This is a genomic window from Alphaproteobacteria bacterium, assembly GCA_026400645.1.
GTDB lineage: Bacteria > Pseudomonadota > Alphaproteobacteria > Paracaedibacterales > CAIULA01 > JAPLOP01.
Genome location: JAPLOP010000009.1, coordinates 1 through 57,671, shown reverse-complemented (window position 1 = coordinate 57,671; position 57,671 = coordinate 1). Strand labels below are relative to the sequence as shown.

58 protein-coding genes and 1 tRNA gene (1 of these 59 running past the window's edge) are annotated in these 57,671 nt (G+C 44.9%); 22 read left to right on the top strand and 37 right to left on the bottom strand.

Translation table 11 applies throughout. The annotated features are described in order from the left end of the window. The 7 genes from NTX76_01270 to NTX76_01240 form a co-directional block, all read right to left on the bottom strand. Positions 1–1,100: the 5' portion of an AMP nucleosidase gene (locus tag NTX76_01270; GenBank protein MCX7337899.1), read on the bottom strand. Its footprint begins 364 nt before the window's first position; only the first 1,100 of its 1,464 coding nucleotides appear in the window; the start codon lies at positions 1,098–1,100; its stop codon lies off the left edge, out of view. Positions 1,101–1,136: 36 nt separating this feature from the next. Beyond that, the gene (locus NTX76_01265) at positions 1,137–1,718 is read right to left on the bottom strand and encodes a hypothetical protein (GenBank protein MCX7337898.1); all 582 of its coding nucleotides are present in this window, start codon (positions 1,716–1,718) and stop codon (positions 1,137–1,139) included. 15 nt (positions 1,719–1,733) lie between these two features. Further along, positions 1,734–3,494 carry an ABC transporter ATP-binding protein gene (locus tag NTX76_01260; GenBank protein MCX7337897.1) on the bottom strand — a complete coding sequence of 587 codons (1,761 nt, stop codon included), beginning with the start codon at positions 3,492–3,494 and terminating at the stop codon, positions 1,734–1,736. Between the two features lie 90 nt (positions 3,495–3,584). After that, the gene (locus NTX76_01255; protein MCX7337896.1) at positions 3,585–4,880 is read right to left on the bottom strand and encodes a polysaccharide deacetylase family protein; all 1,296 of its coding nucleotides are present in this window, start codon (positions 4,878–4,880) and stop codon (positions 3,585–3,587) included. Positions 4,881–4,908: 28 nt separating this feature from the next. After that, positions 4,909–6,075, bottom strand: coding sequence for a glycosyltransferase (locus NTX76_01250; GenBank protein MCX7337895.1), 1,167 nt, complete (start codon positions 6,073–6,075; stop codon positions 4,909–4,911). A gap of 80 nt (positions 6,076–6,155) precedes the next feature. Then, a complete protein-coding gene (gene fabI / locus NTX76_01245; GenBank protein ID MCX7337894.1) occupies positions 6,156–6,917 on the bottom strand; it encodes an enoyl-ACP reductase FabI in 762 nt (253 codons plus the stop codon). Between the two features lie 22 nt (positions 6,918–6,939). Further along, positions 6,940–9,129 carry a cache domain-containing protein gene (locus NTX76_01240; protein MCX7337893.1) on the bottom strand — a complete coding sequence of 730 codons (2,190 nt, stop codon included), beginning with the start codon at positions 9,127–9,129 and terminating at the stop codon, positions 6,940–6,942. A 199-nt stretch (positions 9,130–9,328) separates the two neighbouring features. Here NTX76_01240 and fliF point away from each other — a divergent pair, with 199 nt between their 5' ends. From fliF to flhA, 8 genes are read left to right on the top strand one after another with little or no spacing between them, the layout of a single operon-like run. Next, entirely contained in the window at positions 9,329–10,951 is a 1,623-nt protein-coding gene (fliF, locus tag NTX76_01235) for a flagellar basal-body MS-ring/collar protein FliF (protein MCX7337892.1), read from the top strand. A gap of 28 nt (positions 10,952–10,979) precedes the next feature. Then, complete coding sequence (fliG, locus tag NTX76_01230; protein MCX7337891.1) at positions 10,980–12,020, top strand: flagellar motor switch protein FliG; 1,041 nt, start codon at positions 10,980–10,982, stop codon at positions 12,018–12,020. 6 nt (positions 12,021–12,026) lie between these two features. Beyond that, a complete protein-coding gene (locus NTX76_01225) occupies positions 12,027–12,686 on the top strand; it encodes a FliH/SctL family protein (protein MCX7337890.1) in 660 nt (219 codons plus the stop codon). Between the two features lie 42 nt (positions 12,687–12,728). Further along, on the top strand, positions 12,729–13,094 hold the full coding sequence (fliN, locus tag NTX76_01220) for a flagellar motor switch protein FliN (GenBank protein MCX7337889.1): 366 nt from the start codon (positions 12,729–12,731) through the stop codon (positions 13,092–13,094). A 27-nt stretch (positions 13,095–13,121) separates the two neighbouring features. Then, a complete protein-coding gene (locus NTX76_01215; protein ID MCX7337888.1) occupies positions 13,122–14,429 on the top strand; it encodes a sigma-54 dependent transcriptional regulator in 1,308 nt (435 codons plus the stop codon). Positions 14,430–14,489: 60 nt separating this feature from the next. Continuing rightward, positions 14,490–14,765: a type II toxin-antitoxin system RelE/ParE family toxin gene (locus NTX76_01210; GenBank protein ID MCX7337887.1), complete on the top strand. Its 276-nt coding sequence runs from the start codon at positions 14,490–14,492 to the stop codon at positions 14,763–14,765. A gap of 11 nt (positions 14,766–14,776) precedes the next feature. Continuing rightward, entirely contained in the window at positions 14,777–15,106 is a 330-nt protein-coding gene (locus NTX76_01205; GenBank protein MCX7337886.1) for a HigA family addiction module antitoxin, read from the top strand. A gap of 59 nt (positions 15,107–15,165) precedes the next feature. Next, positions 15,166–17,202 carry a flagellar biosynthesis protein FlhA gene (flhA, locus tag NTX76_01200; protein ID MCX7337885.1) on the top strand — a complete coding sequence of 679 codons (2,037 nt, stop codon included), beginning with the start codon at positions 15,166–15,168 and terminating at the stop codon, positions 17,200–17,202. 157 nt (positions 17,203–17,359) lie between these two features. On the opposite strand, the gene NTX76_01195 is transcribed toward flhA, so the two are convergent. After that, positions 17,360–17,452, bottom strand: a tRNA-Ser gene (locus tag NTX76_01195). Between the two features lie 205 nt (positions 17,453–17,657). On the opposite strand from NTX76_01195, the gene NTX76_01190 reads away from it, so the two are divergent. Beyond that, on the top strand, positions 17,658–18,551 hold the full coding sequence (locus NTX76_01190; protein ID MCX7337884.1) for a hypothetical protein: 894 nt from the start codon (positions 17,658–17,660) through the stop codon (positions 18,549–18,551). 293 nt (positions 18,552–18,844) lie between these two features. After that, the gene (locus NTX76_01185; GenBank protein ID MCX7337883.1) at positions 18,845–19,558 is read left to right on the top strand and encodes a DUF2914 domain-containing protein; all 714 of its coding nucleotides are present in this window, start codon (positions 18,845–18,847) and stop codon (positions 19,556–19,558) included. A 166-nt stretch (positions 19,559–19,724) separates the two neighbouring features. Here NTX76_01185 and NTX76_01180 read toward each other — a convergent pair whose 3' ends face one another. The 3 genes from NTX76_01180 to NTX76_01170 form a co-directional block, all read right to left on the bottom strand. Further along, a complete protein-coding gene (locus NTX76_01180; protein MCX7337882.1) occupies positions 19,725–20,303 on the bottom strand; it encodes an SIS domain-containing protein in 579 nt (192 codons plus the stop codon). A 13-nt stretch (positions 20,304–20,316) separates the two neighbouring features. Next, positions 20,317–20,928, bottom strand: a complete 612-nt coding sequence (locus tag NTX76_01175; protein ID MCX7337881.1) for a histidine phosphotransferase family protein — start codon at positions 20,926–20,928, stop codon at positions 20,317–20,319. Positions 20,929–21,211: 283 nt separating this feature from the next. After that, positions 21,212–21,691, bottom strand: a complete 480-nt coding sequence (locus NTX76_01170) for an RNA-binding protein (protein ID MCX7337880.1) — start codon at positions 21,689–21,691, stop codon at positions 21,212–21,214. A 144-nt stretch (positions 21,692–21,835) separates the two neighbouring features. Here NTX76_01170 and NTX76_01165 point away from each other — a divergent pair, with 144 nt between their 5' ends. Both NTX76_01165 and metG read left to right on the top strand, forming a co-directional pair. Continuing rightward, complete coding sequence (locus tag NTX76_01165) at positions 21,836–22,819, top strand: AAA family ATPase (protein MCX7337879.1); 984 nt, start codon at positions 21,836–21,838, stop codon at positions 22,817–22,819. A 3-nt stretch (positions 22,820–22,822) separates the two neighbouring features. Continuing rightward, positions 22,823–24,343, top strand: a complete 1,521-nt coding sequence (gene metG / locus NTX76_01160) for a methionine--tRNA ligase (protein ID MCX7337878.1) — start codon at positions 22,823–22,825, stop codon at positions 24,341–24,343. Between the two features lie 55 nt (positions 24,344–24,398). On the opposite strand, the gene trpS is transcribed toward metG, so the two are convergent. Further along, positions 24,399–25,424: a tryptophan--tRNA ligase gene (gene trpS, locus NTX76_01155; GenBank protein ID MCX7337877.1), complete on the bottom strand. Its 1,026-nt coding sequence runs from the start codon at positions 25,422–25,424 to the stop codon at positions 24,399–24,401. Between the two features lie 106 nt (positions 25,425–25,530). Here trpS and NTX76_01150 point away from each other — a divergent pair, with 106 nt between their 5' ends. Beyond that, complete coding sequence (locus NTX76_01150; protein MCX7337876.1) at positions 25,531–26,142, top strand: DUF3501 family protein; 612 nt, start codon at positions 25,531–25,533, stop codon at positions 26,140–26,142. Here NTX76_01150 and uvrB read toward each other — a convergent pair. Both uvrB and ssb read right to left on the bottom strand, forming a co-directional pair. Further along, a complete protein-coding gene (gene uvrB, locus NTX76_01145) occupies positions 26,128–28,143 on the bottom strand; it encodes an excinuclease ABC subunit UvrB (protein MCX7337875.1) in 2,016 nt (671 codons plus the stop codon). The two genes, NTX76_01150 and uvrB, sit on opposite strands and share 15 nt — an antisense overlap. Continuing rightward, positions 28,143–28,628 carry a single-stranded DNA-binding protein gene (gene ssb, locus NTX76_01140; protein MCX7337874.1) on the bottom strand — a complete coding sequence of 162 codons (486 nt, stop codon included), beginning with the start codon at positions 28,626–28,628 and terminating at the stop codon, positions 28,143–28,145. Before ssb ends, uvrB begins: the two co-directional genes overlap by 1 nt. Before the next feature lie 93 nt (positions 28,629–28,721). Here ssb and erpA point away from each other — a divergent pair, with 93 nt between their 5' ends. The 4 genes from erpA to NTX76_01120 all read left to right on the top strand — a co-directional run bounded on the left by erpA (position 28,722) and on the right by NTX76_01120 (position 31,093). Then, positions 28,722–29,051: an iron-sulfur cluster insertion protein ErpA gene (gene erpA / locus NTX76_01135; GenBank protein MCX7337873.1), complete on the top strand. Its 330-nt coding sequence runs from the start codon at positions 28,722–28,724 to the stop codon at positions 29,049–29,051. A gap of 16 nt (positions 29,052–29,067) precedes the next feature. Then, positions 29,068–29,871, top strand: a complete 804-nt coding sequence (gene xth / locus NTX76_01130) for an exodeoxyribonuclease III (GenBank protein MCX7337872.1) — start codon at positions 29,068–29,070, stop codon at positions 29,869–29,871. A gap of 7 nt (positions 29,872–29,878) precedes the next feature. Next, positions 29,879–30,166 (top strand): Asp-tRNA(Asn)/Glu-tRNA(Gln) amidotransferase subunit GatC, encoded by a 288-nt coding sequence (gatC, locus tag NTX76_01125; protein MCX7337871.1) that lies wholly within the window; start codon positions 29,879–29,881, stop codon positions 30,164–30,166. Positions 30,167–30,730: 564 nt separating this feature from the next. Continuing rightward, a complete protein-coding gene (locus NTX76_01120; protein ID MCX7337870.1) occupies positions 30,731–31,093 on the top strand; it encodes a glucose starvation-inducible protein B in 363 nt (120 codons plus the stop codon). A gap of 231 nt (positions 31,094–31,324) precedes the next feature. Here NTX76_01120 and iscX read toward each other — a convergent pair whose 3' ends face one another. From iscX to NTX76_01045, 15 genes are all read right to left on the bottom strand, one after another. Next, on the bottom strand, positions 31,325–31,519 hold the full coding sequence (iscX, locus tag NTX76_01115; GenBank protein ID MCX7337869.1) for a Fe-S cluster assembly protein IscX: 195 nt from the start codon (positions 31,517–31,519) through the stop codon (positions 31,325–31,327). A 17-nt stretch (positions 31,520–31,536) separates the two neighbouring features. Continuing rightward, a complete protein-coding gene (locus NTX76_01110) occupies positions 31,537–31,866 on the bottom strand; it encodes a ferredoxin family 2Fe-2S iron-sulfur cluster binding protein (protein ID MCX7337868.1) in 330 nt (109 codons plus the stop codon). Between the two features lie 35 nt (positions 31,867–31,901). Then, positions 31,902–33,347, bottom strand: a complete 1,446-nt coding sequence (locus NTX76_01105) for an Hsp70 family protein (protein ID MCX7337867.1) — start codon at positions 33,345–33,347, stop codon at positions 31,902–31,904. Then, the gene (gene hscB, locus NTX76_01100; GenBank protein MCX7337866.1) at positions 33,331–33,798 is read right to left on the bottom strand and encodes a Fe-S protein assembly co-chaperone HscB; all 468 of its coding nucleotides are present in this window, start codon (positions 33,796–33,798) and stop codon (positions 33,331–33,333) included. Before hscB ends, NTX76_01105 begins: the two co-directional genes overlap by 17 nt. 33 nt (positions 33,799–33,831) lie before the next feature. Beyond that, positions 33,832–34,164, bottom strand: a complete 333-nt coding sequence (locus NTX76_01095) for an iron-sulfur cluster assembly accessory protein (GenBank protein ID MCX7337865.1) — start codon at positions 34,162–34,164, stop codon at positions 33,832–33,834. A gap of 2 nt (positions 34,165–34,166) precedes the next feature. Next, on the bottom strand, positions 34,167–34,553 hold the full coding sequence (gene iscU / locus NTX76_01090) for a Fe-S cluster assembly scaffold IscU (GenBank protein ID MCX7337864.1): 387 nt from the start codon (positions 34,551–34,553) through the stop codon (positions 34,167–34,169). A gap of 11 nt (positions 34,554–34,564) precedes the next feature. After that, on the bottom strand, positions 34,565–35,785 hold the full coding sequence (locus NTX76_01085) for an IscS subfamily cysteine desulfurase (protein MCX7337863.1): 1,221 nt from the start codon (positions 35,783–35,785) through the stop codon (positions 34,565–34,567). A gap of 91 nt (positions 35,786–35,876) precedes the next feature. Beyond that, positions 35,877–37,100 carry a cysteine desulfurase family protein gene (locus tag NTX76_01080; protein ID MCX7337862.1) on the bottom strand — a complete coding sequence of 408 codons (1,224 nt, stop codon included), beginning with the start codon at positions 37,098–37,100 and terminating at the stop codon, positions 35,877–35,879. Further along, on the bottom strand, positions 37,097–37,585 hold the full coding sequence (locus NTX76_01075; GenBank protein ID MCX7337861.1) for an Rrf2 family transcriptional regulator: 489 nt from the start codon (positions 37,583–37,585) through the stop codon (positions 37,097–37,099). The genes NTX76_01080 and NTX76_01075 overlap by 4 nt, the downstream gene beginning before the upstream one ends. 134 nt (positions 37,586–37,719) lie before the next feature. Further along, positions 37,720–39,021, bottom strand: coding sequence for a TRAM domain-containing protein (locus NTX76_01070; GenBank protein MCX7337860.1), 1,302 nt, complete (start codon positions 39,019–39,021; stop codon positions 37,720–37,722). Then, positions 39,006–39,821, bottom strand: coding sequence for a tetratricopeptide repeat protein (locus NTX76_01065; protein MCX7337859.1), 816 nt, complete (start codon positions 39,819–39,821; stop codon positions 39,006–39,008). Before NTX76_01065 ends, NTX76_01070 begins: the two co-directional genes overlap by 16 nt. 16 nt (positions 39,822–39,837) lie before the next feature. Then, complete coding sequence (locus tag NTX76_01060; protein ID MCX7337858.1) at positions 39,838–40,548, bottom strand: ATP-binding cassette domain-containing protein; 711 nt, start codon at positions 40,546–40,548, stop codon at positions 39,838–39,840. Continuing rightward, positions 40,541–41,194 carry an amino acid ABC transporter permease gene (locus NTX76_01055; GenBank protein ID MCX7337857.1) on the bottom strand — a complete coding sequence of 218 codons (654 nt, stop codon included), beginning with the start codon at positions 41,192–41,194 and terminating at the stop codon, positions 40,541–40,543. The genes NTX76_01060 and NTX76_01055 overlap by 8 nt, the downstream gene beginning before the upstream one ends. A 122-nt stretch (positions 41,195–41,316) precedes the next feature. Further along, a complete protein-coding gene (locus tag NTX76_01050) occupies positions 41,317–42,075 on the bottom strand; it encodes an ABC transporter substrate-binding protein (GenBank protein ID MCX7337856.1) in 759 nt (252 codons plus the stop codon). Between the two features lie 72 nt (positions 42,076–42,147). Further along, the gene (locus NTX76_01045) at positions 42,148–42,492 is read right to left on the bottom strand and encodes a DUF167 domain-containing protein (protein MCX7337855.1); all 345 of its coding nucleotides are present in this window, start codon (positions 42,490–42,492) and stop codon (positions 42,148–42,150) included. 106 nt (positions 42,493–42,598) lie between these two features. On the opposite strand from NTX76_01045, the gene NTX76_01040 reads away from it, so the two are divergent. After that, positions 42,599–43,282 carry a carbonic anhydrase gene (locus NTX76_01040; GenBank protein MCX7337854.1) on the top strand — a complete coding sequence of 228 codons (684 nt, stop codon included), beginning with the start codon at positions 42,599–42,601 and terminating at the stop codon, positions 43,280–43,282. A 329-nt stretch (positions 43,283–43,611) separates the two neighbouring features. Here NTX76_01040 and NTX76_01035 read toward each other — a convergent pair whose 3' ends face one another. Beyond that, on the bottom strand, positions 43,612–45,651 hold the full coding sequence (locus NTX76_01035; GenBank protein MCX7337853.1) for a VacB/RNase II family 3'-5' exoribonuclease: 2,040 nt from the start codon (positions 45,649–45,651) through the stop codon (positions 43,612–43,614). A 752-nt stretch (positions 45,652–46,403) separates the two neighbouring features. Between NTX76_01035 and NTX76_01030 the strand changes: the two genes are divergently transcribed. The 4 genes from NTX76_01030 (at position 46,404) to NTX76_01015 (ending at position 52,334) form a co-directional block, all read left to right on the top strand. Beyond that, positions 46,404–48,170: a hypothetical protein gene (locus NTX76_01030; GenBank protein MCX7337852.1), complete on the top strand. Its 1,767-nt coding sequence runs from the start codon at positions 46,404–46,406 to the stop codon at positions 48,168–48,170. 750 nt (positions 48,171–48,920) lie between these two features. Beyond that, entirely contained in the window at positions 48,921–51,650 is a 2,730-nt protein-coding gene (gene polA / locus NTX76_01025; GenBank protein MCX7337851.1) for a DNA polymerase I, read from the top strand. Between the two features lie 100 nt (positions 51,651–51,750). Further along, positions 51,751–52,002, top strand: coding sequence for an AbrB/MazE/SpoVT family DNA-binding domain-containing protein (locus NTX76_01020; GenBank protein MCX7337850.1), 252 nt, complete (start codon positions 51,751–51,753; stop codon positions 52,000–52,002). Then, positions 51,996–52,334, top strand: a complete 339-nt coding sequence (locus tag NTX76_01015) for a type II toxin-antitoxin system PemK/MazF family toxin (GenBank protein MCX7337849.1) — start codon at positions 51,996–51,998, stop codon at positions 52,332–52,334. Before NTX76_01020 ends, NTX76_01015 begins: the two co-directional genes overlap by 7 nt. 180 nt (positions 52,335–52,514) lie before the next feature. On the opposite strand, the gene NTX76_01010 is transcribed toward NTX76_01015, so the two are convergent. The 7 genes from NTX76_01010 to NTX76_00980 form a co-directional block, all read right to left on the bottom strand. Continuing rightward, positions 52,515–52,976: a 23S rRNA (pseudouridine(1915)-N(3))-methyltransferase RlmH gene (locus NTX76_01010; GenBank protein MCX7337848.1), complete on the bottom strand. Its 462-nt coding sequence runs from the start codon at positions 52,974–52,976 to the stop codon at positions 52,515–52,517. A 15-nt stretch (positions 52,977–52,991) separates the two neighbouring features. Continuing rightward, positions 52,992–53,381 carry a ribosome silencing factor gene (gene rsfS, locus NTX76_01005; GenBank protein MCX7337847.1) on the bottom strand — a complete coding sequence of 130 codons (390 nt, stop codon included), beginning with the start codon at positions 53,379–53,381 and terminating at the stop codon, positions 52,992–52,994. Positions 53,382–53,384: 3 nt separating this feature from the next. After that, positions 53,385–53,861 (bottom strand): outer membrane lipid asymmetry maintenance protein MlaD, encoded by a 477-nt coding sequence (gene mlaD / locus NTX76_01000; GenBank protein ID MCX7337846.1) that lies wholly within the window; start codon positions 53,859–53,861, stop codon positions 53,385–53,387. Between the two features lie 83 nt (positions 53,862–53,944). Continuing rightward, the gene (locus NTX76_00995; GenBank protein ID MCX7337845.1) at positions 53,945–54,412 is read right to left on the bottom strand and encodes a ferritin-like domain-containing protein; all 468 of its coding nucleotides are present in this window, start codon (positions 54,410–54,412) and stop codon (positions 53,945–53,947) included. A 74-nt stretch (positions 54,413–54,486) separates the two neighbouring features. Beyond that, entirely contained in the window at positions 54,487–55,284 is a 798-nt protein-coding gene (gene ubiE / locus NTX76_00990) for a bifunctional demethylmenaquinone methyltransferase/2-methoxy-6-polyprenyl-1,4-benzoquinol methylase UbiE (GenBank protein ID MCX7337844.1), read from the bottom strand. Next, positions 55,259–56,263, bottom strand: coding sequence for an ABC transporter substrate-binding protein (locus NTX76_00985; GenBank protein MCX7337843.1), 1,005 nt, complete (start codon positions 56,261–56,263; stop codon positions 55,259–55,261). The genes ubiE and NTX76_00985 overlap by 26 nt, the downstream gene beginning before the upstream one ends. Positions 56,264–56,287: 24 nt before the next feature. After that, positions 56,288–57,328, bottom strand: a complete 1,041-nt coding sequence (locus NTX76_00980) for an ABC transporter substrate-binding protein (protein MCX7337842.1) — start codon at positions 57,326–57,328, stop codon at positions 56,288–56,290. Positions 57,329–57,671: the final 343 nt, after the last annotated feature.

The following is a 57,671-nucleotide window of genomic DNA, read 5'->3' as shown; positions in this document are numbered from 1 at the left end:
CCCTTGATTTCCTCGCCACTGATGTTAATGACGGCCTTTTGTAGGGCAACCTGAACCTCTGCAATGGGGGGGAGTGGAATCCACGGTGGCAGATCCTGATCCAGCACATGATCCTCGCGGACATAAGCATGGGCCAACACATAATCCCCCAGAACCTGCGTCCCACGAAGGCCCGCACAATGCCCCAGCATCAACCAACAATGCGGACGCAAAACCGCCAAATGATCGGTGATTGTTTTGGCATTGCTGGGTCCAACACCGATATTGATAAACGTGATCCCCTGCCCGTCTGCACGTTTCAAATGGTACGCTGGCATTTGGGGCAGGTATTTTGGCGTCTTGATTTTTGCCTCATGTCGGTCTTCGTTTGATGCCAGAACACTATTCCCGGGGCCAATGAGTTCTGTATATCCAGAATTGGCCTTGATTTGCTTTTTGCCATAGACGATGAATTCATCGATGTATCGCTGATAGTTCGTCAGCAAAACAAAGCTTTGAAAGTGATTAATTTGGGTCGCCGTGTAATGCTGCAGACGATGCAGGGAAAAATCAACCCGCTCTGCTGCAAAAAGGGCCAAAGGTTTAATGCCGTTCGGGTTGGGTTTTGCCGTTCCATTGGGAATATTATCATCAATGCGACTAAGGTTGGGCAGCACAAACCCCTGCAGTGCATTCCACAATTGTTCCTCGTCCAGTTGTGTTGGCGTATGATCAACGACAAAAGGCAACGGAATCGAACATTGGCTTGCCCCAATTACAATGGGGGATTTGTGACGTTCCAACAACAACGACAATTGTTCGTGATAGTAACTGCCAAAAATATCCGGCTGCGTTAACGTTGATCCATATAATCCTGGTTCAAAAACAACACCAAAACTAAGGCGGGGATCTTTGCAAAGATTTTTTTGCTCAACCTTTATACCGGCAAATGGATACGTTGCCTCGATCGGAACAGACTGGTCGACGCTGCCGTCCATGATTCCTTGAAACGCTTTTTTAATACGATCGCTGCTTTGATGATAAAGCTCACCAATATAAGACACCGCCGCCGCTGCGTCGGTAAATTCTTTAGCTTTTGTGATGGGGAAATCTATAGTCATGTCACCTTTTGTTGTTATTTTAATTTGGGATAAGCGTCAAATACCGCGGCGCCTAACAAGCTCCAGTATACTCGGATCATCCTCATTAGATACACTACTATCATCTAATGAAAGATTTGCCCAGTCCCAAACATAATTTCCTGCATCAATACTAACACTATCGCCGGGATTATCTGAAAATTCTAATTCTGTCGCAAGGAATCCAGCGGATAATGCCAAATTAGGGGACCTGGCCTTTATAACGTTTGAAAATCCACCCATTAAATAGGTGATCGCAAATTCCCGTTTTGCACCAGAAACATCATTGCGATACACATACTGTACTTTTTGAATGGACACATCGGAAATATCTAATTCCTTGTCACAGGGCATTCTGTATTGCAGCCCTTCATAATTCAAAATAACGCTTTCGCTATCAGTATCCACCGCGTTTTCATAGGCTTCCCTAAACACCTCTGGCGGCGGGATAAGGCTTAGCAACCCAGACCGGTCCAATATTCTTCGAAAATTATTGCCATAATGGTCTGGGATCATTTCCCCCATCGTTCTGTCGTAACTGGATGCATGTGAATCCGTCGCCGCTAAGGCTGCCATACCTATTAAGAGATATTTTTTCATAGTAAACTCACTATTTTAAGGTTTAAAATTTTGTTCGCCCGAACATAGTTTGCGGTAATAGGTATTCTTGTGGGATAAAAGCTCGGCATGCGTCCCTTGTTCCACCAGGGATCCTTTATCAAAAACGTAAACACAATCCAGGTGATCGTTGGAATTCAAGTGATGCGTCACCATGATGCATGTGTATCCGACCGAAAGACGTTTGATGGTGTCGTTAATGGCTTCCTCTGTGATGGGATCTAGCGCCGATGTGATTTCATCGAGCAATAAAATCGCAGGCCGACGAATAATCGCCCGTGCAATGGAAATCCGCTGTTTTTGCCCTTCGGACAAACCATCCCCACCCTCTCCCAGGGCCGTATCGTAACGATCGGGCAGACCCATGATGAAATCGTGAATTTCGGCTTTCTTGGCTGCTGATTCGATTTCGTGTTGAGTTGCATCAAGCTTGCCCAATTGAATATTTTCCCCAATAGTGGCACGGAACAATATGTGTTCTTGGGGGACAAATCCAATCAGGTTGTGCAACGATTCTTTTGAAAGGGTGGTAATATCCTGCCCATCGATTAAAATTTTTCCCGTCATTGGTTCATAAAAATGCATCAACAAATTAATGATTGTGCTTTTTCCGGAACCACTTGGCCCCACAAGGGCGACTGAGCTGCCCTTTGGTATTGTGAAACTGATGGCATCAAGATTCTTTTCCTTGCCTGTATAGCTGAAACAAACACGATCAAACGTTATGCCTTGGGAAAATGTAGTGATGGCCTTTTTTTCATTCTGCTTTGTATTGTTTTTTGCCGGATCATGACTGGTTAAAAAATTTTGAAGGCGTCTGATTCCAGCAACCCCCTGGGCAAAGGCTGGGAAAAATGCAGACACCCTGTTAAAGTTCCCGATCACATCCCCCAATAACAGGTGAAAAGAAATCAAGGTGCCAACGGTGATAATTTTCTTGTAAACCATAAAGGCCCCCAAAGACAGAACCGACATTCTGATAAGGGACGCACCTATGTTTGTTGAATTTTCAATCAGACCACTTAAAAAACCGCTTTGAATCGTTGCATCGGCCACGCGCTGTGTGCAATTTTGGAATCGTTGACCAGCGTAATTTTTTAACCCAAAGGCATCGATACATTTGTGCATCACGATATTTTCATGCACCTCGGACAGAAAATTAGATTCTGTGAGTTTGACTTTATAGCTTGCCCTTAAAGCATAGGGGGCTATCTTTTTTGGGATAATGAAGACCAATGGACATAAAGCCAGGGAAAATAAAGCCAGCTTCCAATTTAAATAGTTGAGCAAAATAATATAGAACAAAAGATTCATAACGGGGTATATAATACTACTCAAAAAACTTCTATAGGCCGTTATGATTTGTTCTAAATCGGTTGAGAAATGGGCGATTAGATTTCCGGTTTTCTCGTGCTGATAGTCACTAAGGGATAGAGCTTGCAACCGCTTAAATATTTGACAGCGCAGGTCACGCAGAACATTTGCTATTAAACGAGAAAACAAATACCAGGACCCAATTCCAAGGCTGAAAACCAGAACCTCCCCACCCACCAAAAGACCGATGATTAGGGCCAGGAAGCTCCAATCATTTTTTCCGAACCCTTCGTCGATGATTAGCTTGAAACTAAGCGGGACAAATGAATAAAAAATAACATCCAAAAGAACATAGACCAATATAATTGAAACTATTTTATAGTATGGTTTCAGGTAATTTAAAAAGAATTTAATATAGGGTCTGTTTTCATTGTGCGTATTCATGGTTTTCCTTTTTATATTATCGACATCAGTCTTTGATAATTCCTGAACTTGTCATCCTCGGGTCAAGCCCGAGGATGACAATAGGGGTCTTTATGGAGAAATCACTTTTGCAACCAATTCGGGATGCAACGTAGCAAACATTGCCGATATATCGCCACCGTCCGGGTTTCCAACTAGCGTTATTTTTTCCATATCCAAATTGGGTTCCATCCGTTTCAGTTCAGTCAATGCAAATAGGATATTTTCAACACCACGTTCACATATTGGCTTATATGTTTTGTAAGCCTCGCGGTCTTTATCGCCTGGCATGGCATGTTGGATGGTGGCAACGAAATATCCCTGCTCTGCCAAAGTATGGGCGATCGACGCGTAGTCTGCGTTTGGTACTATCATTTCACGCTCAATTACAGCTACCGGAAGCGTGATAATTCCTGCCTTGGCTTTATTTTTTAGTGTCCAATCAACACAAAATTCGATTGGAACAATGCGATTGCGTTCATTATCAAAAAATATCAAGTTTTTTGCATTTATATCGGACATGTCGTCAACAGTCACAATGGGATCCTCTGTCCAATCTACAGCCTTGCCCCTTGTGAAATCCCACCGGTAAAGCCATGATGCCCCGTATGATGAACAATAATTGTCCAGGCCTAAATAGACTGGATCCTCCATGGCCCTGTCGAGGGTGACAACCGTGTAATCAAGTTCGTGAATTATTTTAAGTATATCCTCCATCACGCAGGCGTTAATTAAATTAACATGCAAAAGAAAAGTGTGTTTAATGTTGCGCCCAAAGATTTTTATTGATGCTGCTTTATAAAAAGCAAATTTTGCCCTTGTATGCTCCAAGTATAGGGCGATAATTTTTTCTTTATCCTGTGGGTCACGAAGGAGCTGCGCATTAAACATCCAATCATCTGTGTTGATGGTAATTGGTGCAATGATGTATCCGTTGTCCGTTAAAAAAGTTTCGATAGCAGAACGCATCACTTTATTGCGCCCCGTATCAAGAAAGGGATGTCTAAAGTACCGATATTTCATACCCGCATCAGTCATCAGTTTTTTGGAAACGTCCCCGCCCCTAATAATATCTTCTTTAAATTCATCAACAGACGTGCCGCTCAATCCCGGATGGGAATACGTATGGTTGCCAAGATGTTGCCCATGATCAACCCACGATTTTAAAATGGCAAGATTATCCTTTGCCTCACCCTCGGTATGGATCCATCCTTCATTAACAAATCCAATGGCAGGAGCCTGAAATTTTTTTAGGGCTTGCAGGATTTGCCCATTAATAACACGTTGGGTTTCGGCAAATTCAAATTTCTCCCCCGGAAGGTCATCAAAAGTAATGGCGATTTCGTTGGTATTGGTGGTATTTTTCATAGCTGTTATGTCCTTGTCTTTATTATTATCAATTTGTTATTCCCTTCCAAACATCCGCATAAATTCTCGCCCGATCGCAATCACCCCAGGTTTTGGCACCAAATCTCCCTTTTTGACTCCATGACCGACAAGAAAGGTGTCTGAACGTACGCGCACCATCAAGTAAAAGCAGCAATCGCGTATCAGGATCAGACAAAGCCGCAAAAAAAGTCGTAATAACCAACGGCCACGTTAACACGACAATTGTTTGGTACAATTCGGTATTGCATGCAAATTTTTGGGAGAGTTGGTCATTCGCCATATGCCTTGACAGCAGTTCTTTGTCATCCAGCATTGAACATATCGACCCCAAAATCTTGGCCCCCGGATTTGCCGCAACCACGGCATGACAAACCGCGGCAAAATGCGCCTGAAAATAATTTCCGTGCATCACGTAATCAAAATTCTGAATCAACCGTGATGTATTGCTGCGCAGCGTCCACCCAATATCCGAATAAATCCCACCAATCTTGTGTACGATTTGCAACCGCACCACATCGCACGCAAAAGCGAACAAATTTTGATTCATGTAAGCATCAAATACGCGTCTGCCGGGTTCTGACAATAATTCATCCGTATGATGAACCTCTAGCTTTATCCCGGCCCGTTTTAGGGTGGCAAACGTTCCCGCCAATTTTTCGGGACAGTTGGTCCAAAAAAAATGTTTATAATCAGGTAAATTCAAATAGGTCTGCTTCAGTCCCCTAATCACTTTTCGTGGAACATCATAAGGATCGGTTGGATTTGTCAACCAAACCTTGTGCGTGATATGGGGGATTCGGTCTGCAGCGTCTCTGGTTTCAGGCAGGGGCAAAAGCTTGATCGCTTTTTCCCGCAGAGCTTTCATTTTTGCATTCGCTTCATCCATGCCCATATTGAATTCAGTTTTCAAAAACTGTTCTTGGGCGGCTTTTTCTGCCAGGGCCCATTTTATCAAATCCCCTGATTCTTTATTGCGCTTTTTCGGATTAGAAAAAAACTCCTCCTTTAAGCATTCTAATTGATCGGATATTTCTGTACTGGATACATCCGGTACCATTTTATAGCCCGCCAAATAGGACCGATAAAACTCCTCATTCGACAAACCTGGTAAAATGGAATGTTCCTCCCTTTCAAAGCTTACGCGCGTGACAGGCATTGAAACAGGTGAATTCATTTCTTGCTCCCTAAATTCAGGGAATTTTTCGTTCTTTAGCACAGAAATAACCTTTCGTTTTTTAGTTTTTATGCAATTCCCTAGCCAACAATGTGATACCCGGAATCGATATGCAGGGTGGATCCGGTGATTGCCCGCCCTTCGTCACTGATTAAATAGGCGGCAAAAGACCCGACATCCTCTATGGTTGCCATTTGAATGGGGGACTTGGCCTTTGTTTGACTTAGCAAATCGCCAAATTGATTAAGGCCAGACGCAGCCCGCGTGTGAATAGGCCCGGGGGACAAAGCATTAACCCGAATGTTATAGTCGCCCAATTCCACAGCAAGGTACCGAGTAACCGATTCTAATGCAGATTTTACGGGCCCCATCAAATTGTAATTGGCGATGGCTTTTTCGGCGCCATAATAGCTCATGCACAGTAAGCTGCCCCCGTTGTCTTGCATTAATGGCAGGGCGAGTTTTGCCATTTTTATAAACGAATAACAGGAAACAAACATCGCATCGCTAAACCCCGCACTACTGCAATCGACAAGGCGCCCCAACAAGTCAGCCTTTGGGGCATAGGCTATGGAATGGATCAGAAAATCAAGCTTTCCCCATTGTTCTGTAATAGTTTCGAAAACTCTTTCCAGGCTCCCCTCCTCCTCCACATTGCAGGGTAAAATAATCTTGGCGGAAAGCGCCTCCGCCAATGGGCGAACATGGGGATCTGCCTTTTCATTAAGATACGTTATGGCCAATTCAGCGCCTGCAGCGTTGGCCACCTTTGCGCATCCATAAGCAATACTAAGGTTGTTCGCGATGCCAATGATCAGGCCGCGTTTTCCGTTAAGTTTCATAATTTATGCTCCTTTATTAATGTTATTTTTCTATAATATGGTTGCTTCCATCCCAATCGGGTGGTGGCGGATCTTGGATACATTCAATGCACCGCCCTATGTAAAGACTAACGGACAAATCACCGGGGCGTATATTTTTGTCAATATCCATAAATTCATTTAAGGCCTCCCTCCATTGTCTGGTCACATACAAAGTGTAAGCTTTTTCAAACAACCTTACAAATTCCTGGGTTTGTTCTGTTGGGATAATAGCTGCGGGGTCATCGTTTTTTTGGCCCAATAATTCATAGATCTTGATGGATTTCGATTTTCCCTTGACGGCAACTTTATCCAAAATACGTGTGAAAAATTGATCCCCGACCTTGTCAAAAACACTGCCGCTAATAATGATGTTTGTCCCATAGAGTTTATTGAGCCCCTCTAAACGCGAACACAAATTCACGCTGTCCCCGATCGCCGTGTAATTCATACGTTCGGAGGATCCAATATTTCCGATAATAACCTCCCCCGTATGGATGCCAATCCGCGTTTTAAAGACAGGCTTTCCTTCGGCCTCCCAGGCTTTGTTCAATGCCTCAAGGCGGCCACAACACAAAACAGCTGATTGACATGCATTAAAGTCATGATTCCGATCGGGGATGGGCGCTCCCCAAAATGCCATAATGGAATCCCCGATATACTTATCAATCGTCCCATCATTTTTAGTGATAATTTTTTCAAGCTCCTCGAAATAGGCTGACAACTGAAGAACTAATTTTTCTGCCGGAACATTTTCAGAAACTGTTGTAAATCCAACAATATCGGAAAAGAAAAGCGTCACTTCTTTTTCTTTGCCACCAACATGAATGGCATGCTTTTGATTTAAAAGTTTCTTAACAAGAGTTCGCGGAACGTAATACGAGAATGCCTGAATGCTTGTTCTCATGGCGCCAATCGCATCAGACAATGCCTGAATTTCAATAATTTTGGATTCGACCGGATTTTTGACATCAAATTTTAGATCTTTGATTTTATTCGCTTCATCGGAGAGTTGCATAATGGGGCCAGAAATTCGCCTAGCCAAACGATAGGAGAAAACCAACCTTACCAGAATGATAAAAAACAACAGACAGCACATATGATAGTGCCTATTGGTTATCTCTGCTGTGAAATCATCAAGCGGGACAATTGAAACTATTTGCCATTTATTTCCATTACCAAGATTTTTCGGGACATCGTCAAATACAGAAATATAGGAAATATTTTGATGACTAAAGAAAACGACCTCTTCTTTTGTTTCTTTTGCTTTATAGAGCAGGTAGGCTTCTTTCAATGGATATTCTTGCGAATTATTAATGTTAGGTAATTGGTAATGGCCATCCGAGGGCGCAATATTGGATACATCGCATGAACTGGCAATAATCCGATCTTGGCTGTCAATGATGTATGTTTTTGCCCCTGGACTCATCTTTGCGGTGGATAAAAGGGATGAAAGGCTGCTTAGGGTCACATCAATCCCAAAGACACCCTTGGTATTTTTAGTTGAATCGGAAACAATCTTAACAACCGAAAGACCAACTTCTTTAGGGGCTGACGCAAAAACATAGACATCAGTCCAGAATAGATCGGGTGTTTTGAGGGCTTTACTATACCAATCCCTGCTTCGGTGGTCGTAAGATGTTTTGTGTGCAGCAACAGGCACCGTGAATGTATTATCTGACTTCAGAAAACGCCATTTCTCGTCTACCTGTTCTGCGGAATTTTGACCTAAATGGGAAATTTCCAGGACAAAACTTTCTGAATGATCGGGAACTGCACCGCCCAAACCCTTAAATACAGAGGAATCCTTTATCAATCTTAGGCTTGCAACTTCCAAGAAATATCCATTTTGCATACCATAATAAATGGATGCTATCTGGGGATGCCCATGTGCAGAGGCAAGCAAAGACAGTGTCAGTGCGTTATCGGGTACCCCGGTTTCACTATCCAATTTCTCCAGCAAAGGAATATAGATGTTAACAAGTGTTTCAGCATTGCTTAATATATATTTTATTTTCTTATTAAGTGTTTTTGATAAAAGCTGAATATGATCCTGTGTTTGACTTATAACAAGGGAATCATAAAAATTATGGTTAAACGATACAATGAACAACGATATCACGATAAAATAGGGTACCGTTCCCAATATAAGGGCTGCATAAATAGTGCGCTTAAATTGGAATTTTTTGAACATTGTGCCTTTTTCGGATTGACGAGTCTACTTTCCAATCTAAAGAAATAGTGTTAAAAAATTATTAATAATTTATCCAAATTTTGTGGCTTGTCGTTTATCCCCTAAAATTGTAGGCAAAAAATTCCTATCGTTAACGATTTCTTCATAGGTTCAGCTTTAAGGTTAAGGTAAGTCGAACAATTTAGTGTGATTTAAACCGTTGGAAAACCTGACTCAAATCCTAAAGAATCTTGGGGGAACAAAACTAGCGATTATCGCTGGTACAATTTTTGCATCCTTGATGTTCTTTGTTTATTTGATGGTTAGGGCGTCATCCATTGAAATGTCACCCTTGTTTACCCAATTGGAATCGTCCGATGGCGCGCGTATCTTGGAACGACTTAAAGCCCTTGGTGTCCCAACAGAGGTTAGAAACGAAGACAATCAAATATTGGTGCCATCCGATCAGGTGGCCCGATTGCGCATGGAATTAGCCCAGGATGGATTACCAGCCGGTGGATCCATTGGATATGAATTGTTTGACAAAAATGATTTATTAGGTAGCACATCGGCCATTTTGGACATCAATCATGCCAGGGCCTTGGAGGGCGAAATCTCTAAATCCATTCGAACAATACAAGGCGTTCAATCAGCCCGGGTCCATTTGGCCATCCCCAAACGTGAATTATTCGCCCAAGAAAAACAAACGGCTGCCGCATCCATTGTATTGAAAATGCGGGGAACAGCGCGCCTTTCAGCAACGCAGGTACAATCGATTCAGCATCTTGTGGCCTCTGCAGTTCCAAATTTAACCCTGGACAAAATTTCAATTGTTGATGATCGTGGGAATCTTTTGGCCCGCGGTGTCGATGTTAGCGGCGCCGGCGATGGGTTTGGCGTTCAACAAGATATTCGACAGGGGTACGAAGACAAACTTGTGCGAACGGTAGAATCGTTATTGGAAAAAGCCATTGGCCCCGGAAAGGCACGGGCTGAAATTAGCGCCGATATGGATTTTGACAAGGTCACCTCAACAAGTGTTGAATTTAATCCAGACGGGCAAGTCGCACGATCATCCACCACAACAGAGGATGGCAGCAACAGTAATGAAACACCTTCACAGGATACGGTATCGTTACAAAATGCTTTGCCTGAGAATGCGGCGGCGGGGGCCGGATCCCAGAATCGCAATCAAACAAATCGATCAGAAGAAAATATTACCTATGAAATATCAAGCACAACCAAAACGCACGTCAAAGAAACGGGCGGCATAAAACGGCTTTCCGTTGCGGTTCTTGTGGATGGAAATTACAGTAAGGATGAAAAAGGGAAATCCAGCTATAGCCCAAGATCCAATGAGGAAATAGAACAACTAACCACCCTGATCAAAACAGCCGTTGGCTTTAAAGAAGATCGCGGTGATACGGTTAAGATCGTTAATATTCGCTTTGTAGAGCCAGAGGAGGAACGGTTGCTAGAGGAATCAAAATGGTACAGGGGGCTCAATGTTTCGCATATTGCCGTTTGGGCCATTGTTGGATCCTTGGCATTGGCCCTTTTGTTCGGCGTTATTCGCCCCGTACTATTGAATTTATCCAATCAACATACCCTTGTTGCTGCAGGACCCGCGGGCGCGCTTCATTATTTTGATGAAAACCCAACACAAGATTCCTTACAAACCTATCCAACCCCTGTCAAAAAAGAAACCCGTCCTGGGGTTGATGTGCAAGAAATAGACGATCGTGTCAAAGCATCGATAACGAAAAAAATTGGTGAAATTATTGATAACCATCCAGAAGAAACCGTTGCAATTTTTCGGAGCTGGATGAATTCCGATACATAAGACTGAGAGACAAACAGAAAGTTAAAGAATGGCAAAACTACAAAAAAAAGAGCCCTCACCAGAAAAAAAAGGAAGCTTTAGTGGCACAGAAAGGGCAGCCATTATTGTGCTGTCCTTGTCGCACGAGAGAGCCTCTGCGCTTTTCAAGCTTATGTCCACAGAAGAGATCCGGCAAATCTCCCAAGCCATGATTACACTTGGAAAGGTAAAGGGCGGCAATGTAGAGGAGGTTTATCTTGGGTTCATCGAAGAAATGCCAAGCGCCGATACATTGATTGGATCGCTCGAGAACACAGAAAAGCTTTTGCTTGAATCGTTAGGCCAAGAAAAAGCCGATATGATTATGGACGAAGTCCGCGGGCCATCGGGTCGAACTTTGTGGGACAAGCTGGCGAACGTGAACGAAGAGGTTTTGGCAAACTATTTAAAGGGCGAATACCCGCAAACGGTTGCTGTTATACTGTCAAAAATAAAGCCAACCAATGCGGCAAAAGTATTAGATTTGCTTCCGGAAGAATTATCATGCGAGGTTTGTTATCGTTTGCTTAAAATGGGAACGGTCCACAAGGAATTTCTAAAGGAGCTGGAGGAAGTTCTCCAGCAAGATTTCATGCAAAACCTTGTTCGTTCATCCGGGCGAAACAATTATGAATCTGTAGCTGAAATATTTAACCATCTGGATCGTGGAACAGAAAAACGATTACTTGAGGGCATAGAAAAACTAGACCTAGGCGCATCAGAACATATCAAAGCCCTCCTGTTTACATTTGATGATGTAATGAAGCTTGATAGCGTCGCGGTTCGTGTCTTACTTAGTAATGTGGACAAGAGGAAGCTGGCCATAGCCATGAAAGGCCTTGTGGAAAATCAGCGAGAATTATTTTATCGAAATATGTCAGAACGTGCCCGAAAATTGCTTGCCGATGATATCAGTCAAATGGGCCCTGTCCGTGTTCGCGATGTCGAGGAGGCGCAAAGTTACATCGTGATGATTACCAAAGATTTGGCAGCCAACGAAACCATTATGTTGATTGATCCGCGCGATAGCAAAACTAAATTAATTGGATAATTGATCATGACTTACACAAAATTTATATTTCCAGAACTTGATAGTATGCCCATTTTCTTGAGTGATATCCCAATAGAACTTGTCGAGATAGAGGAGCCAGATCAAACAGAAGACGCCAAAACCTATACCGAAGAAGAGCTGAATGCCCACACAGAAAATGCGTATAATAAAGGTCTTTCTCGGGGAATGGAGGAAGGCTTTATCCAAGGGGAGCTTCAGGCAATATCCAATAAACACCGCCAAGAACATGATTTGTTGATCAATCTCCATGACGGCCTCAGAATACTTACCGAAAATCAACAATCACAAGATGCAAAATTAATTGAAAAGGTTCTTGGGCTTTCGCGCGCTATTTATAAAAAGATTTTTTCAGCCGTGGCTACTGATCATCACCTAAAAGAATTAGAAGACAAAATCCAATCCATTTTATCCACAGTCATTGGTGAGCAAAAATTATCAATAACGATCAATCCATGTCATGGTGATGATATCGTTGCTCATTTAAAAGATACGTTCGCAAAAAGCGATGTTATCATTGATTTTGGGTTCGAGACCGCCATCAAGCCCAATGCCTGCGAAATTGCGTGGAAAGGCGGAGGTGCAACATGGAACCAGGAAATCATTATAGATCAAATAGAAGAAGTATTAGCCAAATATACGTTCTAGGTACACATTTTAACAGGTATACGTTTTAAGGAATAAACAGTAATGGACGATCAAGAATTAACGACTCCTGATAATGCCGAAGAAACCCCAGAACAAAAGTCTGGGGAAGACATTTCAGGTATTAATTTTGCGGCTGATTTTCCCCTAACCAAGGGGCACACACCAGAAGCATTAGAGGCCATTTATGATGTTCAAATTCAGATCTCTGCCGTATTAGGAAAAGCAACAATGCCGGTGAAACAGTTGTTGAAACTTAGCCGAGGGGCCGTTATCGAATTGGATCGTCATGTTGGCGAAGCCATCGATATTTATGTGAATAACCGTCTTGTCGCGCGCGGGGAAGTTGTCGTGGTGAATGAAAAGCTTGGCGTTACATTGACCGAAATTATCAAGTCAGATCACAGTTAAAAAATTACCCAAAAGGATGGAAATATGATGCGCGTACTGATTGTGGGATCCCTTGAGGGGCATGTAACAACGGCTGCGAAAATTGCCCTGAATAAGGGTGCCAAGGTTACTCAAACGTTAACGGTTCTAGAAGCCCTTGAAACACTTCGATCCGGAAAAGGTTCCGACCTTATCTTGATCGATTTGAAACTGGGAGTGGAACAGCTTGTTAAAAGCCTTGAAAAAGAACGGATTTTCGTGCCCGTCGTTGCCTGTGGAATTTCCTGTGACGCTAAAGAAGCAGCCGGAGCCATCAGAGCAGGCGCAAAAGAATATTTATCCCTGCCACCGGATCCCGAATTAATTGCCGCCGTGATTGGCGCGTTTGCCCAACCTGAGTCGGCCGTCATTTGTCACGACCCCAAGATGGCGAATTTGCTGCGTCTGGCGGATAAGGTTGCCCCAAGCGAAGCAAACATACTGATCACAGGCGAATCCGGAACCGGCAAAGAAGTCATGGCGACATATATCCACAATAAATCCAGACGTGCCGATAAACCATTTGTGTCCCTTAACTGTGCTGCTATCCCCGATAATTTATTGGAATCAGAGCTTTTCGGTCATGAAAAGGGCGCTTTCACCGGGGCCGTTGCGCGGCGCATTGGTAAATTTGAAGAAGCCGATGGCGGGACATTATTGCTGGATGAAATCAGTGAAATGCACCCAAGGTTGCAGGCCAAGCTTTTACGGGCCATTCAAGAAAAAATTATCGACAGGGTCGGCGGAACACAACCGATCAAGGTGAATATCAGAATCATTGCAACATCCAACCGTGACTTATTGCAAGCAGCAAAAAGGGGGGATTTTCGCGAAGATCTTTATTTCCGACTGAATGTCATTAATGTACATTTGCCGTCGCTGGCCGAACGACCATCGGATATTATTCCCCTGGCCCAATACTTTTGTAAAAAATATTCTGAATTTAACAATGTGCCCGTTCTGACTTTGTCTGATCCAGCGATGGCCGCATTGCAGAAAAACCCATGGCAAGGCAACGTCAGGGAATTGGAAAACACGATCCATCGCGCCGTTTTATTATGTTCGTCAGGCGTGATCGAGGTGGAGGATTTGTTTGGATTATCAGTGGCAGAAAATGAGCAGAACGATGCTACCCCACCTGTGCCAGCCAATCCATTTGTAGGACGATCCATGTCTGATGTCGAAAAAGAACTGATCCTAGGGACCCTTGATCACTGTTATGGCAATCGCACCCATGCCGCCACAATCCTGGGGATTTCCATTCGGACACTGCGAAACAAACTAAAGGAGTATGTCGGCTTGGATGTAGCGGTATAGTTCACAAAAATTTCGTAAACAATCAATTGACAAAAGTAATGCCAAGGTTTACATTTAAGCATGATCAAAAGTTTCAAGCATAAAGATTTAAGAGGGCTGTTTTTAACAGGACATTCCTCTAAGGTGGCGCCAGCCTTACAAAAAAGAATCCTGAGAAGACTTGACTCTTTGGATTTAGCAGAGGAGACAAAGGACCTCGATATCCCCGGATTTAATTTTCACGGGTTAATGGGTAATCCAAAACGGTACAGCATACACGTTAATGGGCCCTGGTGCTTAACATTTGAATGGCACGAAAAGAATATATACGCTGTTGATATGGAACAATATCATTAATGTAGAATAGCATGGAAAACGACTATATCATCGACCAACGACCAAAACGCCCCCCCACTCATCCTGGTTCCATTTTACAGGGGGATGTTTTACCAGCCTTGGAAATTTCAGTCACTACCGCCGCAAAGCAACTTCATATCTCTCGACAATCTCTCCATAAAATTATGGCAGAAAAAGCCTCTGTTACCCCTGAAATGGCCTTAAGGTTGGCGAAGTTTTGTGGGAATACACCTACCTTTTGGCTAAGAATGCAACAACAATGGGATCTTTGGCATGCCGAAGAACAAATCAGAGAAGAACTACGCGATATCCCAAGCCACGGGGCCCTGTTCCATTGTTAACTAAAAATTCCTCTTCCACTGGTTTTTCATGGCAGTCCATAACAAAGCGGACGGACATCATGTTCGCCATGGCATTGGTCATGATCATGGTGATTTTGATCCTGCCAATGCCACGTATCATTATGGATATGTCGCTGGCGATATCATTGACCTTTTCTGTTCTTATTTTAATGACGGCTTTGTTCATCGAAAAGCCACTTGAATTCAGTTCGTTTCCAACGGTCTTGCTTGTTTCCACGATGTTGCGTCTGTCGCTAAACGTTGCCTCCACCCGTCTGATCCTGTCCAATGGTCACGAGGGGCCCCAAGCCGCCGGCAAGGTTATCGAAGCATTCGGCCACTTTGCAATGGGAGGAAATTTCGTCATCGGGCTAATTGTTTTTGCGATTTTGGTCATTGTGAACTTTGTGGTCATCACAAAGGGGTCCGGACGTATCGCCGAAGTTTCAGCCCGTTTTAGTTTGGATGCGATGCCCGGTAAACAAATGGCCATTGATGCCGATTTATCAGCTGGAATCATCGAAGAAAAAGAAGCCAAACGCCGCCGCAAAGAATTGGAACAAGAAAGCAATTTCTTTGGATCCATGGATGGTGCGGCAAAATTCGTTCGGGGAGATGCTATCGCGGGTCTTTTAATCACCTTTATCAACATCATTAGTGGTGTCATTATCGGCGTTTTGCAAAATGATATGGATTTTTTGGATGCGTCGCGAACCTATACGGTCCTGACGGTCGGTGATGGATTGGTATCCCAAATCCCGGCCCTCATTGTATCGACGGCAGCCGGTATGTTGGTATCGAAATCGGGCGTAGAAGGAACGGCAGACAAAGCCCTTTTCAGTCAGCTGAGCGCCTATCCAACAGCGGTGGGGATGAGCTCATTTCTAATGGGGACGCTGTCGTTGCTTCCCGGCATTCCCATGATGCCATTTTTAACGCTGGCGATCCTTACGGGGGGCGGGGCTTGGTATTTAATGCAACAAAAAGATCAGGCAGCCCAAGATATTGTTGACGACCAAGCGGCCGAACAAAAAGCCCAAGACCAGGCAACCGCGGCCCTTCCACCTGTTGAGGTTGGCGCTGCCCCGATTGATGCGCTGCGCATTGAATTGGGATATGGTCTGCTGTCTTTGTTGAACCACGAACGGGGGCAACGCCTGACGGAACAGGTGAAAAATCTCCGGCAACAACTGATCACGGAAATTGGATTGATGATCCCGTCTGTGCGCTTGCAGGATAATCTTCAGCTTCCGCCCAATCAGTACGTTATTCGTATCAAAGAACTGGAGGCCGGCAAAGGCGAGCTTCGGCCCGGACAGCTGTTGGTTATGGATCCCCAGGCGCAGCCCATTCAATTATCGGGTGAATCTGTGCTGGAGCCCAGTTTTGGTTTGCCAGCCATGTGGATTTCAGAACTGCTCCGGTCCCAAGCTGAATTATTCAAATACACAATCATTGAACCGTCATCCGTTCTGACAACGCATTTATCGGAAATCATTAAAGATAATATTTCAGAATTACTAACCTATGCTGATGTGCAAAAACTGCTGGATGGTGTGTCGGATCCGTATAAAAAGCTCCTCAATGACATTGTCCCGGGGCAAATCACCGTCGGTAACATCCAGCGAATTTTACAAAATCTGATCAGTGAACGTGTTTCCATTCGCGATTTACCCACAATTTTGGAGGGCATTTCAGAAGCCAGCACCTTTTCAAGAAATATCTCGACCATCACGGAACATGTTCGGTTACGGTTGATGCGGCAAATCACGTTCGCGAACACAGATGACAACGGCGTGTTGATCGTAACGTCATTATCGCCCACGTGGGAACAAACATTTAGCGATACCTTGGTTGGTGATTCCGATAATAAACAATTGGCCATGTCCCCCAGTCAGATCCAGGACTTCATCGCCCGCGTTCGACAAGTGTATGACAAAATGTCCACCTTGGGGGAATCTCCCGTTTTGGTCACCAGTGCCCATGTTCGCCCCTTTGTTCGATCGATATTGGAACGCGCACGCCCTGCCACCATTATTCTGTCGCAAAACGAGGTCCACCCCAGGGCAAAGATTAAAAGCCTGGGGCAGGTTTAGAAGGGGCCCCTCCTCTCTCCTTAATAATGCACTTACGTTAAGAAAGGATTAATTTCTTAATAATGGCTCGAGATGAAAGTGGGTTGAAATTTTGCGTACAATCTGAAACTTGATTGAGCGGGCCTGCCGAACAAGGCCGGTTCCGCGCGCCGGCGGATGGCGGAGGGAGAGGGATTCGAACCCTCGATACGGTTTTTGACCGTATAACGGTTTAGCAAACCGCCGCCTTCGGCCACTCGGCCATCCCTCCTGGTTGACTGTTGTCAACTATCTTCTCTGAATCTACCTGTCCAAAGGGATGATGTCAATAAAATCAGCGGGTATCTATTAAAAATTTCTCAAAACGAGGAAAAAAATAAACTCAATAAAAAAATTATTTCTTCCTTGTCTGTTAACTGTTTCTTAATAATTCCGCCTTATATTTGTAATAATACACTTTAACAGAGTAACGATGAATGAATATATTATTATCCACATCATTATTATTTATTTTTATGCTGTCCCCGCGAATCGGATTTGCTGCGTCGGATGCAGAAATAAAGGGTTGCGCTGCCTTGTCGCAAAAATGTCAGCCGTTTATTGATGGAACGATCCTTGAAAGACAAGGTATCAGCCCCCTTGATCATTGGGGCTTTGGTATTGACTCTACGGAACAATATGGACAATTTTACCCTTGTGTGCCTATTTTGCATCCGTATGATCCAAATGGAAATGATGGGCAATCTTCCCAATATAGCATAGATGATGATCGTGCTGGTGTTTTGAAATCTAGCATTCGACTCAAGCTACCCGCAGTTTTGTTCTATGAAACTTTGCCAAAAGCTGTTCAGGCGGCAACCCTGGGTGTTCCTTTGGTTAATTTAGAACTTTATTTTATAACGCAGGATTTGCCCTGGATTCGTGAGTTGCCAATTCTTTTTCGCCCGCACTATTGGTTGGATCCAAAAGCCCCAGAAATACAAGCAGGATACAATCGGAACTTCAATACAGATATCCAATTTTTTCATGGTCCCAATGACTTGAAAATAGCTGGGACCGATAAAACGGGCGCCCCATTTCAAACGCACACAGCGGATCATCTAAAGGTTGTGTCCTCCCCTAACAATTGTCCCGTCACAGGAATTCCTTATGATGAAGATTTTTCGTTTTTCTCGCTTGTTAAATCTGGCGATAGGACGGCTGTCACCATGCATTCTATTCTTTCGTCTAAAGCACAAAGAACACTCGATGGCTGCCTGTCGGCATGGCCGATTCCAGGCAAAATTTCGTTGCATGATTTGGATGTCTATACAAAGGAGATTGAGGATCTAAGGAATTTTCGCCAGACATTGTTTTGGATTAATTTCTAGGTATAAACCTAATACCATTTTCAATAAATCTTCATGGGTTTGGGATGATTCCTGGATTGCTTCTTCGGGCTTCGCCCTCATCGCAATGACGTTGTCATGGCGAACGAACGAAGAGAGTGTGGCCATCCAGGAAACACTGATCAGTAATTTATGAAAATGGCATTATGTCGAACCGGGATAAACCTAATATTTCAGAATTTATAACTCCATGGGAATAATTTTAAAGAAAAATTAACTAATTTTCCCTATACTAACATTAGTCAGCAATTTTTCATTCTATTTCAGAGGGTCCCATGCGCTTATATCTTTCCTTATCTAGTGCCTTACTTGTTACAACATCATTAAGCTTTGCGTCAGCTCCGGCGGCACCCGTTGCGGTAACTCCAGCACCACCTGTTGCTCCGGTTGCAACAGCAATAGTAGCTGCTCCAGTTGCAACTCATGCAAGCGCAGCGTCAGATTGTCATACATCTCTCAACCGTTTTGTCTTGGCAACATCAGTTCAACACAAAGAACCGGTTGATGTTAAAGAAAATTTTACCACACTAGACGGCCACATTGTTGCATTTGCCGATCTGAATAACCACAAAGGTGATCATGTCACGTTCCAATGGAAACATGAAGGACATGAATACCTATCTTACAAGGCAAAACTTGGCAACTCTCCACACTGGAGAACATCCAGCCACATTACAGCACGTCCGGGACACTGGACCGTGTCAGTTATTGCTGAAAATGGTCAAGTTTTAAAAGAGGCTGCGTTTTCTGTTGAAGACAAAGGTCATGTTCCGGCACATGCACATGCTGCACATGTAGCACACCCAACAAAGACTTCTACCCCTGCGGTTGCTGAGACTCCAAAACCAGCGACACCATCAGGAATTCAAGAAGTTCTTCAGTCGTTACAACCAGAAAAGCCTGCTGCTGCAGTTCCAGCCGCTCCAGCGACTCCTGCTGCACCAGCTATTGTACCGGCTGCTCCGGCTAAATTGCCAGACCATAAATAAAGACCTGGGAGGGGAGATCGAGGTCGGCTTTATTTGAAAGACCTCGCTTCCTCCCTGTCAAAAACTGAATGTAAAAATTTCAACATCTCCATTCCTCTTCGGAAAACGACACCCACGTTAATACAAATCCAGAAAACTCACTAATAATTTGTAAAAATGGTATCACTTACCATGAGTTCGCACACCGCTTTTCGACTTCTTGGCAAAAATAGTGATAAATCATAAGGTGAATTTGCTGAATCAATGGCGTTGCATTGGACGGCGCCTCTAGTAATATATCCGCATAATTTGCCAGCTTGCCTCCACCCTTTCCTGTTAATGCGATGGTTGTCATATTGTATTCTTTTGCCTTTATGAATGCCTGGATAACGTTGGCAGAATTTCCACTTGTGGATAATCCCAGCAAGACGCCGCCGCCTTGGCCATAAGCCTCTACCTGTCTAGAAAAAACCGTCTCGTACCCATAGTCATTCGCAAGCGCCGTTAGAACCGCTGCATTGTCGGACAAACATATGACATTTAGCGCTTTTCGTTCGATCAGAAATCGCCCAACCAGTTCACCGGCGATGTGCTGAGCGTCCGATGCCGATCCACCGTTTCCACAAACCAGCAATGGTTGTCCCTTTGATAAAGCCGCTTCGGTTGCATGGATCGCATGTTCCATGTTGACAGCAAGGGATTGATCATCAAGCGTCAATTGTAAAACCGCCAGTGAATTATGAAGGTAGCTTGAAAAACTTGGCATTTGACGTTCCTTTCTAGGAGACTACTAAATAAAATTTATTGGGATTGACAGGCGTGTACACTATTTTTTTATTTATGTCGGACGCGAGCAACCGTAAATAATACGGCAATATTGTTCTGGGTGTTTGATCGTCGGACGAATGAGGGTTGTCGCCTAATGTTTCAACATATTCAGGCCTGAGCCAGGCAATAGAACCCTCTGCCATAATTTGGATATCAGAATCGGATCCATCAAGGTAATCTATGGTGATGGTTCCGCCACGGACCAAGGCTTCTGTTGACATATAGGTAAGCCCCAAAAGGATTTTACAAGGTGCGCCACTTGGGATGGATTGCGTGTTGATTTGAAGTTTGTGGGCCGGCCCCAGGGATACCAATATATCCTTCACAATATTGAAAGAGGGTCCATCGAATTCTGTGCTGAATAACGCCCTAAAAATCCGCAATCTGGTTTTGAACGAATCCAAACTGCCCATGATTAGGTCCTTTGTTTCCTGGTCAAATTTTTGCTTTTGAGTATTATCAAAAAGCATTTCCAATCCCAATCCCATGGCCCCCATAGGAGCCGCAATATCGTGGCAGAGCTTGGAAATCATCAGGTTTGCAAGGGTGACTGTATCAGACATACGTAAATATTATACCGTTGAAAATAACCTGAGTTCGACGTAACAACCCCTAAAAACCTCGTCTTTTCCAGGACAATCCTGGGTTGCTCAAAGCTTACGCTCCTCGCAATGACGTCGTTGCGATGAGGGCGAAGCCCGAAGAAGCAATCCAAAGCACCAGTCTTGATAAGGGTTTTTGGTGGGGCGTTACGTCGAACTCAGGTTTGAAAATAATAAAAAAAACGCCACAACATGATGTCATGGCGTTTTAATAACAAGCTAACTAAAATCTAGACTTTAGTTTTTAGTAAGAACGACCTCTGCCGCCGCCGCCATTGCCGCCGCGTGGTGAACTGAATCCACCGCGATCTCCGCCGCCACCACCACGTGGTGCACCAAAACCGCCACGATCTCCGCCGCCACCACCACGTGATGCGCCGAATCCGCCGCTATCGCCGCGTGGTGAACCGAATCCACCGCGATCGCCATCACCGCGTGGTGCATAACCGCCGCGATCTCCGCCTTGTGGACGATCTTCTTGTGGACGCGCTTCAGCAACGTTAATTGTGCGCCCTTCGATCTCTACGCCATTGAGCTTTTTGATTGCTTCTTGTGCATCAGCATCTGTGGCCATTTCCACAAATCCAAAACCTTTACTGCGGCCAGAATAGCGATCTGATATAACTCTAGCAGATACTACCGAACCTATCTCAGCAAATACGCCTCCCAACGATTCATCATTGATTGAAAAAGCTAAGTTGCTGACATATAATTTCTTATTCATAACTAACGGACTCCTTAAGGAACAAATTCTGCCACCCCATAGTGAAAAATATAACATTTCAGTTGGATCTGGCCATTAAACAAGATAATTATATAGGCAGAATTCATAAAAATACAGTAAAAAACACTCATCAAAGAATTAAATATGATCAATAAAAAACCATCCGCTTCCTTGCCGCTTTCGACGGTTTCAGGGTCACAGAAAACTGTATTTGGCCACGCGGGAGCCATGACAACAATAAAATCACTTTACGACCAGGGGAATCTGGCACCCTGCTGGATCGTGTGGGGGCAACGCGGGATAGGTAAATCAACCCTTGCGTATCAACTGGCGCGGGAAATTTTATCCGCCAACCCCCAAAATCCAAATGGGTTATCGCCCGAAATTGTGGGGCGGCAAATTGCCAATGGAGCGTACCCCAATTTATTTGTCCTGACCAGGGGGAATAACAAGGATGGGGATTTGAATACGGTGATATCGGTGGAGGATTCCAGAAAAGTTATTGATTTCCTTCGTCAGTCGCCATCGATTCCAGGGTGGCGGGTCGTGATCATTGATGCCGTGGATGACCTGACGCGACAAGCCGCCAATGCGTTGCTCAAGATCCTAGAGGAGCCGCCCCAAAAGGCGCTAATCCTTTTGATTTGCCATTCATTGGGACAAGCTCTGCCAACGATCCGATCCCGGTGCCAAAAGCTTTTATGCCAACCCCTGACGGCTGCGGACTTTTTAGATTGGTGTCCTGATTTTGATGAGGGTTTGTTTCCTTTGGTCAGGGGCAGCATTGGACTGTATCAATCGCTGCAGGCAGCTGGGGGTGGAATTTTTGTTCAGCAATTGGACGAAATGGCGATGGCGGCGCGATCGAATAATTTCCCCAAGGCACAAAAATGGTGCGAAACTGTGGCCAAAAATCCATCGCAGTACGATTGTTTTTTGTGGCTGATTGAACAATGGGCATACCAAAAGATTTTAAACTCGACCGATACTGAACAAAGCCATTGGCTTGGCGTTTGGCAAGCGGTAACATCCTTTTTAAAGGATGCGCGATCCACCCACCTGGACAAAACCCACGTATTGATAACCTGTTTTTTAATGATAGAAAATCCAACACGGATCATAGAGTAAACAATGGACAGCAAAAAGAATTTTTACATCACCACGCCAATTTATTATGTCAATGATGTTCCTCACATTGGTCACGCCTACACAACGCTGGCATGCGATACGGTCGCGCGCTATAAACGGTTGGCCGGGTGTGACGTGAAATTTTTAACCGGCACTGACGAGCATGGCCAAAAGGTTGAAAAGGCCGCCAAAGATCGCGGAATAACACCAACGGAATTTGTGGACCAAGTGTCCCAGAAATTCCGGGATTTGGTCACTGTCATGGAAACGACTCACGATGATTTTATTCGAACGACAGAGGATCGCCACATAAAAGCTGTCCAACATTTATGGAACGAGCTGGTCAAACGCGATCAAATTTACCTTGGTCATTACGAGGGATGGTACGCCATAAGGGACGAAGCCTTTTATAATGAAAAAGAATTGATTGATGGAAAGGCGCCAACGGGTGCGCCGGTGGAATGGGTTCGTGAGCCTAGTTATTTCTTTCGGTTATCCAATTGGCAGGAAAAGTTGTTGGAATTTTATAAAGAAAACCCAACGTTTATTGAACCCGAAAGCCGGCGGAACGAGGTTGTTCGGTTTGTCGAGGGTGGCCTGCATGATTTATCGGTATCCCGGACAAGCTTTAGCTGGGGGGTTCCGGTGCCAAATTCACCCGAACACGTTGTGTATGTTTGGTTGGATGCGCTCACGAACTACATAACGGCGCTGGGCTATCCGGAGAATACCGATAGCTTTGCAAAATACTGGCCGAATTCATGTCATGTTGTTGGTAAGGATATCTTGCGATTCCATGCGGTTTACTGGCCAGCATTTTTGATGGCGGCTGATTTACCGGCGCCACAGAAAGTTTTTGCCCATGGTTGGTGGACAAACGAAGGTGAAAAAATATCGAAATCGCTGGGTAATGCAATTGATCCATTTGAATTGATTGAAACCTTTGGGTTGGATGCCGTTCGGTATTTTTTGATGCGGGAGGTTCCCTTTGGTCAAGACGGTGATTTTTCACGGGATAGTTTGATCACGCGTTACAACAGCGATTTGGCCAACAGCTATGGCAACCTTGTGCAGCGCGTTTTATCATTTATTTACAAGAATTGCGGTGGAATTGTCCCAAAGGCTGCGGAATTAACCCCATCGGACAAGGCGCTTTGGGATGCAGTTGATTGCCTGCCAAAGGTTCTTGAGGGTGACATGGATCATTTTGCATTTCACAAATATGCCGACCATATTTGGTCTGTGATTAGTCTTGCCAACCAATACATTGATGAACAAAAGCCCTGGGCCCTTCTTAAGAGTGGCGAGGTTGCGCGGATGCAAACGGTTTTATATGTGTTGGTGGAGGCTATTCGCAAGATCGCGATCTTTACCCAACCATTGTTAATAAACGCCAGCGCTGCGATCCTTGATCAGTTGGCCGTTCCAGAGTACAAACGACAGTTCGATCATTTTGCTGAGGCAATAAACCCAGGGACAGCCCTGCCGGAACCAACGGGCGTATTCCCCCGGTGGCAGGGTTAGGCTCTTTCCCTAAACCCCCACATCACACAAGAAAGACCCAACCTCCCGTCATCAATTATCCCCTTTTCACCATCCCAAGGGCATCCCGAATGTCATCTAGATTCTGGTTAGCCAAATCATTCGCCACGGCAGCCCCTTGTTGCAGAACGGAATCCAACGCCCCTTTATCCCGCAACAAGGACCGTACGTGGGTTTGTATCGGCAGCAATGTTTCGATCAACATATCGCTCAGTTTTTGTTTGAACACCGAAAATGATTGCCCGCCAAATTTTTGACACAGATCATCCGTATTCTGTTCTGTTAGTGCTGCATATATGGTCATTAAATTCTTGGCTTCTGGCCGGACATCCATATCCTCCAGGGTTTCTGGAACGGGAAAGGCATCTGTTTTGGCCTTTCGGATTTTTTGAACAATCGTGTCTGGATCGTCCAACAAGTGAATGCGGGAATAATCGGATATCTCGGACTTGCTCATCTTTTTTGTTCCATCCCGCAGGCTCATGATTCGCGCCACTTTTGTTTCAATGACGGGTTCGGGCATTACCAAAACCTCTTTCTGGCAATAGTTATTAAATGCCCCGGCAATATCGCGGGCCAATTCCACATGCTGCTTTTGGTCGGCCCCAACGGGCACATGTGTTGCTTTGTAAATCAGGATATCCGCCGCCATTAATACGGGGTACGCATACAACCCAAAAAGAGCACTTTCTTGGTTTTTTCCAGCCTTGTCTTTAAACTGTGTCATCCGATTCAGCCAACCAAGTGGCGTTATGCATCCTAAATACCAGGCCAATTCAGTGTGTCCCGGAACGTGGCTTTGAACGAAAATGCTGCTTTTGCTTGGATCAATGCCTGATGCTATATAAGCAGCTGCAATCGTTCGTGTATTATCGGCTAAATTTTGGGCATCCTGCATTGTTGTCAAGGCATGCTGGTCAACGATACAAAACAGCTGGTCTTGTTGACCAAGGGGGGATTGACTGGCCAGCCTCACCCAATGGCGAATCGCCCCCAGATAGTTCCCCAAATGAATATGTCCCGTTGGACGAATGCCCGATAAAATGCGTTTAACTGGAGTCATGTTGCTGTCTTGCTTGCTTGCTATTTTTCTTTTATTATACTCTTCCCATTCAAGTCTTGGGAGCCTAAAATGCCTGACAATGGTATCCAAAAAAAAGAAAAAGCATATGAAACGCACACTTACCCGGGATGATATCATTCCCCTGTCCGATTTTCTTAAAATACGCGATCAAAAACGTCTTGAGATTACAGCTTTGAAAAGGAACAGGCGCCTATCAGTTGGCCCCGATATCGTTTTCTATTTCGAAAATTATCAAACTATTTGGTGGCAGATCCACGAAATGCTGAGAATCGAACAAGGGGGAGACAGTCAAATCGATGACGAGCTGAACGCCTATGCATCCCTGGTTCCGAAAGTCCATCCAGACCAAAGCCAAGACTTGGTCGCAACGATGATGATTGAAATCGATGACATGGTTCGACGGCGGCGAGTATTAGCACAGCTTGGCGGGATAGAGGAAACTGTTTCGTTGCGTTTCGGGGATACCAGTATAAACGCCACCCCCGAAACAGAAGTTGATCGCACAACCGCTGATGGAAAAACATCAGCCGTTCATTTTTTGCATTTCATATTGAGGCCGGACGAGATTCGATCCTTTTTAACGCCCAACGTTGATGTTATTTTGGCGATTGATCACCCAAATTATTCGCACAAATCCCTTTTGCCAGAAGGCACAAGACAGAGCCTTGGATGTGATTTTGATTTACATCACCAATAATTCCGCCCTTTCCAGCTGGCGGATTTCATCGCGTAGTTTGGCCGCTTGTTCGAATTCCAAGTTTCCAGCGGCGGTTTTCATTTTCTTTTCCAGCTGGATTTTTTTCTTGGCGAGTTCTTTTTTGCTCATAGAAGAAAGGGTCGCATCGATGGACACATAATCCATATCGCAAATTTCCTGCATTTCTCCATGAATACCTTTTTTAACGGATTCAGGGGTGATTCCATGCACCCGATTATAGTCTTCTTGTTTTTCGCGTCGTCTGTTCGTTTCATTCAGGGCACCCTCCATCGAATTGGTGATTTTATCGGCGTACAAAATCACGCGACCCTCTACATTACGCGCGGCGCGTCCAATGGTTTGGATCAGCGACGTTTTGGATCGTAAATACCCCTCTTTATCAGCATCAAGAATAGTAACCAACCCGCATTCGGGGATGTCTAACCCCTCACGTAACAGGTTAATACCAACCAAAATATCAAATGTCCCCAAACGCAAATTCCGAATAATTTCAATACGTTCTAGGGTTTCAATGTCCGAATGCAAATACCGCACTTTTAACCCAGCCTCGTTCAGATATTCGGTTAAGGCCTCCGCCATTTTTTTTGTCAGCGTTGTAACCAAAACCCGCATACCCTTGGCAACGGTTGCCTTGCATTCATGGATCAGGTCATCAACCTGATGTTCACAGGGGTGGATTTCACACACCGGATCGACTAGGCCCGTCGGGCGGATGATTTGCTCAACAAAGACCCCTTGGGTTTGCTGCAGCTCCCATGGGCCAGGCGTTGCTGAAACATAAACGGTTTGCGGGCGCATGGCATCCCATTCCTCGAATTTCAACGGGCGGTTATCTGCACAGGATGGCAGTCGAAAACCATGTTCGCTTAGCATTGATTTGCGTGATCTGTCCCCCTTGTACATACCGTTTAACTGTGGAACCGATACGTGACTTTCATCAATAATAAGAATCGCATCCTTAGGCAAATATTCAAACAGAGTCGGCGGCGGCTGTCCGGGTTCCCTGCCCGTCAAATATCGGGAATAATTTTCAATCCCAGAACAGCTCCCTGTTGCGGCCATCATTTCCAAATCAAATTTTGTCCGTTGTTCCAATCGCTGCGCCTCGACCAATTTATCTTGATCCTTGAATTCCTTTAGGCGCACAACTAAATCCCCCTGGACCTTTTTAATCGTTTGCTGCATTGTGGGGCCGGGGGTCACGTAATGGCTGTTGGCAAAGATTGTGATTCGATCCAGGGTGTTCATTTTTTCGCCCGTCAACGAATCGATTTCGATGATTTTTTCCAGTTCATCCCCAAAGAAACTCAGGCGCCAGGCGCGATCCTCATAATGCGCTGGGAAAATTTCCAACACATCTCCCCGAACACGGAAATTTCCGCGATTAAAGGATATATCATTCCGTTTGTATTGCAGTTCCACCAGGCGCCGCATCAGGTGGTTTCGATCGATGGATTCCCCCTGTGCGATGGTGATGATCATCTCACTATAGGTGCTGACTGATCCGATACCATAAATACACGAAATGCTGGCTACAATAATGACATCACGCCTTTCTAACAAAGATCGCGTGGCTGCATGTCGCATACGGTCAATCTGTTCGTTAATTGATGCCGTTTTTTCAATATAGGTATTGGTGCGGGGGACATAGGCTTCGGGTTGATAATAATCGTAATAAGAAACAAAATATTCAACCGCATTGTTGGGGAAAAAATCTTTCATTTCCGAATGCAACTGTGCCGCCAAAATTTTGTTGGGCGCCAGAATCAAAGCAGGGCGTTGGATGCGCTGAATCACATGCGCCATTGTGAACGTTTTTCCGGATCCCGTTACACCCAGCAAGACCTGATTTTTCTCACCGTTTTGAATTTCTTTTGTCAGGGCATTGATAGCCTCGGGCTGATCCCCGGCTGGTTCAAACGGGGATTTAATGTGAAACGGAACAGAGCCCGAGGAGTTAGTATTAGAAGGTAAAGACATCAAAAAGGAATATCGTCATTCATGTCATGGTTGGATTGGGGTGCCGAATATCCACCACTGCTGCCACCACTAGCTTGCGGAGTGCTGCCCGCATCACCATAAGCTTGGTAATCATCGCCTGACGAACCGCCGCCCTTGCTATCCAGTAACGTTAATTCCCCGCGGAACCGTTGAATAACAACCTCGGTTGAATACTTTTCTTGTCCGCTTTGATCGGTCCATTTGCGGGTTTGTAATTGCCCCTCTAGGTAAACTTTTGATCCTTTCCTTAGGAACTTTTCAGCCACATCAGCAATTCGTTCATTAAACACAACGACGCGGTGCCATTCTGTTTTGTCTTTGCGTTCGCCACTGTTTTTGTCTTTCCATGATTCGCTGGTTGCAACCGACAAGTTTACAATTTTCATACCATCTGGTGCGAAACGCACCTCGGGATCGCGTCCAAGATTTCCAATAAGAATAACTTTATTAACAGAACCGGCCATTGCCGTTCCTCCTTGATAATGATTTTAATGTCTCTACTATATACACAGATACCAAGTTTTGCTAGCATGCCAAATATATCAAGTGGGGAAAAAATGACTTTATTAATCAGCGACGCGGCAGCAGAACGCATTCGACTTTTGTTGCAACAGGAACAATCATCGGAATCCCTTTCCCTACGCGTTAGCGTTTCGGGTGGTGGATGTTCGGGATTTCAATATTCCTTTGTCCTGGATAATGCAACAACGATAGACGATCATGTTTTTGAAAAACAAGGCGCCAGTATCGTTATTGATGGTGTTTCGTTGGAGCTTTTGAATGGGTCCGAGATTGATTATGCGGATGATTTAACGTCTTCGCGGTTTTTGATTAAAAATCCAAATGCCACGTCATCATGTGGTTGCGGAAAATCATTTTCACTGTAAGTTTAATGGAGGGCCCATGTCAGACCAAAGCATGTCAGATCCAAAAAAGATAGGAATCGCAACCTGGAATGTAAATTCCGTTCGTGCGCGTCTGCCCATTGTTTTGTCGTGGCTAAAGGAAAAAAATCCCGACATTGTTTTGTTGCAGGAAACAAAATGCATTGCCGAAGACTTTCCGCGACAGGACATAGAAGACCTTGGGTACAATGTGGCCATCCATGGACAAAAAACATTTAATGGTGTGGCGATTTTATCAAAATTCCCAATCGAGGATGTCCAACAAAATCTGCCGCCTTTTTTGCATGACGACCAAGCCCGTTATATCGAGGGGTTCACAGCCAACATTCGCGTGGGTTCCGTTTACGTACCCAATGGCCAGGAAGTTGGATCGGATAAGTTTGCCTATAAGTTAGAATTCCTGGGTCATTTGCGACAGCATATGCAAGATTTATTGGAATATGATGAAATCTGCGCTATTGGTGGTGACTTTAATGTGGCCCCAACGGATGCTGATGTGCATGATCCAAAAGGCTGGCAGGACAAAATTTTATGTTCGACACCCGAACGCAATGCCTTTCGATCCTTGGTGCATTTAGGATATAAAGATGCTATTCGTTTGTTCCACGAGGGAATCGGGCCATTCACGTGGTGGGATTATCGCAATAAATCATATGTGAATAATAATGGACTTAGGATTGATCATCTATTGCTTTCGCCCAAGGCATCCGATTGTGTTATAGATAGTCAAGTGGATTTGTCCCCAAGGGGATTGGATAAAACATCGGATCACACCCCGGTATGGTGTTTCTTAAAGGTATGAGGTTTATATGATTCTGTCCCCAGTAGAAGTCAAGAAGATTGGAAAATTGGCCCGCATCAAAATCACGGACGAGGAATGTCCACAGATTTCCGCGCAACTGAGTTCCATCATGAACTGGATTGACCAGCTCACCAGTATTGATGTGTCCTCCGTTGAGGTGCACGAGGAAGAAGACAAGCCCGCCATGCATGAACGGGCGGATGTTGTCACAGACAGCGATATTGTCGATGCCATTATGAAAAACGCACCTGTTTCGCAGTTTAATATGTTTGCTGTGCCAAAGGTTGTTGAGTAGGGTTTGCAGGGCCGCTTATTTTTGCAAAATGCCCTAACACCGTTTTCTGGATGGCCACGCTCTCCGCGCAATGACGTACGGCATGGCGAGCCGACGAAGGCGGCGTGGCCATCCAGGAAACTCACTAATCATTTTTGAAAATGGTATTAATCCCGGGGCAAACGATGGTTCTGTATTGCCCCTGTTAGCGCGGGATTGAATCCCCCATCAGGATTGGTTGCATGAAAGTGATGGAGGATCAATTGCGAAGGGTATAGAGTTTGTTGTATTTTGGCTTATAGTCAAGCAGCCCCCTATAAAATTATTCTATGAAATTTTAGATAAAGGCATATTGCGCCCTAATTCCAGGACACTCTATTTTTCATAGTTTGTCTATGGTATGAGCATGACTCGAACAAATTTCATTAAAAACTGTTTACATTCCCCTTAAAGGGGCGTAATAGAAAGGTGTCTAGATAATTCTAGGCATGTGATGTCTGGATAAACTGGGCGCAAACAACAGCGCCCCCCAGACTAGCGAACATCGCGTTTGATGATAACCCTATAAAATAAGGAGGATCTATCATGGCAGTCGCTCAAAAAAATAAAAATACACACACCGACAGTACAAACAAAGGAAGTGTCCGCAAAACCAGAGAGGTTAAGGCTAAGCCAAAAGCCAAAGGTTTTGCATCCATGCCCCACGATAAAGTTGTCGAAATAGCACGCAAGGGTGGGCGCGCCCGGGCCGAGCAATTAGGTCACGATGGGTATGTGGAGCTTGGTCATAAAGGGGGAGAAGCCCGATCCCAGCAGCTTGGACATGCCGGATATGTCGCACTTGGCCGTAAAGGCGGAGAAGTCCGGTCTAGTCAGCTTGGGCACGCAGGGTATATTGAGTTGGGCCACAAGGGCGGTCAGGCAGCTCACCATTCGAAAAAAGCCTGAAATATAGTAAGATTTAGTCTGGGTTCGATATAAGAGCCCGTCAAAAGCCTTATTGAGTCTGGTGTTTTAAAGTCTGGATTGCTTTGTCGGGTTTCACCCTCCGCGCAAAGACGTCGCGGTGCACAGCGTAAGCGACAAAGTGATCCAGGATTGTCCAGGAAAAAGGTGAAGTTTTTGGAGATTGTTACGTCGAGCTCAGGTTAACTATCCAGTTTTTAGGGCTCAATTCAATCAGTCCCGTTCCTCTAGCCAGGCCATCTGAATAGCCTCCAATACCTTTTCGTTGCTTTTTTGAGGATCGTCGTCAAAACTAGGAAGGTCTTGCACCCACTGCCATAAATCCGTAAAACGGACAGAGAGGATTTCCACGTCGGGAAACCTCTCCTCCAATTCGATGGCTATGTCGTATATATCAGTCCAGCGCACCGGGAATTCTCCGTCTCTTAAACCATCATGTTGCGCGTACCGGCCGGCAATCGCACGGTCAGACCATCCAATTCATCAGTTATGATAATTTGGCATCCAAGGCGGCTGGTGTGCGTCAATCCAAAAGCCAAATCAAGCATATCTTCTTCGTCTTCTGTGGCAGGCGTTAATTTCTTGTACCAATCACCATCGACAACAACATGACATGTTGAACACGCCAGCGACCCTTCGCAGGCTCCCTCTAGGTCAATTTTATTACGATGAGCAATTTCTAGTACGGATAATCCAAGCGGTGCATCCACCTCGATAACGCTATCATCGTTTTGTATGAATTTCATTTTTGACATAGTTAATCTTCTTTCCTAAGATTTTTTGATAAAACTTACAGTAACATTTTTCTGAAGTCTTCTAATGTTAACCCATAACTGGGCTTAACGAAAACCTCTTGTTTCAATCCTGTTGTTTTTTCCATAGCCGTGACTGTCAGTAATCCATCCGCATCAACGGTAAAGACGACCAAAATACGCGCCATGCCCGCCCCCATGGGGGGAATCCCGGTCAGAATGAATTCTGCCAAAGATCGACAATCCGAAACTTGCTCGCGCTCTCCCTGGACGACATGAATCTTCATGGCTGTCTGACCATCTTGGTGAGTGGTGAATTCCTGTGCCTGCTTGATCGGAATCGGTGAATTTCTGGGGATGATTTTCTCGACAACACCCCCCATTGTTTCAATCCCAAGTGATAGTGGGGCAACATCCAACAACAATGAATTCGAACCCCTGGATGTTAGGGCATCCGCCTGTAATGCAGCCCCCAGGGCCACCACATGATCGGGATCCAGATCGATTTTCGGAGCCTGTCCAAAAAAATGTTCGGTCCCTGCCCTGACAGCATTCAGTCGCGTCGACCCCCCAACCAGAACGACCCCATCAATGTCCGACTTAGAAACGCCCGCATCCAGAATCACACGATTGCAAAGCGCCAGTGTTTTTTGAACCAGAGGAGACACCAGAATGTCAAGATCTACTGCGGTTAACGTTAAGTTATGGGGGCCAGATTCACCATTCCAAGCATCGTTGGCATGCAAAAATTCTTTTGCTTCTCGCGCCAAAAGAAATAACGATCGCGTGGCCTCCAGAGTCGGATGGGACTGCACCCAGAGTTCAACAATGGACTGATCCACATCATCCCCGCCCAAATGAACATCCCCGCCCGTGGCCAGAACTTGAAAAACATCCCGGACCAATTTCAGGATGGAAACATCAAATGTTCCACCCCCCAAATCATAGACCGCATAAATTCCCTGGGCGTTTCGATCCAGACCATATGACAGCGCTGCCGCCGTTGGTTCGTTAACCAAACGCAAAACAGTTAATCCCGCAAGTGCCGCCGCATCTTTTGTGGCCTGACGGGCTGCATCATCAAAATAGGCTGGCACCGTAATAACGGCTTTTTGAACAGATTTTCCAAGGACCTGCTCGGCATTCTTTTTTAAATGTGCCAAGACCAGAGCCGATAATTCAACGGGGGTCTTGTCCCTTAACAACAGGGTCGATGGGTTCCGCATCCATTTCTTGAAAGACGATATGATTTCCTTGCTCATCTGCGTTGAATGGCCGTCTTGCCCAACCCACAGACGATCATCTTGATCATAAAAAACAATCGATGGAATCAATGAACGCCCATCGATAGAGATTATCTGGGGTTGTCCATTGTCTACATAAGCCATAACCGAATAGGTCGTCCCAAGGTCAATACCAATGGCAACGTCATCAGGTTCGAAGCAGGCGGAAACTGCAATATGAGGATCAGTAATGTTGAGCACTTTTTTCTTTCACCCTTTCTAAGGCCTTGGAAAAATAGGATAATTTTCGATAAATTTGTAACATTTGTTCGGATTTCTTTGCTATCCAAGCCTTAGAAAACACATGTTGAATCGCCAAAAATTCTTTTTCCAGATCATTTTTTATTAGATCCAAATCATCCGGAGTAGTTGATTCTTCTATACGTTCCCGCCATTCCCATTGATCTTGCAAAAAGGATATATCTGATAAATTTTCGGTTTCGCCAATGAAACATCCTGCACATTCTAACAATGCTTTTGCCCGAAACACCGGATTCTTAAGGATGCGGTAGGCTTGATTAATCGCAACTGACATGGCGTCCTCATCCCCCCCTTGGTGCGCAAAACGATCGGGATGGAATTCGCGTTGCAATATAAAATACCGCTGTTCCAAAATCTGCAAATCAATATCAAATTCTTGTGGTATGCCCAAGATGGTGAATGGATTATTAATAGACCTTCTCCCTCAAACAAAAAACGACTTGCCGCATCCGCATCGCCCTTTTTCATTGGGATTGCGAAAGACAAAACCAGATTGCATTTTATCGCCCACAAAATCCATTTCTGTTCCCAAAATAAACAGCGTCGCTTTTGCATCAATCAAAATCGTCACTCCGCCCTGCTCCACAACCTCGTCCAGGGGTTGTTTCTCGTCAGCATAATCGATGGAATAGGATAAACCTGAACACCCCTTTGTTTGTATGCTCACCCGCATCCCGATAGAAGGCTTTCCTCGCTTATCCAAAAGGTGCTTTATGCGATCAATGGCTGCGTCAGTGATGTTTAATGCGACTTTCATTGTTATTTGTCTACATTCTTTTGTTTATAATCAGCAATGGCCGATCGAATAGCATCTTCTGCCAAAACAGAGCAGTGAATCTTAACGGGAGGAAGGGCCAAAAACTGCACAATATCTGTATTACGAATTTCTTGAGCCTCCTCCAGGGTTTTGCCCTTGATCCATTCCGTCACCAATGATGACGATGCAATGGCAGATGCACACCCGAATGTTTTAAATTTCACATCCTCGATCACGCCATCAGAATCCACCTTGATTTGCAATTTCATCACGTCACCACACGCTGGCGCCCCAACCAATCCCGTGCCAACGGTGGCATCATTTTTATCCAATGCCCCAACATTACGGGGATTTTCATAGTGATCGATAACTTTGTGACTATAAGACATTTTATTCTCCCTTAATGATTTGCCCATTGGATGGATTTTATATCGATCCCATCCTGGGCCATTTCCCACAATGGACTTAAGGTTCGCAACCTCTCCACCGCTTTTACAACCATATCGATGGTTCGTTCAATTTCGAATTCAGTTGTGAACCGCCCAATCCCAAAACGAATCGATGTGTGGGCCATTTCGTCCTCGACACCCAGCGCACGCAAAACATACGATGGCTCCAGGGACGATGATGTACAGGCCGAACCCGATGAAACTGATAATTCCTTAACGCCCATCATGAGCCCCTCCCCCTCGACATAGGCGAAGCTCAGATTCAGATTGCCAGGGATCCGAAGGACCCGATCACCATTCAAATAAACATGCGACAAACGTTCAGTTATCCCCTCGTACAAACGATTGGTCAATCGTTCTATCCTGGGCATTTCCTCAATCATTTCTAGCCTGGCGATAGCGCAAGCCTCCCCCAACCCCACACACAACGGCGTTGGCAAGGTACCTGACCTCATCCCCCGTTCCTGTCCACCACCGCTAATAATAGCCTGCATCCGAACGCGCGGTTTGCGACGCACATATAATGCGCCAATCCCTTTGGGGCCATAAATTTTATGACCAGAAATGCTCAACAGGTCAATATTCATCGCATCAACATCAATGTCCATTTTACCAATGATTTGCGCCGCATCGGTATGAAAGAACGCCCCATTTTCACGGCAAATCTGTCCAATTTCCTTGAGAGGCTGAATCACACCGATTTCGTTATTCCCCCCCATAATAGAAACCAAGCACGTATCATCTTGAACCGCATCCCTTAGGTGATCAAGATCAATAATGCCATTTTGTTTCACAGGTAGATAGGTTATGCGAAACCCTTCCTGTTCCAATTGACGGCAGCTTTCCAAAACACATTTATGTTCAGTGACACACGTGACGATATGCTTTTTCTTGTCTTTATAAAAGTGGGCCACCCCTTTGATGGCTAAATTATTGGATTCCGTGGCGCCACTGGTAAAAATGATTTCCCGTTCATCTGCCTTTATGCTATCAGCAACCTGTTGGCGCGCTGTTTCTATGGCTTCCTCTGCCAACCAACCATGCACATGATTGCGAGAATGGGGATTGCCAAAGACAGTCGTAAAATAGGGGATCATCTTTTCAAACACACGGGGGTCACAGGGTGTCGTTGCCTGATAATCCAGATAGATTTGGTTTTCGGGTGTTAGCATTGATGGGTGAACTCTGGGCAAAGCATAGTTGCTCATCGTCCTTTCCCCTGCTCTTGTTGTGTTACCGGATATACTGTTGTTGGTCATGGGTTTATCCCCTTACTAATGATTTTTTATAAATACCAAGCCACGTTTCAGCAAAACGCTTTAAATCGTTTTCTTGAATTGTGGAGCCCAAACTAATACGAAGGGCACATTGATTCGATGTTTCCGGCACATTCATCGCCTGCAAAACGCGTGATTTTTTAACCTTGCCCGATGAACAGGCAGAACCCGCACTGACGGCAAACCCAGCCAAATCAAAATTCATCACCTGCGTTTCGCTTTTAACGGATGGCATCGTGATTAGGGTTGTGTTGGGCAAGCGTTCTTTGTCTTTTCCAAAAACTACCGCATCGGGACAATTCTGCGTTAACTGGTGTTCTAATTGATCCCTTAGCCGTTGCACAGGCTCCCAATCTTCGGCGATACAATCCTGAATTATTGCGCCCATAGCACAAATGCCGATGATATTTTCTGTCCCTGCCCTGTAGGTTCGCTCCTGCCCACCCCCAAGGAAAAGGGGGTTAACGGGGATAGTTGGATTAATGATCAAACAACCCACACCAGAAAGCCCCCCAATTTTGTGGGATGAAACAGAAATCATATCAAGGTCGCCCCATGGATAATCAACCCGGCCAATCGCCTGCACGGCGTCGCTATGGACATAGGCGCCCCACTTTTTGGCCAAAGTACAAACATCGCTCAAAGGCTGCATAATGCCCGTTTCGTTATTGGCCGCCATTACCGACACAAGCGTTGGTCCGTCAAAATCAGACGACAGATGTTTTTCCAAGATTTCCAAATCCAGTGTGCCATCCCCCAAGACCGGCAAAACAATTGCATCGGAACGCACATCAAAAACGGAATCATGTTCGATAGCAGAAACCAAAACTCTGCCAGGGAAATTTTTCAAGGCTAGGTTATTGGATTCTGTAGCACCACTGGTAAAAATCAGGACTTTGTTTTCCAGGCCAAGTGCCATCATAATGGTGCGCCGGACATCCTCTATTTTCCGTCGAATGGCGCGTCCATACGAATGAACCGATGACGGATTACCCAACGCATCCATTGCTACCATCGACAGAATCACGTCCTTTGCGGACTGTCGGAGAGGTGCCATAGCATTGTAATCCAAATATACCCTTCGCCTTTCAAACTCTGATCTTCGAAAATTTCGGAACCTCGCGTCCTCATGTACGTCTCTGTACACTCCGGGCGCTCGGTCCTTATTTTCAAATCCAGATTTCGAAATCCATTGGGTATGGGTGTTCATGCGTAGTCCTCGTGTGCCACCAGGGAATCCCGTCCTCTCCCTAGCATACGATTGCCGCGTACATTTTTATTTTGTAAATCATCCAACGTGACGCTTTTCAAAAAGAATTGGATCATGTCGCCCAATTCCTCCCACAAATCATGTGCCACACAACGCGCCCCATTGGGCTGACATCCGCCAGAACCGTCGGCACAGCGGGTCATTTTGATGGGTTTTTCCACAGCCACGATAATGTCATAAACACGGATATTTGACGCCGTCCGGCCCAACACATAGCCACCACCGGCTCCCCGTGCACTTTTAACCAGGCCGGCTTTGCGCAATTTCAAAAAAAGCTGCTCCATATAGGGTAAGGGTAAATTCTGGCGTTCTGACACGGCGGTTAATGACGACGGCGTACAGGATTCGTCCGCCCTGTCTTTCTCTGTTGTGGCCAAGTCAACCATTGCCATGATCGCATACTGTGCTTTAGCGCTAACTTTCAATTGTTTTTCTCAAACGAGGTATCTTAATCAAGAATGTACTCTATCCTGATAAAATGAGTCAAGTTTATTTTGTTTTCCTGAAACCATGGTAAGGATAATTCCGACTTTAATTATCGGATTAATGGTCCACCACACTAAGCTAGCAAAAATATTCCAACGACCTCTAAATGAGCAGACCAAGCGAACTGATCGATGGGCGTAATCGTTTTTAATACATACCCATTGTCGATCAGGATTTTTGCATCGCGGCAGAATGTTTGTGGGTTACAGGAAATATAAATAAGCGTCTGAACTGACAGTGATTTGATCTGTTCGATTTGTTCCAGGGCGCCGGCTCGGGGTGGATCAAGGACGATCACATCATAGGATTGCAATTCATCCGACAACAGCGGATTGTCATAAAGATTTCGATAATGCGTTGTAATCGGCCTGCCGGACAAAGCAATCGCCCCATCCAATGCAGCAAGGGCCGGTTTATCAAGCTCGAACGCATCCACAGGCGCAAGGCGGCTGAGGGGGAGGCTAAACGTTCCGCGACCCGCAAAAAGATCCGCAATTTTGCGAACACCCGTTGGGATGGCATCCATAATAATCTGCGACAGCGCCCGATCAGCATCATCCGTTGCCTGCAAAAAACCATAGGCATCAACAGCAACATCAACACCATCGAATTCGATAACGGGGTCAGCGGATAAATGCAAAACCTCGACCTTTTTGCCATGACGAAAAATAAAGCGCGCCAAATTCATGGCCTGGGCAAACTGCATCAGGACATCTTTTTGGTCGTTGGATAATTCCAAAACCCCCTGGATTTCGAGACTAAAATCAACCCCACCTTTTGTTACCGTCAAGAAAATCTTGGCCTTTTGAAAGGGGGTTAGGATGGTATCAAGCGCTTGCCGAAAGGGCGCAATCAACACCCGTAACTCCGGCGCCAGGGTATGACATTCTTGGATATCAATAATTTGGTGCGCTCGCCACCGATGAAAACCGAGATGGACTTTATCTTCTTTCTTGATCGCATCAAGGTTCGCCCGACGCCGCCGCCCAAAGGGGAGGATCACCAGATCACCCACCAAAAATGGATCAAGCCCATACTCAAGCAAGGGTTGCGTGATCAGGGATTTTTTGAAATCTTTATATGTAATTGCATCAAAATGTTGCAACGTGCACCCACCACACTGGGTAAAATGGGAACAAACCGGCTGAATGCGATTGGGGCTGGCTTCCAGAACTTGTTTCAGGACAAATTTCTTTTTACGCCTAAATTCATGGATTTCGATCGCAACTTTTTCGCCTGGTAATGCAAAGGGGACGAAAATTTCCTTTCCGTCCTGATCGCCTACTCCCTCTCCGCTGACGTTGAGCGAATAGATTTTTACTATTTCGCTTGTGACTATTTGGTTGCTAATTCTCCTGCTTACGGCTTTTTGCAATGTGCTTTTCCTTGACTGTCCTTAAGGCGTTTCAGTTGATTTTCGGTTAGTTTTTCTTTTTGTAAAATGGTAATTTGGCTGCACGCTTCTGATGCTTTGTTAAGTGCCAAATTCACCTCCAACAACCCCAAACGACAATCAATCATCAGGGAATCATCCATCTTTGTTTTGAGTGCTTCGGTGTACATGTCTTCTGCTTTTGTAAAATCACCAAGGGCCTGCAAAGCCTCAGCCAAATGGACGCGGGATTTAACGGCATAAGGGTCGCTTGGAAATTCATTCATGATCGTACCAAACGCATCAGCGGCTTTTTTGTATTCTTTGTTTTTTAATAAAGCGTTCGCCTGATCATATTGTGCCACGGCGGGTGTGCCCGTTGCAAGTTTTGGCGCCAATTCATTGGCTTTTTTTTCGGCGTCTTCTCTGATTTTATCCAATTCTGCTTTTGGTGACACCGGGGCTTGTTCCACCAGCTTAGCGGGAGCCGGCTGCTCCAGCTTCTTTTCCAAAATCTCTACACGTCCTGTTAAATTTTTCAACGCATCAACGATGGCTTCGCTGTGATCGGGTGCCGGTAACGACGTTGAGGTTTGCTCGGATAGTTGATCCTTGTTAGCCCCCTCCCCTTGCTCATGAGCCTTTTCCAAAGATGCGTTCAAATCATCAACAGCTTTTTTTAACTGTTCCTCTAGGTTCTTCACCTGCTGTTCTTTGGCGCTCAGGCTACTAGGCACCTCCGCTGCTTTTAGGGGAAGGGCAGCTAGGGTGATCAACAAAAAACAATACAAACTTTTGGTCATGATGAATTCCTTACTCTTAATTAAAGTTCGATAGAAAGGCTTTTGCCCGATCAGATAAATCTGGATTACCAGCTGCAAAAAACTTTTCCGTTTCCATATTATCCAACAATACGCCATGGTCAAAAAATAAAATGCGATCAGCGCTGGTTTGTGCCAAACGAATTTCGTGGGTGACCAAAAGAATGACCCGATCCGGGCTTTGCAATGATTTGATTGTTAAACCTACATCTTTTACCATTTCCGGATCAAGGGCTGATGTCGGCTCATCAAACAATAAAATGGGCGGATCCATCATAAGGGCGCGCGCTATGGCAACACGTTGTTTTTGCCCCCCCGATAGCTTGGCTGGATGATCATCCCTTTTTGATGCCAGGCCAAATTTGTCCAACAAGCCGATTGCCTTTTGGGTAACTGCTGCCTTTTCTTGGCCCTGACAAAGGGGTGCAAGGGTTAGATTTTCCAGAATTGTTTTATGGGGGAACAGATGAAATCCTTGGAAAACGAGGCCAATTTCGCCATGATTCAATGTCTCCAGGGGCCGCCCCTCAAAACTCATTTCGTCCACCACAGACGAATCAAGCTGGGCAATACACCGCAACAATGACGTTTTACCACTTCCAGATGGGCCAATAACGGCGGTGATGCTGCCTTTTTTTGCGTCAAAGCACACCTGGTTCAGGATTTTCAAAGCGGGAATTTGCCGGGTAAGCCCCCTGATTTTAAGCATAAGCCAATTTCTTTTCTAGTTTTTTGCCGAAATGACTGATGATCATCACCATGATGAAATAATAGAATCCAGCCACAATATAGGGTTCAAAATAAAGAAATTTCTCCATAGACATCATTTGAGCCCGCTTCATAAGGTCGGCTTCTCCGATAGTGCAAACGATGGCCGATTCTTTCAATAGATTAATCATTTCATTAACAAGAGTTGGCAGAATGGTCCGTGTCGCTTGCGGTAGAATAATTTTTAGCAACGTATGACGATAGGGGATACCAAGGACGCGGGCCACCTCCCATTGACCGGGATCCAACGATTGAATACCGCCCCGAATAATTTCCGACGTATAAGCCGCAGAATTCAGAGAGAACGCCAAAATTCCCGCCTCAAATGCCGAAATGGGATATCCCGTTAATTGCGGAGTCGCAAAAAAAATAAGGCCCAGTTGAAGCAAAAGCGGCGTCCCACGAAAGACCGATGTATAAGCCTCAGCAAATTTTTTCAAAACACAAATGGGGGATATTTTGCAGAATGCCAGAAAAATACCCAACGGCAACCCGCACACCAAAGAAAGGATGGTGAATTCCAGGGTGACAATAATCCCCGGAAGAACAAAAGCCAGAGAACTTAAAATAACATCAAAATGCAACATTAGGACACGTACCGATGAAAATGAAAATTTTGTTTTTTCCTGGAAAATCCTGGATGGCCGCGTCGGACTTCACCCTTCTCGCCATGACTTATGGTATCGTCATGGCGAGCATGGGTTTACGACTACATATTCCATTCTTTTTCGATTTTCTGCAATGTCCCATCGTCCTTCATAGATTGAAGGGCCTTGTTAACGGAATCGGTCAAGGCAGAACCCTTTGGCAACGCTATCGCATAAGGAATATCGGTTCCAGGCACATCAACAACGGCAAATTCTGGGTGTGCCTTTGCAATATCTGCACCTTCTTTTTTTCCGATAGCAATGGCTGCCAATCGACCCGACTTCAAGTCCTGGACAAGCTCAGGAACTTTCGAGAGCGACCGAACGGAAAGATTGGGCACTGTCGGCTTCCATTTTTTTTGTACCAGGACCTCGTAAGTGGAACCAGACTGCACCCCAACCAACTTACCCTCGAGCTGATCATGGGCCTTAATATCGGAACTATTTGGAACAAGCAAAACCGTGCTTGATTTATGATAGGGAGCTGTGAAATCTACTTTTTCACGGCGTTCAGACGTGTCGGAAAAACCCGATATAGCCAATTCAATGTTGCTTGTTTGAAGCGCTGCGATAAGGCTGTCAAATGGCATATCCTTAATGACAATCTCTTTATTAATCCGCTTGGCAACGGCTTTCATAAGGTCAATCTCAAATCCAACAATCTGCCCATCGCGATAGGATGCAAAAGGTGGATAATCGGCTGATGTTGCAATCACCAAGGTTTCCTTTGAGGGTTGCGCGGAAGTCGCATTCTTTGACTTGTCTTCCTTGCATCCAACAAGGCCAAGGCATACTAAAAAAGCACAGAGGAAATGTTTCATATCGATATATCTTTCTTTTGAAGTCAATAAGAATAATGGTAAAACTTTATGAGGATACTGGCAACCAAAACCTCAATAAGCACCAAGGATGTTTTTTACCTCGCCCTCGTTAACGCCCGTCAGCAAAATGGTTTTTTGCCGGCTAGCCAGTCCATTAATGATCTGAATGCAGCTTTTTGGCAATCTCCATTCTTTTGAAAGGAACCGAATCAAACACTCGTTTGCCTGGTTATCCTCTGGCGGTGCTGTGACATACGCTTTCAGAACGTAATTCCCGGCACTATCAGCCATAATTTTCCCAAGGCGATCTTTTGATGCCTTTGGGGTGACCTTTATAAAAACCTCTATTCCCTTTGCTGTTACACGAATTGGCAGGGGGTCTGTAATGGGAAAAAGACTAAGCTGTCGCTGGACCATTCTAAAAAACTTTCAAAAACAAAGAATTAAGCAGCCAATTTGCCCATTAAAAATGATACACTAGCTTATGTTGGTAAAATCTTTTTGTCGATAATTCAAGTGAAAAATGCCAAATGAAATTAATGATCTAATCCTGGGGTGCAACCAATTCCATCAAAAATATTTTTGCGATGGAGATGTTGTCTTTCGGGAACTTATTAAAAACGGTCAACATCCAAAAACGTTGGTTGTTTCCTGTTCTGATTCCAGGGTCGATCCTGCCATTCTCATGAATTGTAAACCAGGGGATTTATTTGTCATTCGAAACGTGGCCAATTTAATTCCACCTTTTGAAAATGACAACACACATCACGGGACAAGCGCCGCTTTAGAATTTGGGATTTGTAGTTTGGGAATTCGTCATGTGATTGTGCTGGGGCACAGCCAATGCGGCGGCATACAGTCCTTGTTTGCGGATCCAAAACCCAACAAAGAAAATAGTTTTTTATCCAAATGGATGGAATTAGTTCACCCAATTTATGATTCGGTGATGCACGATTATGCAACAGATTGCATCGATATTAAGACAGAGGCATGCAGCCATCGTGCGTTAATTCATTCTCTGAAAAACCTGGAAACCTTTCCCTGGATTCAAGAAAGGATTGCAACCGGTCGTTTATTCCTACATGCATGGTATTTCGAATTGTCCAAGGGGAAATTTCTGGCTTTCAACAAAGATAAGCATTGCTTTGAAGAACTGTTTCCGGAAAAAACAAAACCATTCTCCGTATCATATACCCAAGATGAATGAAAATGTTGAAATTTTATGACAGATAGTTTTTTCAGAAACAAGGTGAAAAAGACGAGCATAGCCATTCTATGTAAGGATTTTTTTGTCGACATTTATGGCCAAATTATAAACCAAGGGGATAGCCAACATAAAAATCAACATTTCCGTTTAGATTGGGTATAGGTCCAGTCCGAAGTAACAATCCCCAAAAAACCTCATGTTTTCCTAGGTAATCCTGGGTTGCTTTGCTGAGCTTCGCCCTCCGCGCAATGACGTACGGCACGGCGAGCCGACGAAGGCGACGTGGCCATCCAGGAAACTCACCAATAATTTGTGAAAACGGTATTACGCTAGGCTCTGCTGGACCTCGACAATTTTGCAGACCCTTTCTTTGGCTTATAGGAAATACGACCAACCCTTTTTTCATCCACAATGGAAAAAGCAATAGAACACGTGATAGGATCTGCCATTTCCAAAAGCACCGTGACAGAATCGCCCAGCTGATAAGTGGTGCGTGTTCGCTGGCCAATATACCGATGCCCAATCGCATCAAAAACGTAATAATCATCCGGCAAACGACTTTTGGGGACAAACCCTTGGGCCCCACTTTGATCCAGAGCAACAAAAAGACCGGCCCCCGAAACGCCAACGATGGCCCCGGTGAATGTGGTCCCCAGCTGTGATTCCAAATATCCGGCCATAAAGCGATCCATGACTTCGCGTTCCGCCATTGATGCGGTGCGTTCCGTGGATGAAATGTGATCGCCAATTTCCTGCAATATTTCAATCGCCACCGGTTCCGCATGTTTTTCATCCCCAAGGGCCAAAGCGGCAATCAATGATCGATGAACAACAAGGTCAGCGTATCGCCGAATTGGGGACGTGAAATGACAATAATGCGCCAAGCTTAACCCGAAATGTCCAATATTGGTTGGGGCATATTTCGCTTGCGACTGACACCTTAGGACCAAATCATTGATCAATCGTGAATGGGGTAGGCCTTTTGTTTTTGACAAAATGTCATTGAAATGATCAGGTAGAAACGTTTTAATATTCGGAATGGATATTTTCAGGGACTTTAATACCGTCTTCAAATTTTCGGTCCGCACGGTATCAGGTGCATCATGAATACGAAACAAGGTCGGCCATTTTTTAACCAGCAACGTTTTAGCGGCCGAAATATTGGCTGCAATCATCATTTCTTCGATCAGCTGATGGCTTTCTAACGGAGCCCGCAACGTTACGGCCTTGACGGCCCCAAGCTCATTAAATTGAACTTGGTGTTCTGGCATATTTAAATCCAGAGTACATCGCTTTGTTCGGGCCTTTAAAAATGACTGATACGCACCATATAGTGGCTTTAAAATCTCATCCCATAATGGACCGGTGACAGCATCGAATTCTCCGCCACTTTTTGCCACATCAATCGCATGCTGAACCTGATTATACGTCAAACGCGCCCTGGATCGCATTAACCCTCGTTTAAAATGATGGGACTTTATCTTTCCCTGGGCATTAATCAGCATTTCAACGGCTAAACAAGCCCGATCCTCGTCAGGTCTCAGTGAACAAAGATCATTCGATAATGCCTCCGGTAACATTGGGATAACACGATCGGGAAAATAAACCGAATTACCACGTTCGTATGCTTCGCGATCCAAAGAATCCTCTGGGTGGACATAATGGCTGACATCGGCAATCGCCACAATCAGGCGCCAGCCCCCTTCGTTCCGGGGATCAAGATCAGGCGCCGCCCAGACAGCATCATCGAAATCGCGCGCATCCTCACCATCAATCGTGACAAGGGGGATCTGACGAAAATCCGTTCGATCACCCAATGGCGGGACCTTTCCGGACGCCGCCAATTGCACGGATGAATTCGAAAACGAATGGGGAAGCTGATAGGCATGAACTGCCATAAGGCTGTACACCTTAGGGTCATGAATGGATCCCAAAACACGATCCACATGCAGCTTTTTCCCATCATCCAAATGGTACAAAACAATGCTGTCATCGGCCAATGTGTCAGAAATTTCTTTGTCACATCGTATGGTTGGAAAGGAATCCTTGCGGTGGCAGGGCGATAACATGCCGGCACTTCCGCGCCGTTCGAACAGGCCCATACGAACCGAAGACGCCGTCATCATTCCGCGTTTCGTTCGACCATTTTGGGCGTTTTTTGCATCGGCGCGCGGGTCCACGCGTCTTGCCATCTTTTCGCCGTACCCTTCGGATTTGAGTTCTGCCAGAACCCATTTCAGGTCGATACGCCGCGCCCCCTTGATCCCAAGGGCCTTACAAATATCCCGTTTGGTCAAAAGGTGATGGTTTTTTTCAAGAAGCGCAACAACTGTTGCCTTTAATTCAGGATGTCTAGTTTCATGTGTCATGGCGGCAGTTTACCATAAGAAATGCTTTGGTTGGAAAATAATTCGATGCTTATAAAATTTACTGGAACAGGTAAGGCCCGCAAAAATTTTTATAATGATCAACCGTATGTATGTATAGTGTGTTTTTTCGGGATTCACAACAATTCGGACGGCACCACGATTTGCATTCCCCCTATTGTCCGATTTTAATATGGCACCTATGCCAGATGGAGAAAAATTTTCTCAAAAAATGGGGGGCTATCAAGGTGCTGATGGTCTTTTGATGATTTCTTTATTGCTGCTAGTGTAGGCAGAAGATTGACCGTATATGTTCCAATACGTTTATTATAAAAGGATATGTCTTAGTTTTTTATTATTTCCGTATTTGTGCATACTACATTTTTTTGTGTGCCCTTCATTGGGAATAAATTGATTCCCAATGAAGGATTCCAAAGCATAGTATAAAAAACGACAGAGTTTTAAGGACAGGGATGATTTTTTATTCATTGCATAGACTCTTCGCGTTATCATGGTTATTTGTAATATAAAGCATGTTTTGATTGAACAAGACCATCGAGGAATCAAAAGGATTGCGCCAGAACCGGGAATCGACCCATCATCCGTTCTCCTGCCCGATTTTCACTTATTTTCCCAAGACAGACCGATTGATATTTGGATAGCATCCGACTGAGCCAATATTCGTTGCATCAAAAAAATAGTTGCATTTCATTGTTGAGTGATTTATATCATATATTCTTTCAAAGGAGATTTTTATGAATAAATTTTGTGTTCTTGTTATTAATATTGCTTTTACCTGTGGGGTCTGGGCAGCCGGTGATTTTCAACAAGATGTGCGCAGCATTCCACGGGTGTCGGTGCGGGAAGTAGATGAATGGAAACCAAAAGACGCCTCAGACGCCTTTCATAAAATTTATGATACGTTGACGGCGAAGGCCCCTTCTGACTTACCCAGTGCTCAAGATGATTTTATACGGGGTTATTTTTCTTCATGTTTTCAATGGCTGCATGAAAAAAAAGGCACTTTGCCGGAAAAAGTTGATAACGCACAGTTTCAGAAAATTTTGGACCCTTTGGGGCCGACCCCTTTGGAGCCGGAACGGCGCCCCCCGTTGACAGTACTGACGTTGTCGAGTGTTCTGTCCGCTCTTTCTTTTGAGGTTGACGAAAAAAAGGGGAACTCAGATTTACAGAATTCTTTTGCCAGACTTGTGACGGGGAGGGGTGCCTTTGAAGTTGCGAAAAGTTCTTCGATCGAGGATAGAAATAAATTAATGGGAACGATTTATCAGCATTATTATACACGTCCTGATTATGGAAGAACCTCTTCAAGCTCGAGTTCTATGTCGTATTCGGACACGCTTAACAAATTGTTTCCTGAAATAATGGGAGAATGTAAAAATAAAAAGCAGGCCCTTTATACGTTTACCATTGCAGCCCTTGCCGTTTGGAGAAACACAGATGCTTGGAATCAAAGTGAGGGAAAAACGGCGGGAGAGCAGATGATATCTTGGCTAAAAAAAAATCCAAATCTCAATGAAAAGGAATTTTCACAAGCTTTAATAAGTGTATGTAAGTCCTTAGACGATATTGCACAGTCTGCTTCTCGATATTTTGGTGCTAATGAAAAAGATTTTAGAGCTGAATTAAGAGAGATCAATCAAAAACACGAATTTTTTGTTGATAGGGTAGCCCAAGCGTTCGTAAAAAATAGTGACCAGCAGATTTTTTCTGATTTTCTCAATAAAAAAGTAGATTTGGTAACGAATCGCGCTCTTTCTCAAGTTGGTAATCCCGCTTCGGCTAGGCAACCCTTATTGAAGGCGCTCATTGCTCTTTCCTCTAGGGATCGTATTCTTGATAAAGATACATGGGTGAAATATGTTCAAAATAACTATCAACAATTCTCAATCGCAGCTGAAGAAATTTGGAATACTGTTGAAATGAATTCTGTGTATTGCCCCTATTTTTCAGATTTATCCAAATTAGTTAGTAACCTTTATAAAATTAAATCTGTTCCGATAAAAAGGTCTGAGCAGAGAGACGCAGAAGTTTTAAGTTATTTAAAACAGGAACAGCGACGGGAAGAAGCAGCAGAGAGGGGCAGAGCCGAACAGGAAGAACGTCGTCGCAAAGATGAGGCTGCATCATTAGTTGGGGATCTTAGTCATAATCCACTTCTTGATTTTGAAAGGTGGCAAAATCTACAAACAGATGTTCCTTATGGTGTGGAATATAACTTCAATATTAAATATAAAGACTCTAGACAAATAATAGCGCGTATGTGGGGTAAACAAGAGAAATTACGCCTGTTTATTGAGCACCTTGAATCTAATGGAGCTCCGACAGAAGTGATAAAACTAGCAACCATTGTTATCGGATCGAAAGAAAGAGTTGCTGTTTCTTCCGATATATATAGAAAAAAACTTTCTAAGTTTTTACACCCTGATAAATATTTAAGTGATGATGAATGGAAATATTTTAAGGAAGTAGTATTCATAAATATAGTGAATCCCAGATAAAAATTCGTTTATTTTGTTAGGTGGGATGGAAAAATCCACTCGTCTTCAGGTGAATACTTTAGTGTATTGTTAATAACATGGATTGCCGCGTCGAACTTCGCCCTCCTCGCAATGACGAAAGTGACGAAAGTCCGTCATCGCGAGCGACTGAAAGGAGCGTGGCGATCCAAAAAATTACGTTTACGCTTTTAATCCGCCTTCTAGACGTTTTTCGGTTCTGTCGCAATTTTTATAGATATCCGGCAAAGTCAATAGACAACAGGATAGATTTCTGGATAGTCCCATCGGGCTTCGCCCTCCTCGCCATGACGTCATGGCGAACGAACGAAGTGAAGTGTGGCCATCCAGAAATCTATCTCTCTATTGATCACGTAGAAAAACACTATAGATATCCGGTAAAACCATCTGAGGAGCTTATAAGGGGGGTGTCACTTTCCAAAGGACGCTATTTTGAAAGCGATTCAATGGCGATCATATACAGCTTAAAATGAGGCACATATTAGCGAATAAGGAATTTTGCACTCTGTCCTGGATATCAACGAAAAAATGCAAACCAACCGCAGTCACGCTTGCATTTTAAATCTTAAGATAGTAACTATCTGAACTAAAGACAGAGCAATTATTATGGTGCGGGATATTGATAACCCTGTCAATGCGCTCTGTCGTGCGGACACCCAATCTTTTCCCTTCCCACTTTTTGGGGGATAGGATAAGTTTGGGCATGTTGACGACTACAAGGCATCCCCATTCATGAACGCCCACCTCCCTAAGCTTTACTTAATTGATGGATCTGGTTTTATTTTCCGGGCGTTTCATGCGCTCCCCCCCCTAAAGCGATCCGATGGCGTCCCCGTTGGGGCCGTATATGGATTTTGCACGATGCTGGTGCGATTACTGGAACAGCTGGATCATGGAAAGATTGCGGTTGTTTTTGATGCGGGCCGCCAAACGTTCCGTCATGATATCTATCCACAATATAAAGCCAACCGCCTTGAAACCCCGGTGGATCTGATCCCCCAATTCCCCTTGATTCGCGAAGCCTGCCGCGCGTTTGCGATTCCATCGGTGGAGCAGGCTGGATACGAGGCTGACGATTTATTGGCAAGCTACGCCCTGACTGCGACAAATGATGGATATCAGGTTATCATTGTGTCATCGGATAAGGATCTGATGCAGTTGGTCAATGATCATGTAACCTTGCTGGATCCCATCAAAAACAAAGTCATCGACCGTGATGGTGTTTTTGAAAAATTCGGTGTCTATCCCGACCACGTTATTGATGTGCAGGCATTGGCCGGCGATTCAACCGACAATGTTCCGGGTGTGCCGGGTATCGGTATTAAAACGGCCGCAGAATTGATCAATCAGTTCGGTGATTTGGATACATTGTTGGCCCATGCGAATACAATCAAACAACCAAAGCGGCGGCAGTCCTTGATTGACAACGCCGATGCAGCCAGAATTTCACGCCAATTGGTGACACTGAAACAGGACACGCCGCTTCCGCTGCCGATTGATGATTTGACTCCGCAGACATTGGATTCTGCTGCCAGGGATTCTTTTTTACGCGCCCAGGGATTCAACAGCCTTGTGGGGCGCCTTGGTCAAAAATCGGGCCAAAAAATGGATCAAAAAATAGCCCCGGCTGAAATGCCATCCTGTTACAAGACAGTGACCACCCGCGAGGAACTGCACCAATGGATCAACGATACTTATAAAGCAGGCATCGTCGCTGTTGACACAGAAACAACATCGTTAAACGCGATGCAGGCGCAGCTGGTGGGGATTTCATTGGCGATTGATGGGGTTGGAGCATGTTATATTCCGCTGGCACACCAATCTGATCAGGCGCAGCTTCCGCTGGGGGAAACCTTGAATCTCCTGCAACCGTTATTCCTTGATCCCGGCATTTTAAAGGTGGGTCATAATCTGAAATATGATCTGACAGTCCTTGAAAAATATGGGGTCACGATAACCCCCTGGGCCGATACGATGCTTTTGTCGTATTGTTTGGATGCGGGAAAAAATGGACATGGCCTGGATGAACTAGCGCTTCGGCACCTGAATCACAATACGGTCAAATTTGCTGATGTTGCGGGCACGGGCAAAAATCAAAAAACATTTGACCATGTCCCCATTGACCAAGCCACGTTTTATGCGGCGGAGGATGCGGACGTGACCCTGCGTTTGTATCATTTATTGCAATTGCGTGTGCAGCAGGAAAAGAAAAACACCCTGTATGAACGGATAGAACGCCCCATTATTCCCGTCATTGTTGATATGGAAGTGGCCGGAATAAAGGTTGATCCTGTCGCGCTGAACAAATGTGGGGACGATTTTACAACGCGGGCGTTTGCTTTGGAGGAGGAAATTCATCAATTGGCAGGGCGGACATTTAACGTTGCATCCCCAAAACAATTGGGGGAGATTTTGTTTGATGAAATGTCATTGGGCGCGTCAGGCCCAGCGCCAAAGAAAACGAAAACAGGCGCCTATATAACGGATGTTGATGTTTTGGAAAAGCTCAGCCAGCAGGGGCATGATTTACCTGCCCGTGTGCTGGAGTGGCGCAGCTTGGCCAAATTAAAATCGACTTATGTTGAGGGGCTGATTAATGCGATTAACCCTGAAACAGGCCGGGTTCATACATCTTTTTCCTTGGTTGGAACCACAACGGGACGTCTGGCATCATCCGATCCCAACCTTCAAAACATTCCTGTTCGAAGCGAAGATGGCCGCAAAATTCGTCAAGCATTCATAGCCGACAAAGGATGTAAGTTGGTTTCATTGGATTATTCACAAATTGAATTGCGCCTGCTGGCCCATGTAGCACAGGTTGATCCCCTGATTCATGCCTTTCGCGAGGGGCACGATATCCACAAAGTCACCGCATCGCAGATTTTTGGAATTCCGCTGGATGCTGTAACGACAGAATACCGTCGCCGGGCAAAAACGATTAATTTTGGGATTATCTATGGCATTAGCGCCTTTGGGCTGGCCCAACAATTGGGTATTCCGAATTTTGAGGCAGGCGCAATTATCAAGGCTTATTTTAAACAATATCCTGGCATAGAAACCTATATGGAACGATACAAAGCCATCGCCCGGGAAAAAGGGTATGTCGAGACACTGTGGGGGCGGCGGTGTTATACCCCAGGGATTAACGACAACAATCCGGTATCCCGCCAATTTGCCGAACGCCAGGCGATTAATGCTCCGCTTCAGGGCAGCGATGCCGATATTGTGAAAATGGCGATGCGCAAGGTTCATCGTTTCTTACAGAGGGATAAAACCTATGCGGCGGCACCGAAGACACGTTTAATCCTGCAGATTCATGATGAATTGCTTTTCGAGGTGCCAGAGGGCGAGGTGCAAACCACGATCCCCCTGATTAAAGGGATCATGGAAACTGTTGCGCAATTATCTGTTCCATTGGTCGTCGGTGTTGGAGTGGGCAATGATTGGGATGAAGCGCATTAGGAGCAGGGTGATGTTAATTACAAGATTGGATAAACTCTTGAAAAACTCGTTGAATGTGATTGCAATGTAACCACGGATAACAGCAAAAGGAATTTATCTGATGCGATTAGAAATTGTAGCAATTGGTAATTCTCGGGGAGTTCGCCTTCCTAAATCATTATTGGATCAGTGTGGTTTGTACAATGCGGTGGAGGCAGAGGTTAGAGGAAAAGAACTCGTCTTAAAAAAAATTGATCATCCACGCGATGGTTGGGCAAGGGCATTTAGCGCAGAAACGCATGGCTTAACCCCTGGTGATCAAGGCTGGCTGGATGCGCCCTCTGAATGGACGGAAGAGGAGTGGCAATGGTAACCCCGCATCAAAAGCCCTGTCGTTTTGATGTATTTTTGGTCAATCTCGACCCAACGCAAGGCGCGGGAATTTGCAAAACACGCCCATGTGTGATTATCTCTCCTGATGAGATGAACCATACATTGGCAACGGTGATTGTGGCCCCAATGACCACGACAATTCGTTCTTATCCAACACGTGTTTCGTTACTGTTTTCTGACAAAAAGGGGCAAATTTCCCTCGATCAAATGCGAACTCTTGATCAAAATCGACTTGTAAAGAAATTGGGAGTGATTCCAAATGCCCAGAAAAAAAAGATTTTTCAAATCTTACATCATATGTTTTCGGAATAAACATAACCCCCAGTTCGATGTAATGCCATTTTCACAAATGATTAGTGAATTTCCTGGATGGCCCCACGCCGCCTTTGTCGGCTCGCCATGCCATACGTCATTGTGCGAAGAGCGCAGCCCGCGACAAAGCAATCCAGAAATCATCCCGGACTCATGAAGATTTATTGAGGATAATATAAGTTATCCTTGGCGATGATAGGGGTGATTACTTTTGATTTGCTGACATCGATAAAGTTGCTCGACCAGCAGTGCTCTGACAAGCATATGCGGCCAGGTCATTCGCCCCAGGCATAATTGGCGCTGACTTCGTTTTCTGACAGGGTCGCTCAGCCCATCGGCGCCACCAATAATAAACAGGCAATTCTTAACCCTTAGGGAAAGGTCATCTTCAAGGACGTGATAAAATTCATCCGTTGATAGATGATCCCCTTTTTCATCAAGGATAATTACATAATCCTGCGGGTCGATAACCTTGAGGATTAGGTCACCCTCCTCGTTTTTGGAGCCCCCTTTTGCTGCTGTCTTTTTCGGATGAATCTCCTTAACAAGCAAGGGCACCATTAACCTTTTGTAATAGTGATCAAAGAGAGTTTTCTCGGGGCCATCCTTTAGGTGACCAACAGCAATCAGCGTCCATTTCATAGGCGGATGCTAGCCTTATAGGGTGATAGAAAAATCATCCGTGTCTTCTTGGTATTCGGTGGATGAAAGCGATCCAATGCCCCACATTTTTTCTAGATTGTAAAAGGCACGTGATTCTGGTTTAAAGACATGAACGACAACGTCGCCGCCATCAATTAAAACCCAATCGCCCTGGGTTAATCCCTCAACAGAAATAGGCTCGCACCCTTTTTGTTTTAAGCCATACGTTACGTAGTCGGCCAAGGCGACGGATTGCCGGCCCGACATAGCTGTAGCAATAATCATGTAATCAAAAAGCGTCCCTTTATTGCGCAAATCGAGTGTAACAATATTTTCAGCTTTTTTTTCGTCTAAAGCAGTGCAAATTAATTGCACCAATTCGGTGGACTGTATTTGATTATCCAATTTTTATTTGGCTCCTTCGTTTTTAGATGTATCTTGTTTCGATGTGTTTCCGCTAAACAGGAATTTACTAATAAGTGATTCCAGGTTAACAGATGATTGTGTATAGGGTATCATTCCATTTTCTGGAATCATTTCTGTGCCACCGCCGGGCACCAGGGCAACATATTTTCCACCCATCAAACTTTCGCTGACAATTTCGGCGGAACTGTCCCCGGGCAAATTAAGCCCGCGTTTGATCTGTAATCCCACTTTGGCTTGATAGGTTTGTGGATCAATTTCCATATCATGTACTGTCCCGACCTTGACGCCGCTGATCTTGACATCGCTTCCAATGTTCAATCCGTCAATGCGATCAAATCGAGCCGTAACAATGTATCCAGTGGACGACACCCCCTGTGATGAGTACACAAAATATAAAAAGGACCCCGCTATCAACAGAACAATTGCCCCCATAACTGACTCAACTAAATTATTCCTCATTCGCTTTTCCCAATATTTTACTCTGACAAAAAACCTTAGCTATTTTGTGTACACTAAGATATAGACCAAATGACACATAAAAACTACTCTAAAAAACTTCTTAACAGCCATGCTGTTTGGCCATGAGCCCGCATTCGGGCCAGCATCAGTTCGGAACTTACGGGATCGTTAACGGATTGTGCCAGTTCTTGCACCTCGTGGCTCCGTCGGATGACCATTTCATTATCCAAAACAAGGCTTCGAATCATGTCCGTTGATTCGCTGATATGAGGATCCTCCTTAATCGCAGTAATCCTCACCATTTCAGAATAGCTTCCAGGACACGGCTGACCAATGGATCGTATTCGCATCGCCACCTGGTCAATTGCGATTGAGAGTTCCTGATGACACTGCCCCAGTAAATCATAAAGACCGTGAAACGAATGCCCGACCACATTCCAACGATATCCCTGTGTTTTAATCAGCAAAAAATACTTATCTGCCAAAATACCATTCAGAGAGTCAGCAATAAGTTTGCGGTCTTTTCTTTGCAAGCCAATATCAATCAGCATAATTTCACCCTATTTTAAAACATCCTTAATACCACAATAGATCAAAAAGGTTAAAACTAAGTTAACGATTACGCTTATACTGCCCCGGAATGCACAGAAACAACACCGTTCAACCAATTTTCGTATTTTACGCCGTTAAATCCTGCCGCTTTCATCATTTTTACAAGTGTTTCTTGGTCTGGAAATGTTCGAATACTTTCAGCCAAGTATTGATATGCATCCTTATTCTGTGCTATATGGTGCCCCAGAAAGGGCAAGGCCGAAAATGAATACCAATCATACAACTTCGCCGGTAAGGGTGCCGTCACGTGGCTAAATTCCAAACAAAAAAACTGCCCACCGGGCTTTAGAACGCGAACCGCCTCGGCCAAAGCGCTTTCCTTGTTGGTCACATTCCGAAGGCCAAAGGCAATCGTATACAAATCAACCGATTGGTCGGGAATGGGTAAATTTTCGGCATCCCCGCAGCACCACGTCAGATTACGAAGTAACCCGTTATTGATTGCGCGATCCCGCCCAACGGTAAGCATGGGGTGTGTTAAATCACAAACGCATACCGACAGATTCAAATGAGGGTACCGCTGTTGCAGGCCAATCGCAATATCCCCGGTTCCGCCAGCCACATCAAGAATGGAATCCCCTGATCGTACGGGCAGCTGGCTGATGAAATTCTTTTTCCACAGCCGATGTGTGCCCATGCTCATCAGGTCATTCATCAAATCATAGTCCGATGCGACGTCAGCAAAAAGATCTTTAACCTTTTGACTTTTGTCGGCAAGGGGGATTTTTGAAAATCCAAAATCAGTAAATTTTTGGTTGGTCACAAAGAAATCCCTAATCCCCAATTCATTCTGCTGAACCCAATAATGCATCAACGTTTTGCAGTCCTAATTTTCGCGCAACCTCAAAATTAAATTTAAAATCAACCTTTTCTGGACCCTCGACAGGCAGATCTTTTGGTTGTGCCCCACCCTTTAAAATCTTAACAAGCATCTTGCCTGTTTGTCGTCCCAGCTGATATTGATCTGGTCCCAATGCAGCCAACGCCCCCTTGCCCAAACAATCGACATCGCTGACAAACACGGGGATTTCATGATCTTGTCCGACCTTAACAATGGAATCAAAGGCTGCCAAGGCCGTGTTGTCATTATTAACAAAAATTGCGTCGACTTTTCCGACCAAGCTTTGGGCGGCGGCGACAACCTCGCTTGTTTTACTGGCCGTTACGGGCACGATTTCCAAATTCATCGTTTTGGCGATTTCTTTCATTCGACCCAACAAGATAACAGAATTATCGTCGCCTGGATTATAAATAACGCCAAGGCGCTTTAATGTTGCCAAAACTTTTCTGAACAAGGCAAAATGTTGACCAGCCTCGACATAATTCGAAACGCCAGTGATATTCCCTTCTGGCTTTTCTGGGTGCAACACAATTTTTGCCCCAACGGGATCCGTCACCGATGAAAATATAACGGGTGTGCCTGGATTTGTTTGGGTTGCCTGTGCTGCAACTTGGGCCGGAATGGTTCCAATGGCAACAATCACGTTAACCTTTTGCCCCAGGAACTTTTGAACAATCTGCGATGCAAGCCCCAGGTTAACCTGGGCCGATTCATACAGCAAATTCATTGTTTTGCCGGGAATATATCCCGAATCTTTTAGCTCATCCACAATTCCCTGGCGGGTGGAATCCAATGCGGGGTGTTCGACAACCTGGATAATGCCAACACTTGGCATCGATTGAGCAGTCTTCGCGCCTGTTTGGGGTTGACTGGATGTGAACCATCGCCCCCCAAGGACAGCCATGATCACGACAATCGCGACTGTTAACTTTTTTGAAAATGGGGTCATTTTGATTCTTTCTTTAATTTAATCTTACTGAACGATTCTGGTGGCTTTTTTAATCATGTCATCAGGGATAATCAACCCGATGTCGTGCGCAACTTTTAAATTGAGCACGAAGGTTGTATGTCGTGCCCGCTCTGGGGGAAGTTTTTCCAACCGCGTTCCTGTGATCAGGGCCACGACCATTTCCCCTGTTTGTTTTCCTATTTCGTATTGATCCGGCGCAATTGCAGCCAAACATCCCCGCTCCACAGATTCTGGATCCGATGCGAATACGGGCACTTTGTGTTCCTTGGTTACCTTAAGGACCGATTCTAATGCCGATATAACTGTGTTATCGTTCGGCAAATAAATGGCATCAACCCGGCCAATCAATGATTGTGTTGCGGCGACAACTTCGGTTGTAGTCGATGCCGTTGCTTTGACGATCGTGATATCACGTTGTTTCAAACAGTCCGTCATCAGGGTGACCAGGCTGACAGAATTCGCCTCCCCTGGATTAAAGATAATTCCAATCGACAGTGGGCGCGCCTGCTTGGGGAGCAATTCCTGCATCAGTCTGGCCTGCTCCTCAACCGGGGCCATGTCATATACACCCGTAATGCCATCCCCGCTTGATTGAATGGTGGGTATCAACTTGGCTGCAATGGGATCAGAAACGGCTGCAAAAATAACCGGAATTGTTCTGTCTTTCCCCTGCCCCCTTGTTGCTGCATAAGCGCTTTGGGTTGATGGAGTTGTGATGGGAACGATAACCCTTGGGGATAAACTAACAAATTTCTGCGCAATCTGAGAGGCCGTCGCTATACTTCCCTGGGCATTTTGAAAGATGATTTCGAGGTTCGGGATGGCGCCTTTTTCAAGCGCATCCATAAGGCCGCGCCGGATTGTATCCAAAGATGGATGAGGGGCAATCTGGGTGATGGCCACGATCGTTTTGTTTGATTGCTCTGTTTTGTTAGCAAGCGATCCGTTCTCGGAAACAAAAGCGGATGTCAGGCGAATAACCCCCATGCATAAAATAATGACTATAGCAACAAGGAGGTTTTTTTTCGTAATTTGAAACTTCATGGTAATTTTCTTTCATCTTCATAAACAAACATTGTCCCCACACGGAGGCGCTAAACGGACATCAACTATGCGTGATGCCACCGCCAATGTCGTAATGAGATGTATGAAACCATGAGTGTGTCTTTCCTAATGTTTAGACTTTCAGTATAACGTTATTTTGTTGCTAAACAAGAAGAAAATCCTGGGTCAGGCTTGTTACTCACAGGGCCATGGCCTAGAAATCAAATCTATGCTATAAAGAGTTTTTCAACCACGAAAGGAATTCTTTATGCTTATCGATATTTTAAAAGACATTGAAGACCCACGTAGTTTTCACGGAAAAGAATACAAGCTTCACCACATT

Bases quoted from the DNA above. Each gene is read 5' to 3' on its own strand.
- NTX76_01265 (MCX7337898.1), bottom strand. From the start codon at position 1,718: ATGAAAAAATATCTCTTAATAGGTATGGCAGCCTTAGCGGCGACGGAT.
- NTX76_01260 (MCX7337897.1), bottom strand. From the start codon at position 3,494: ATGAATACGCACAATGAAAACAGACCCTATATTAAATTCTTTTTAAAT.
- NTX76_01255 (MCX7337896.1), bottom strand. From the start codon at position 4,880: ATGAAAAATACCACCAATACCAACGAAATCGCCATTACTTTTGATGAC.
- NTX76_01250 (MCX7337895.1), bottom strand. From the start codon at position 6,075: ATGAATTCACCTGTTTCAATGCCTGTCACGCGCGTAAGCTTTGAAAGG.
- fabI (MCX7337894.1), bottom strand. From the start codon at position 6,917: ATGAAACTTAACGGAAAACGCGGCCTGATCATTGGCATCGCGAACAAC.
- NTX76_01240 (MCX7337893.1), bottom strand. From the start codon at position 9,129: ATGTTCAAAAAATTCCAATTTAAGCGCACTATTTATGCAGCCCTTATA.
- fliG (MCX7337891.1), top strand. From the start codon at position 10,980: ATGGCAAAACTACAAAAAAAAGAGCCCTCACCAGAAAAAAAAGGAAGC.
- NTX76_01225 (MCX7337890.1), top strand. From the start codon at position 12,027: ATGACTTACACAAAATTTATATTTCCAGAACTTGATAGTATGCCCATT.
- fliN (MCX7337889.1), top strand. From the start codon at position 12,729: ATGGACGATCAAGAATTAACGACTCCTGATAATGCCGAAGAAACCCCA.
- NTX76_01215 (MCX7337888.1), top strand. From the start codon at position 13,122: ATGCGCGTACTGATTGTGGGATCCCTTGAGGGGCATGTAACAACGGCT.
- NTX76_01210 (MCX7337887.1), top strand. From the start codon at position 14,490: ATGATCAAAAGTTTCAAGCATAAAGATTTAAGAGGGCTGTTTTTAACA.
- NTX76_01205 (MCX7337886.1), top strand. From the start codon at position 14,777: ATGGAAAACGACTATATCATCGACCAACGACCAAAACGCCCCCCCACT.
- flhA (MCX7337885.1), top strand. From the start codon at position 15,166: ATGTTCGCCATGGCATTGGTCATGATCATGGTGATTTTGATCCTGCCA.
- NTX76_01190 (MCX7337884.1), top strand. From the start codon at position 17,658: ATGAATATATTATTATCCACATCATTATTATTTATTTTTATGCTGTCC.
- NTX76_01185 (MCX7337883.1), top strand. From the start codon at position 18,845: ATGCGCTTATATCTTTCCTTATCTAGTGCCTTACTTGTTACAACATCA.
- NTX76_01180 (MCX7337882.1), bottom strand. From the start codon at position 20,303: ATGCCAAGTTTTTCAAGCTACCTTCATAATTCACTGGCGGTTTTACAA.
- NTX76_01175 (MCX7337881.1), bottom strand. From the start codon at position 20,928: ATGTCTGATACAGTCACCCTTGCAAACCTGATGATTTCCAAGCTCTGC.
- NTX76_01170 (MCX7337880.1), bottom strand. From the start codon at position 21,691: ATGAATAAGAAATTATATGTCAGCAACTTAGCTTTTTCAATCAATGAT.
- NTX76_01165 (MCX7337879.1), top strand. From the start codon at position 21,836: ATGATCAATAAAAAACCATCCGCTTCCTTGCCGCTTTCGACGGTTTCA.
- metG (MCX7337878.1), top strand. From the start codon at position 22,823: ATGGACAGCAAAAAGAATTTTTACATCACCACGCCAATTTATTATGTC.
- trpS (MCX7337877.1), bottom strand. From the start codon at position 25,424: ATGACTCCAGTTAAACGCATTTTATCGGGCATTCGTCCAACGGGACAT.
- NTX76_01150 (MCX7337876.1), top strand. From the start codon at position 25,531: ATGAAACGCACACTTACCCGGGATGATATCATTCCCCTGTCCGATTTT.
- uvrB (MCX7337875.1), bottom strand. From the start codon at position 28,143: ATGTCTTTACCTTCTAATACTAACTCCTCGGGCTCTGTTCCGTTTCAC.
- ssb (MCX7337874.1), bottom strand. From the start codon at position 28,628: ATGGCCGGTTCTGTTAATAAAGTTATTCTTATTGGAAATCTTGGACGC.
- erpA (MCX7337873.1), top strand. From the start codon at position 28,722: ATGACTTTATTAATCAGCGACGCGGCAGCAGAACGCATTCGACTTTTG.
- xth (MCX7337872.1), top strand. From the start codon at position 29,068: ATGTCAGACCAAAGCATGTCAGATCCAAAAAAGATAGGAATCGCAACC.
- gatC (MCX7337871.1), top strand. From the start codon at position 29,879: ATGATTCTGTCCCCAGTAGAAGTCAAGAAGATTGGAAAATTGGCCCGC.
- NTX76_01120 (MCX7337870.1), top strand. From the start codon at position 30,731: ATGGCAGTCGCTCAAAAAAATAAAAATACACACACCGACAGTACAAAC.
- NTX76_01110 (MCX7337868.1), bottom strand. From the start codon at position 31,866: ATGTCAAAAATGAAATTCATACAAAACGATGATAGCGTTATCGAGGTG.
- NTX76_01095 (MCX7337865.1), bottom strand. From the start codon at position 34,164: ATGAAAGTCGCATTAAACATCACTGACGCAGCCATTGATCGCATAAAG.
- iscU (MCX7337864.1), bottom strand. From the start codon at position 34,553: ATGTCTTATAGTCACAAAGTTATCGATCACTATGAAAATCCCCGTAAT.
- NTX76_01085 (MCX7337863.1), bottom strand. From the start codon at position 35,785: ATGCTAACACCCGAAAACCAAATCTATCTGGATTATCAGGCAACGACA.
- NTX76_01080 (MCX7337862.1), bottom strand. From the start codon at position 37,100: ATGAACACCCATACCCAATGGATTTCGAAATCTGGATTTGAAAATAAG.
- NTX76_01065 (MCX7337859.1), bottom strand. From the start codon at position 39,821: ATGACCAAAAGTTTGTATTGTTTTTTGTTGATCACCCTAGCTGCCCTT.
- NTX76_01060 (MCX7337858.1), bottom strand. From the start codon at position 40,548: ATGCTTAAAATCAGGGGGCTTACCCGGCAAATTCCCGCTTTGAAAATC.
- NTX76_01055 (MCX7337857.1), bottom strand. From the start codon at position 41,194: ATGTTGCATTTTGATGTTATTTTAAGTTCTCTGGCTTTTGTTCTTCCG.
- NTX76_01050 (MCX7337856.1), bottom strand. From the start codon at position 42,075: ATGAAACATTTCCTCTGTGCTTTTTTAGTATGCCTTGGCCTTGTTGGA.
- NTX76_01045 (MCX7337855.1), bottom strand. From the start codon at position 42,492: ATGGTCCAGCGACAGCTTAGTCTTTTTCCCATTACAGACCCCCTGCCA.
- NTX76_01040 (MCX7337854.1), top strand. From the start codon at position 42,599: ATGCCAAATGAAATTAATGATCTAATCCTGGGGTGCAACCAATTCCAT.
- NTX76_01035 (MCX7337853.1), bottom strand. From the start codon at position 45,651: ATGACACATGAAACTAGACATCCTGAATTAAAGGCAACAGTTGTTGCG.
- NTX76_01030 (MCX7337852.1), top strand. From the start codon at position 46,404: ATGAATAAATTTTGTGTTCTTGTTATTAATATTGCTTTTACCTGTGGG.
- polA (MCX7337851.1), top strand. From the start codon at position 48,921: ATGAACGCCCACCTCCCTAAGCTTTACTTAATTGATGGATCTGGTTTT.
- NTX76_01020 (MCX7337850.1), top strand. From the start codon at position 51,751: ATGCGATTAGAAATTGTAGCAATTGGTAATTCTCGGGGAGTTCGCCTT.
- NTX76_01015 (MCX7337849.1), top strand. From the start codon at position 51,996: ATGGTAACCCCGCATCAAAAGCCCTGTCGTTTTGATGTATTTTTGGTC.
- NTX76_01010 (MCX7337848.1), bottom strand. From the start codon at position 52,976: ATGAAATGGACGCTGATTGCTGTTGGTCACCTAAAGGATGGCCCCGAG.
- mlaD (MCX7337846.1), bottom strand. From the start codon at position 53,861: ATGAGGAATAATTTAGTTGAGTCAGTTATGGGGGCAATTGTTCTGTTG.
- NTX76_00995 (MCX7337845.1), bottom strand. From the start codon at position 54,412: ATGCTGATTGATATTGGCTTGCAAAGAAAAGACCGCAAACTTATTGCT.
- ubiE (MCX7337844.1), bottom strand. From the start codon at position 55,284: ATGCATTATTGGGTTCAGCAGAATGAATTGGGGATTAGGGATTTCTTT.
- NTX76_00985 (MCX7337843.1), bottom strand. From the start codon at position 56,263: ATGACCCCATTTTCAAAAAAGTTAACAGTCGCGATTGTCGTGATCATG.
- NTX76_00980 (MCX7337842.1), bottom strand. From the start codon at position 57,328: ATGAAGTTTCAAATTACGAAAAAAAACCTCCTTGTTGCTATAGTCATT.